Genomic DNA, 57,671 nt, shown 5'->3' with positions numbered 1-57,671 from the left:
CCAACCGCTACGGGAGGATATCGCGCCAACGGTTCTGACGAGTGTGTCAAAACTGTTATTTGGAGCAGGACGAATATTCTACTAATGGCCGACCCGCCGGACCGGACTTCGTCAGATTCTGACGAGGAGATTATGCGTGCGACCTATCGCGCGCTTCGCGACCACGGATACGCAGATCTCACGATCAAACGTATTGCCGATGAGTACGGGAAATCGACCGCTGCCGTTCATTACCACTACGACACGAAAGATGACCTCCTGGTCGCGTTTCTGGACTATGTGCTTAACCAATTCGGTGAGACGATACATGAGGTTCAGACAACCGCTCCCGAACAGCGATTGGAACTTCTACTCGACAAGTTGCTCGTTGCTCCCGAAGACCACCACGACTTGTTGATCGCAATGCTGGAGATGCGGAGTCAAGCGCCGTACAAGGAAGCGTTCGCCGACCGATTCCAGCAGAACGACGAGTACGTCCAGTATCTGCTTAGGACCGTGATTGATCACGGCATTAGTGAAGACATATTCACTGACGTTGACTCCGAACACGTAGCACGGGCACTCATGACCATCGTCGACGGGGGGCGCACTCGAGCAGTCGTTCTGGACGAGACTGAAACGCTCGCAACGGCCAGACGAACCGCGGACGAATACGTGAACGCAGTCCTCAGAGCTGACACAGGCGGAAGCGAAGATACATAGAACAGAGAGGCAGCTAAATACAGGACCCGAAGGGGATATTCTGGTCTTTGAATTCAAGCAGAGGTCAGGATAGCACGAGCATATGGTTCACCACCACTATACATTACCTAGCATACAGTCTCGTATTGAGTCTGCGGTAAACGGGGATTGGGACGGGAACGTCATCGTCTACCAAACGTACCTCTGACCTCTCTGTCGATGATACGTTGATTTGTGTTTCCGAAATCCGGCTTTGTTGAAATCCTCATTAGGAGATACATTTTGACTGGCTATCGTCAATACAGAAAATACACATCTCGCGGTCAGTCTTGATCTTCCTGTAACTTGTTACAAGAGGTGTATCAAATACAGAGAATGGACCACGAATCGGATCTGTTGAAATTCTCTACTAGTGACCCCCCAACTCATCTGCGGTCAATACAACCTGCTCGATGGCACGGAATCCTTGTGATCTCTTGTGCCCTATCTCCTGTTTCACGCTCTGTGAACTACCCTACCCTACTCGCTCACGGTTGACGCCGTTCGCTCCTTGAGGGTAGGGCTTCCTGCTTCCACGACGCGCTTTGCAGATACAGGCGTGTCCACAGGGAGCGCAGTCTCCACAGGCGTTGATTCGGAGTATCCCACTCCTACGTCTTCGAGGCCGCGAGAAAGGATGTTCCACGCCGCGTTCGCATCTCTGTCCGCCTCAAACCCGCAGGCGGGACAGGAGTGTTCACGGACCCACAACGGCTTGTCGGTCGAAACGCCGCACGACGCGCACGCCTTGGTCGTCCCTCTCGGGTTGACCGCGACGAAGTGCGTCCCTTCTCGCTCACACTTGTATTCGAGCAACGAGAGGAACGTTCGCCACGCGGCAGACGCAGTATTACGGCTGTTCGACGGAGTTTCCATCATGTCCTTCACATTCAGGTCTTCGACCGCCACGAGGTCGTATTCCCGAGCGTAGTACGCCGAGAGCTTGTGCAAGAAGTCACGGCGCTTCCGTCGGAGGTCGGCGTGACACTCCGCGACTCGACGCCGTTGCTTCTCGTAGTTGTTCGACCCGTGCTGTTTGCGCGAGAGCTTCCGTTGCTCGCGCTCCAAGCGGTCGCGTTCGTCTGAGAGGTCGAGCGACCCGACAGCCGTGCCGTCGGTGTCGTGGGCGTACTTGAGAATCCCCACGTCAATACCGACGCACTTCTCGGGGTTCTCAGACGGTTCGGGCGGTTCGCGGTCCATTTCGACGCCGAACGTGGCGAACCACTCGCCTGTCGGTTCTTTCTTGATTGTGACCTGTTTGAGGTTCGCGTCGTCGGGGATGGCGCGGTGAAGCCGAATCGGTATGTCCGCGAGTTTCGAGAGTGACAGCACAGTCTGACCGCCCTTCTTGTCGAGCTTGAAGCCAGACTGACTGTACGTGAAACTGCGGAACTCCCGTGGCGGCTTCCACTTGAGTTGACCGACGGCGTAGCCGTTCTCCTTGAGTTTGGAGAGGCCTTTGAGGTTGTCGAACAGGCGTTCCACGACGGTCTGGAGAACCTTCGAGTACACGTCCGAGAGGCCGTCCCACCACTTCTTGAGGTCGGGAAGTTCCGACCGTAGGGTGGTCATGGACGGCAGATCGCCGTGTTCGTCTTGGTACTCGTTGAGACGGTAGAGCGTGTGGTTGTACAGTTGCCTACAAATGTCTCGGTGGCGGTCCAACTCCTCACGGTGGGCGTCGGACGGCTTGAGACGGTACTTGTAGGCGTAGTACATGACAATCTACTCCCGCTGGTCTTCGACGTACTGTTTCAGCACATCCAGCGATACCTGCCCCGTCGAGATGAGGCAGTACGAGTCGTTCCAGAACGAGTCGCCCCACAGTTCGGTTTTCAGTTCATCCTCGTACTCGTTACGGATACGGCGGGCGGTCGCGCCCTTGACCGTGTTGATGAACTTCACGAGGTCTGTGGTGGGTTTCGCTCGGAAGAGGATGTGAACGTGGTCGTCCTCGCCGTCGAGGTTCGTCAGTTCGACACCGTAGTTGTCCGTGAACCCGCGGATGACCTCGTGAATGAATTGGGTTCGCTCCTCGGTTAGCACTCCGCGCCGATACTTCGTGGTGAGTATCAGGTGGTAGTGCAGGGAATACGTCGAGTGTGCTCCCGAGTCGAGGTCGTACTCCATTGGGTTCGATCAATACTATACTACCCTACTGCAAAAACGTTGTGACTGCGTGGGTCTGTAGGCCTGCTACCGAATCGTGTATGAGAACTGTGCGGCGCTGTATCCCCTCCCTGCTCGCACCTCCCATTCGGTCGGCACTCGCTGAGGAAGGGGGCTTAGCGCCTACTTTCAGCTAAGGATAGCAGCGTTTCCCTCGAGTCAATAGCGCCTATCAGATTTAATCACAGACTCGCCGGCATATTTATAACGATCAAAGATTTAGTTTAGCTTGAGTGGTATGTATGACCACACCAATCAACGCGGAAGCGGAATCGTACTCCCCCCCGGACCACAACAATAAGACAGGTGAGAATCCGTTCTGGCCACTCCTTGAGTGTCTGGGTGGAGGCATCTCAGCTGGGGTTGTCTTACTGCTCTTGCTTCCGATGTTGGCAGATGTGATGAGCCCGCTTGGAGCGTTGGCTTCGACAGGGCTGGTCATCACAGTATTGTTCCTATGGATGTTCTTGTGGACACTCACCGCAGTAACCCGCAAACGGGTTATCGGCTGAACAGTCCCACTAATTGTGGTCGCTCAGCTGTGGGTACGCCATGGAATATTTTTTGACCGGTTGATTCGCACTCTTCAGTGACCGGGTGTTTCAGGTGAGAAATTGTCTGAAGAATAGGATCTCAACAGAGCCCTATCAACATATTCTTACAATGGTGTACGGACGGTGCTGTCCACTCAGATCCACGAACGCTTCCACTGATACAAGAATATGAACGTCGTTAGTTGAGGGCTTGGTGGTACGGTTTGTGCGCGATAGTTTTGCGGAGTTCAGCAATCGCGTTACGATCAGCGGTACTAGCCGCCTCCATCACGGCAATCACTTCTCGCCGCGATATCTTCACACCAGACTCGGTGAGTGCGTCTTCAGGGCGGGTGTGGAGTTCCCTGATTGTTCCCACGCCTAGCAAATACGGAATGGACCACGCGGCCATCGTATTACCGTGCGTGAGTGGCATCGCCTTAATGTACGCTTGGGCGTCATCGAGGAACGTCCCCGCGTAGGAGGCCGTCCGTTCGACAACGTTCGCAGGTGGTTCTCGATTGTCGGTGCGGAGGATAGACTCTTGATCGATCCCTTCGTCAGCGAGCCACTCGGCCGGGAGATAGACGTTGTTTTCCTCTGTGTAATCGTCGTACACGTCCTTCGAAACGTTCACCATCTGTAAGAGGAGTCCAAACTCGTCCGCTGTGTCGTACAGCCTTTGAGCGCGTTTCTGAGAGACGTTCCCCCGGGTGAGGAGATTCGTGATAAGCCTGCCGACGGTACCAGCAGCGTAGTAACAATATTGTTCGAGTTCGGAGCGATCGTTGATACGGAGTCCACCAGTGTCTGCGTAGCGCTCAACGAACATCGTCATTCCGTCAACCATCTCCCGGACCAGCGGAATGACGGCCGTCTGTACGGATTCCGGCTGGTTAGTGAATGTCGCCCAAATTGTCGGAGACTGGGCGACGACGGACCAGTCGGCGCTGCGGTCGGCTGACGGTGGCAACCAACCGTCGACCGCTGCCCGGAACTCGTTCATCGTCCCGTTACTGGCGGGATCGAGCGCAGCATCGAACGTTCGTAAGAGCTTTACTTGCGATTCAGGTGAGACATGACCGGCGTCTTCGATGGTATCGACGACGCGACATAGCAGATACCCCAGGCAGATGTGCGACGACATCGGCTCTTCCAGTACGTCAACGGTCAACGCGAAGGTACGCGAGACGTCCTGTACCGCTTCGTGACACCAGGCGATATCTGGCTCAGGAGATGGATCGGTCATCATTTTGGGAGCTTATACTGTAGTGAGGAAATAGACCCAGAACAGAAACCCAAATCCGCCGAGCCCGGCCATCACGATAGGCAGTACTGTTTTCTCTTGGGTATCGTATAACTTGTACCCGCAATACACGGCGAGGAGGCCAAACAAGGGGATAAACACGAGCGAGAGTATCGCCGTGATCATGCCAACGACGACATAGAGACGCCCCTCTTCGTTCCACACCTGTATCGTATTTTTCAACGAATTCTGTGACTCACTCATGGTTGCTGAATACCTGGCCTGTACACACTTACTAACTAATTAGTCAGGTATACTTAACTCCCTCGGATACTCTTCGCGAATGCCGTGCGAATCCACGATACTACCCAGACTATAACCCGTGGATTATCATAGGAGACGTGCGAACACTCGTGTCTATGCTCTCGTTCTTCCTTGTCCCGCTTCAATCTAGCACGGAACTCACCGAAACGGTGTCAGTCGTCGCTGCAGCAGTCTTCATCGGCGCTGTGATCTGGTACCTCGGGAAGCGCCTGAAGACCCGACTTCGAACGGAGAACGCCGAGGTCGTCCGGGCGGGACTCCTCCTGATGGTGGCAAGCGTCGCTGCCGTCGTCTTGGTGCTCCGATGGAACGCGGCTGGGACCGCACTCTCGGTTGTTGGTGTGCTCGAATTCGGTATCGAGGCTGGTGTCCGCCTCCTGCTCACGATACTCCTGTTCATCGTCGCGTACACCGTCACCCGCATCCTGAAGCGGTTTCTCCTCGGCAGTGGCAGTTCGAAACACCGCGTCACGTCTGACCACCAGCGCCGGGTCGGCTACTACGTCAGTCAAGTCGTGATCTACGTCGTCGCCGTGTTTGGAACGTTCTCGCTGTGGGGTGTCCAGCTAAGCGATCTTCTATTGGGAGCCGGCGTCCTGGGTATCGTGCTGGGGTTTGCGGCCCAGGAGACGCTCGGATCGATCCTCGCTGGGTTTATTCTCATGCTTTCGCGGCCCTTCGCCATCGGAGACTGGGTCCGAATCGGCGATCACGAAGGATTCATCACCGAGATCACCATCAACAACGTCCGCCTCCGTAATCTCGACGGTGAACACGTCGTGCTCCCGAACGAAGCCGTGAACAATCGAACCATCATCAATCGCAGCATCGAAGGGAAACTTCGGCTCCGGGTCGAAGTCGGGATCGATTACGACGTTAATCCCGACCATGCCGAAGCTGTCGCTCTGGAGGCGCTCACGGAACTCGAGGAGATCATGAGTCAGCCCGCCCCGCAGGTACTCCCGGTTCGGTTCGACGATTCGGCCGTGATACTCGAACTGCGATTCTGGATCGACAAACCGACCCCACAACGGAAATGGCGAGCTACCCAAGTAGTCATCCACAATGTCAAGGCCGCGTTCCGACGCGAGGGAATCAAGATTCCGTTCCCGCAACGTGAACTTATGGGGAGGAAAGAGACTGGTGGCTTTCGAGTCGTTGACGACGAGTTGAGCGGCCAACCTGAGGCGGATTCACACTCGCCGACCTCATCGACAGATCGATCCGAGTGAGCGGGAGCAGTGTCCCTTCTTCGATCACCGATTTCCTTCGAGTGGAGTTCGTGCCTCGGCGATCGCGTCCGCACGACTGAGATTTGTCACCCTATCTCCCCGCTTGATTCACGACCGGCACCTCAGTTCGGAGTCGATGTACGAGGCCAGCGAGACGCGTGCTGCCGCCGCGGCGCTTTTGCGGTCTGTCGTCACGCGACCGTACATCGCGCCGTTGACCGTCGCTAGGATATGCTCCGCGACCCGCGACGAGTCGACATCACGGAAAGTGCCGTCGTCGATGCCGCGTTCGACGATGCTCCGGACGGTAGCTGCCAGTCGGTCATCGATCTGCGTGAATTGCTCGCGAAATACCTCGTTCGTCACGGCTTGGGAACGGAGACCGACTAGCACCGCTTGGAGCTGTCGTTGCTCCTCGTCGGGCTGAAGCGGGAGGAGCTTCTCAATGACGTGCTCGAGATCCTCTGGCGGTTCGTCGCCTGTCTCTGTCTCGATCGTCTCTTCGAATCTATCGACGGCGAACTCGAGAAACGCGACCAGAAGGTCGTCTTTCGTGTCGTAGTGGTAGTAGATAGCAGCCTTCGATTTATCGAGTTCGTCGGCGATTCGGGAGATCGACAGGTCGGCGTAACCGTGCTTGAGTAGTGCTCGATAGGTGGCTTCCATAATCTCTTCTTCGGCGGTGCTCCAGTGCTGTTTGGGTGAATCAGAAGCCATAGTCAGTCCGATTGGTTCTCGTCGATTCGTTCCAGTTTAGAGACGTCGACAACGTTGAATTCGGTTGTACACCAGTGGCAGAATCCGAGATCGGGATCGACCGGCTTTCCGCAGGCAGGACAGGCGGGAGATTCATCAGCCCCTGTTGACCCGACAGTATTGTTTGCTTGGAATCTATCGGGTTGTCTTCTAACTTTCGCGATGAGATACGCGTCAAGGACACTAGCGGCACTGATCAGGACTATCGGGAGAATCGAGAATGGATCGGTTAGCGTACCCGAACTAAGCGCGGATATCGTTGACTCGGGGACAAACAGAACTGAAGCAGCAACGGTGAGTCCTAGCCATCCAAGCGCTCTCAGCCAGCGCCGCAGGTAGAAGTGGCCAAGTCCGGTGACCACTGTTCCCAGAAGCGCAGCGAGTAGTGGATTGTTGCTGAGCGAGACTCGTCCCATACTATTGACTAAACGTTCGGTAGGTGTTAAAACCTTCGTCTAACTGGAAAAGGCCATTGACAGAGGCACGATGAGATGCACTCTATATATCCGAGTAAACTAGTTTTAAGCCGTATATCCGGCAGATAGAGAATTGTGGCTGAGAATATTGTCTGGTTTGAGGCGACCTACTCTCACGTGAGATGAGGGGAAAGATTGATACTTACCGAACGTTCAGTATGTGTTGTGGCGCAACCCGAAGCGCCCGAATACACAATGACCGATGAATCTCGGCCCGCTGACGAATTGACAGCATCGTGGCACGGCCGCTACCTGGCTCGCTGGGGCAACGAAACACCTCTCTACGAAGCCGTCACCGACGCCGTGTCAACCGTTACCGGCGATGCCCGTTCGGCAGTCGCCTCCCGCTACGATCGGACGCATGCGTTCGCGCTCAGTCAACTGTTCGGCGGAGCTGACGGATCGTCGACGCCATCGACTGGAGTGGTCAAGTTCGTTCTCTCCGAGTGTGTCGTCTCGGTCCACAGCGACGGGCAGCTCTCGGTCAGCCTCGCTGACCGTGAACGTAACGCAATTGACTAATCACACACATATGCAACGACTCACCGCGAACAGCGGACCTCATCCAGAATTGACGGCCGGACTCGATCGAACAATCGTCACCCGGAGACTGAATCGGGTTGATAAACCAGCCAGCGTCGAAACTGAGTGTACTCTCGAGACCACCTCTACAACATAACACACATGCGACATTTTGGACTTAAAATTCGGATGGCCGTCGTCGGTGCACTTCTCGCGGGATTCTACCTCGTGGCCGTCGCCGCAGCGATGGTCACGTTCGGCGAGGGCATCCTCCCGATTGCTATCGTCGGCAGCATCCTCTTGATCGGAATCCAGTATAAAGTCGGCAAGTGGGCCGCGCTACGGAGCGTCGGGGCCGAAGACCTGCCTGAGACCCAATACGCAGAGATTCATCAGTTCGTTGAGCGCGTCTGTCGAGAGAAGGGCATGAAGAAACCGTCGTTGAAAATCGCCAGTATGGGCGTTCCGAATGCGTTCGCGGTCGGTCGCCGTGGAAACGGAACCGTGGTCATCTCTCAGGAACTCATTCAACTGCTTGACCGAAGCGAGCTCGAAGGCGTCATTGCCCACGAACTCGCCCATATCGACAATCGTGACGTCATCACGATGCAACTCGGTCAAGGCATCGCATCCATCGTCGCTATCGTTGCGCAGTACATCGTGTTGTTCACTGGCGAGAACGACCTCGCAGATTTCTTCCTCGCTGTCGTCGTCGGGAACATCGTCCAGTTCGTCGTGATGATCTTCGTGCTCGCGATTTCCCGGTACCGCGAATACGTTGCCGACGCCGACGCCAGGGATGTCATCGGGCAGGGCGAACCACTCGCTCGGGCGCTTGAGAAGATTCATCAGGGTAACCAGCAGGCCCAACAATCAGCTGGACGTGCCCAGCACGGCCGTGGGTCGGCTAATCGGCGCGGCCGCGGGCGGGGGAGGCAGCGCTCCCGCGACGCGAACGTTGATCAGCAGGTGGGCGCACTCTGTATCTCCAGCTCTGACCGTGGCTTCCTCCAACAAATCGTCTCCACGCACCCGCCCATGGAGAAGCGTATCCAGCGGCTCCGCTCGTAGATGCCCGGGGTCCGCGAACTTCTCGCAGTCGTTCTCGGCATCCTGCTCGGCATTGTGTTGATTGCCGCCCCACAAACAGCACTCCGACTGTCCGTATTTGTTGGCCCGACCCGTCGACGTCGTGGTGACTACGGCACAGACAAGCACGACTCGCTTTCCGACCAGTGGACGTGGGTCATTCGTGGACTCGGTGTCGTATGTCTCGCTATTGCGCTCTTTATCGCGTATCAAACGTATGCCTGACTGGTCCGCCAACACATCTCTATCTCTATAGCTCCAGAGAAACTCATCGATAAGAGATACTGAGGTAGTGAATATGACGGCAACCCCGGAGTCTCGTCGGGTGGTCTCCCGACAGATCGCAAGACGTTCGCATACTGATTGGCCGGCGTACGATTCGGCACCGTTGTACGATCGAACGTCGCTTGCCGGTCTGGGATCGGACGTTCGTATCGTCTCTACAACGTGGTTCAGACACGATGATCATACCTCCGTCGAGCAGTTCGTCTGCTCGCTCCCGTTGGCCTATGCCATCTTTGACGCCGAGGATCGCTACACCGGGCCCACACGATACGAGATGTCTACGCTCTTTCGGGTGTTCGTACTGAAAGAACTCCACGGATGGGAGTACGAAACAGCTCTCGTCGACTACTTAGAGAACCGTCCTGTACTCTGTGAGCAACTGGGGTTCGAGACGATCCCGGATCAGTCAACACTGTGGCGAAGCTGGCACGAGCGGTTCTCCGCTGACCTCAGGGAGACTGTCGAGACTGGTTCTCTCAATGCATAGACCGCAGGCACGGTTTGCTCACTGACAACGGGTACTATTTCGACCGCTTGAACTCGAACCGTGCCCCGCCATCGCTTCCGTCTGTCACCGAAACTGTCCAACCGTGCGCCTTCGCGATGTCGGCCACAATCGAGAGCCCGAACCCGGTTCCCCCCTCGCTGGACGTGACGCCGTGTTTGAACACGTCGTCTTGCTTCTCCTGGGGAATCCCGCTGCCGGTATCCTCAACGTAGAATCCATCGTCTCCGTCTAGTCCACCCACGGTCACCGTGACGTCGGCACCACCGTGCTCGATTGCATTTCGGAAGAGATTCTCGAAGAGTTGGGTCAGCCGCCCTGCATCCCCGGTGACTGTCGGAATTCCATCTGCGACTGTAAGCGTTGCCTCCTCAGTATCGACGTATCCCCACGCCTCCGTCGTAATACTCTCGAGGTCGATCTCTTCTGCATCCTCGATCGTCGTCTCCCCACGTGCCAGCGTCAGGAGGTCCTCGATGAGTCGTTCAATTCGGTCGTGTGCGGATTCTACTTTTTCAAAGTGCTCCGCCTTCCCGGTCTCCCCCGCGATTTCGAGGAACCCCTTTGCGACAGAGAGCGGGTTTCGCAGGTCGTGGGCAACGACGCTCGCAAACTGGTCAAGTCGCTCGTTCTGTCGGTGGAGTTCTTCCTCCCTGCTCGCTCGTGCGAGTGCTGCCTCGACAGTCGCACCGAGAATCCGGAACAGGTCGACGTCCGTCTCAGAAAAGACTTGCGTGGAAACTGACCCCGTCGACATGAGCCCATACTCACCTAGTGGGACGAGAATCTCACTCCGTATCTCTGTGTTCGGGTTGTGGGGTTGCCCCTCAGCTTGGATATCATCATATACCTGGGTTTCTCCGGACTCAAACACGTCCCAAGCGAGACTGTCTCCAGGAGTGAACCGGGGAGACTCGCCAAACAGGTCTCGTGCTTCGGACGTTTCCGTAATTGGGGCGAGCACGTTCTCTCGGTCGTCGTACTCCCAAATTCCGGTGATATCGAGGTCCAGTATCTCGGCCGCGGCATCGACGGCGATCGCTCCGATCTCGTCGCTTGATTCAGCGCCGCTGAGCGATTGTGCGGTGTCCTGAAGCGAGCGGAGGCGAGCTTCCAACCGTTTCTGTTCGGTTATGTCCTCCAAGACGGCGAGGATGCTCGTAGTCTCTCCGTCGGGGCCTGTAACCGGCGCGACCGACAAGAGCAGGTCCAGTTCGTCTCCGTCTTTCGTCTCTCGCCGTATCTCCTTTGCTCGGATTCGCTCGCCGTTCAGGACGCGCTGCCGGTGTGAGGCAAACTCTTCCTGCTGCTCGTCCGGGACCATCGGATTGAACTCGCCAAGCACTTCGTCCTGCGACCAGCCGAACATGGCTTCAGCCTCGTCGTTCCAGCGGATGACGGTCCCATCCGTGTCGATTTCCATAACTGTGAGTGGCGTGGCCTCGATGAGCGATTCCAGTCGCTGGTTCGTCGCTTCGAGTTCACGCTCTCGTTCGACTTGCTCGGTAACGTTTCGAGCGATACCCACGACTCGAACAATCTCGTCGTCGACGATTACTGGTGCGAGGCTGGTCTCCCAGAACTGCGCACCGTCACCGATGTCGAGTTCTTCGCGATACGAGATTGGGGCCCCCTGATCGACGCAGCGAGTGTAATTGGCCTCGAGTTCAGCACCCTCCTGGTCGCCAAACACGTCTCGTGGGGTCTTGCCGCGAACTTCCTCGGTCGTAATTCCGGTCTGTAACTCGTATCCGGGACTGAGTCTGGCGAACTCGAATGATGGGTCCTCACCAGCGGTATCGACGTCAAGCAAGAATATCGCGTCCCCGGACGTTTCGAGCAACGCCTCGTATTCCTCCGCGAGCTCTCGATGCTCACGGCGTTCCGCTTCTCGCTCCGTGATGTCCTGAAAAACACCCCGAAGTACTGCGTCGCCGCGCTGTGTGTCGTCGACGTATTCTCCCCACGCCCGGACGTCACGCACCGCTCCGTCGGGTCGAACGATTCGGAGGTCGAGGTCGTACGGTTCCCCGTCTTCGATTGCTCGGTCGACTGCTGCGGTAATCGTCTCTCTGTCGTCGGGGTGGTAGAACTCGATCGCGTCGTCGAGGGAGGGCTCGTAGTCCTCGTCGACACCGTGGATCTGGCGGACCCCGTCAGACCAGGCGAGTTCGCCGCTCGATGGGATGAATTCCCATATACCGATATCTGCGATGTCCTGAACGCGGTCGAAGAGGAACTCCTGACGTTCGAGTTCGGCACGGTCACGACGACGCGAGATTTCGGTACTCACGAGTTGTGCGACCAGCTCGACGAACGTTCGTTCGAGCGCTCCGAACGGCGCGAGTCGCGTTGTCGGACTCGAGAAATTGACGGTTCCGTAACGCGTGTCGTCGACGACGAGTGGCACGCCGATGTACGATTCTAACTCGAACTCACGGTAGGCAGGATGCGTCTCTTTCCCGTCGCTAACGGCGTCGACGAACGAACAGACCGAATCCGTGCCGACGACTTCCGCACAGTACGTCGATTCGAGATCGAACTGATCGCCAACTTCGATATCGGCTTCCGGTGCGTGAACTGCTTCGACCGTGTAGTCGCTGTCCTGAATCCGCGAGACGATGCCGATTTCGAGCCCGAGCGTCTGGCAACCGACTTCCAAGAGATTCTGGAGGCGTGACTCGGCCGAGACATCGCTTTCTCCCATGACCGCCTGGAGGTCTTGGAGTGCGTCCCGCTCTCGTTCCAATTGACGCTTTACCTCGCTTTGTTCGGTCACGTCTCGAGCGACAACGAGCACCTGCTTGCTTTTGCGACTCTGGAACGGGGTTACCCGGACGTCGAATGTCCGCTCGCTGGTCCCGACCACGACGTCGAGTTGGAGGTCTGCATCGTACAACCCGGTGGACCCACCATCGCTCTCGATCTCGTCGAGCGTCGATTCGACTGCCTGGGAGAATCGCGTTATATCGGAATTGCTAACGCGGTCACCGACGACCGTTTCGAGCTGTTGTCCTGTGAGCTGGGCCGACTGATCCCCTGCGAGCAACCGCTTTGCAGCCGTATTCGCGAACTCGATATCACCTTGCTCGTCGAGGACGAACACGACGTCGTGGATGTTCTCCAGAATCGCATCACTGCGCTCTAGCTTCAGTTCCCGCTCTCGCTCGGTAGTAATTTCACGTGAAAAGACGGTCAGCCCGTCGTCATCTGGAAACGCTCGCACTTCGACCCAGTAGTTGAATGGCTCTTCCAGATGCTGTTCGAACGATACTGGTTCACCAGTCTCCATCGCCGTTCGATACTTGTCTTCGAGTTCCGTCCCGACGATCGACGGGAACTCTTCCCAGATGGCTTCTCCGACGAGCGCGTCCGAGTCACGGCCGATTCGTTCGGCCATTTTCTCGTTCATATACTCGATGCGCCAGTCGCTATCGACGGCGTAAATCGCGTCAGTTGCGCGCTCGAGCGTTCGTCGGAAGCGCCGTTTGGTCTGCTCGGCCTCCGTTTGTTTACGAGCAGCCTTCGTGAGCGTTCGAATACGGGCCGCGAGTAGTGTGAAGTTATCACGCTCCGATCGGACTGGGATGTAGTCCGAGACGCCGGCACGAGTCGCTTTGCTCGCGATTTCTTCACTCCCTTGTCCAGTAAAGAGGAGTATCGGGATATCGTCGTTCTGCTGGCGAATCGACTCCGTAAGCCCGATACCGTCGGAATTTTCGAGCGAGTACGCCGTTACGATACAGTCGATTCGTTCCGTAGCAAGATGGTGCAGTGCTTCGTCGATACCGTCGGCAGGTATACAGTCGATCTCGGTACTCGTCTGTTGGAGTTTGGTTTGAACCAACTCCGCGAATGCGGGATCGGAGTTCACGTAGAGGACGCGGATTGGATCGTCCAGTTCGTCAGTAGTACCGAGCACAGTTACAGAGATTTGACTGTCTAACTGGTTAAATATTTCTTGCGAGACACTCTCGTGGGCTATCGAGGTCGCTGACGACTGAAAAGCGCAATAATCGAGGGAGTTGTAGTATGTCGGTCAATATAAGGAAACGGGACGGATACGCTGCTAGTATGCCTGCGGAAATTCTGGCTGCCGACGACGACGAAGATATCAGAGAGATGATAGATGTTAGTCTCAGTGAGGAGTTCGATGTGGAGACTGTAAAAGATGGTCGGGAGGCATGGGAGTACTTAGAAGAGTCCCCGGATTCATTACCGAAAGCGGTCATTCTCGACGTTATGATGCCAGAGATGGACGGGTTTTCGGTTCTGGACCATATCCGAGAGAACGACGGGATGCAGGATATTCAGGTTGTCATGTTGACATCTCGGAGTCGGGAGGAGGACATCGTTCGAGCGCTCGAGGCAGGCGCGGACGATTTCCTGGCGAAGCCATTCAATAAATCCGAACTGTACGGACGTGTACAGCAAACTCTCCAGTAAGCGACCGTACAGAATTGAAACAGTAAAGGTGCATTAGCTGGTAGATAGTCACAATGTGGGTGGCCACACTAGTCGCCGTTATCGGTCTCTTGAGCGTCGGGGCCATCACTCAGTTCACCGGGTATCGTATGGGAGGGTCAATCACCATTCCCGTTCTTGCCGTGTACTCTTTGAAGAACTTCGTCATGCTCCCCGTTTTTGTGTTGAGCGCGGCAGCCGCGTACGTCGGGCTGTGGATCCTCCGTCGTCGAACATTGATATTTGGTCGTGACGAGCTCATCGCAGCGATGGTCATCGGCACAGCCGTTCCAGTAGTCACGCTCTTTTTCATCCTGCAATTAGGACTTGAGGTGGGAGTGGTTGCGTTTCTGGGAAGTATTCTCCCTGGACTCGCAGCGTACAATTACCATCGAATCAAGCCGGAGTATCGCCGAAACGACCTCTTGGCGAGTATCGGGTTGTTCGTTACCCTCACTGCGCTCGGTTGGGTACTGGTTTCCAATGGATATGCGCGTGAATTTGGTGCGCTGACGCCCCCAGTCCTCTTCTCTTCGACGGCAGATGTCGCTATCTACAAAGGTGTTGCAGTGCCCATCGACCCCGAATCTGTCATCCTCTCTCGAGAGATTGTGGCCGGACTGTTCGCTGGTGGGCTAGTTCTATCTGAACGGCTCCGGGGCCGGTTCGGTGTTCGGGTCGGAATCATTGGTGCGGTCCTCCTCGCGATTTACGCGCTAGCGAGCTATTGGCTCGTAATCCTGTACGTCCTTTTGCTTGCGCTATCGTTCGGTTTCATCCAGTTGTCGAACTACCTCACACTCCGGTACGGACGAGTGCTTCTCGGAGTGACTGTCGCAGTCGCGATCTTCGCCGCAGTATCGCTGACGTTTGTCGTACCAATTGAGCGAGGGCTGTCGGCGTTCTTTACTGCGATTTTGGCAGGTGTTGGGGCGTACAACGCGCATGCGTCGGCACCATTCGAGCGCCGCCTCGTCGTCCCGCTTCAGATCGTGGTCTTTGTCCCCGCTTTGATCGTCGCTCGACTGTTCAGTGCTCCCCAACCTCGTGGGTTTCCACAAGAGCTGACGTTGCCTGTCCTGGGGATTGCAGCGGTTCTCTGGGTGGCTGCCCTGGGTGTCGCGTACTGGTATACTGTGTCACCCCCGGGTGAAGATGAGGTTCTCTCTGCGTCGGTTCTCTCTGAAGGGGGTGAAACATGAGTCGGACTGCCTTCGAGATCTACGGCCGTGGGTTCGGCTGGTCGTGGCGTCTTAGGGGCCCAGCGGAGGTACTAGCAACCGGCAGCCGCCACTACGACACATCCCGAGCAGCACGCGATGCAATTGACATTGTTCGCGCCGCTGTTGCAGAACTATCGGGGAACGAAGAGTCCTTCCCAGACACCGACGTCGACGCGCCCGACATAATCGTCGAACAAGAGGCCACACCGTCAGGAGAGCTTCCGGAGGAACGAAACAACTGGGTCTGGCGGCTCCAAACTGCAAACGGGGTACTGGGACATAGTGCCGATCGCTTCCCGACGGAAATGACAGCACAGTCCGCGGCGGACCAGTTCCTCGACTATGCGGCGGGGGCGCTGCCGATGTTCTTGGTTGGGGCAGAGTACGAGTGGAAGACTGGCCCGAAGCCAATCGAAGTCGGCTCGTCGAGTTTAACAGGGCTGGTTAGTGAAGCAACGAGGGGTATTCGACATCGTAAGGTCCTCGATCAGATCGATACCCAGATTGTCGTCTCGGGGGACTCGCGGTAAATCCTCAACCACCCAACGGCTCGACGACGTCTTCAACCGCCGAGGGTACGACACGCTCACGAAGATCACCGGCAACCATCCACTACTGATCCACAACGGCGAGGTCCATCCTATCGAACGACGGGGGCCTCGAACGACGCTCTACGAGAATATCAGTCTCATCGCTGAGTTCGTCCCCGAACTCGATGCGTACGAGCCGGACGACGTCGCTATCTTCGAGAATCAAGGTATCACAGAATACACGACCCGGCTGTTCAACCAGCGTCTGACCGATCCGGACATCATCGTGTTAACAAACGTCCGTCAGGACCACACAGATACCCTTGGAAAGACCAGGACAGACCTTGCACGTTCGTTTGCGCGGTCGGTCCCAGCGGGAACACACGTTGTGAGCGGCGAGCAACACCCGGTGTTGCACGAATATATGCAAAAAGAGATCGAACGCCGCGGAGGGACTATCGAGCAGGTTGATATTCCCGACGAACACGAAGGGCTAATCGGTTCTGAAACGATCCACGCAGTTAATGCGGTGTTAGATGTTGTTGGCGAACCGCCACTTCCAGCCGAGGAGATCGAATCGTTCCTCAGTGCGATCCAACCAACGTGGATAGAACTTGAAGACGGACTCATCTTCAACGCTGCCGAGGTGAACGATGTCGAAAGTACTGAGATGGTTCGACGGGTGCTCGTCGATGACGAATGTATCACCCCGTTCGTGTACCTCCGAAGAGACCGGCGGGGGCGTACAGCGTCATTTGCTCAATATATCGAGTTGCTATTCGAGCGAGAGTTAATCGATGAAGCTCACATCGGTGGGGCTAACACACGCGCATTCACCGAAAACGTCGATGTTCCAACCAAGTGCCACAGTCAAAATGCGGACCCGGAGCAGGTTCTAACTGAACTGTTCACCGATGGCCGACCGGTCATCCTCATGGGTAACACGGTGGACGAGTTTATGCGTGAGATGCAGGCGTCGATTGAACAACGAGTGAAAGAGAAAAGACAGGCTGCCTCGGCAAGCGAAGCTGTTGACATTTCTGAACAGGGGAGCGCGGAAGCGACTAAACCAAAAGATTACGAATAAAACGTCAGCTTCTGTAAGAAGCGGGCCTTTTCGTTAGATGTAGACGTGTTCTTGAGGGGGCCAGAACGATTGTCCGGTAGTGGCCATTACTACTGAATCTCGGAGAACCGTCTTTCGACAAATTGCACGACTGTCGTACGTTGAGTGGCCAGCGTACGATTCGACACCGTTGTACGACCGCACCTCACTTACCGGATTAGAGTCGGATGTCCGGATCGTCTCAGGAGCTTGGTTCACGCACCATGAGCACATCTCTGTTGAGCAGTTCGTCTCCGAACTTCCGCTGGCCTACTTCCAATTCGAGGCCCACGACTGCTACGAGGATCCGACACACTACGAGATGGACACCCTGTTTCGCGTGTTCGTTCTGAAAGAACTTCACGGATGGGAGCACGAAACAGCACTCTACGAGTACCTCGAAAGTCATCCGGAACTTTGCGAGCGGCTTGGGCTGGAGACAGTACCTGACCAATCGACACTCTGGCGCAGTTGGCACACGCGCTTCAGCGATGAGCTTCGCGAGACGGTCCAGAAAGCGGCTCGAACGATTCTCATCAAAGCGCAGAACGCCGATGTCACCGTCCCCCGCGAACCGGAGCAGATCCTCCCGGCTCGTTGCGATGACGTGGACGAATCGGTTCCAGACGACCGAGCCATTCTGGACAACACCGATAGAGTCACCGAGCACGTCAGCCGTGTCGTGTTCCCTGCGTTCTCGCTCAATCGTGGCGAAGGCTGTGAGGTCCACGAGCACGCTTTCTGGGACCTACAGACGTATCTCGGACTGCGCGAGCGGCTGGCTGCAAACGAGGGTGCTCGCAGTTTCGTCCACGAGTCAACGCGGGAGCGGACACCACTCGGACACGCCCACCGCGACCACATTCGTGATCTCTCTATCGAGCAGATTCGAGCGATGTACCGGCAGGCGATTCGACGACTCATTGATGAGGTCGCAGATACGGAGAAGTTCTTCCGGGCAGGGATCGTCGCTATCGACATCACCGAGGCTGCTCCCTTCACCGGCGACCGGACCGGCCACGAGGACGAGATCATTGGGACGAAAGAACAGACCGACGAGTACGCCTATCAGTGGGCGACCGTCCAGCTGGTCGGGAACGCTGTCCCACTCGTCCTCGATGCCCGCCCAGTACGGAAAGGCGAGTCACGACTAGAAATCGTCGAGGACTTGCTGGATTCGGCTGAAGAGCTCGTTCACGTCGATAACGTACTGATGGACCGGGAGTTCGATAGCCAGCACGTCCTGGAGATGATTAGTCAGCGCGGGCACTCCTACGTCGTTCCGAAGCGGATGCAGACCAGCGAGAAAGCCCAGGCCAAGCGATTGCTCCAGCGCGATCAAGGCCGATATGAAACTGACCGGAAGCTCCACCTCGGCAAGAACGAGTGGCACGAGACGACGCTGATCTACCGACGGAAAGAGGACTCCGAGCACGACGATCACCGGCAGTATTCGGTGTTCATGACGAATCGGGGGAGCGGACACCTTACGGAGTACGGCTACAGGTGGGAGATCGAGAGTGGATACAGGTCGATCAAACGGTTCATGGCGGCGACAACGTCGAAGAATTTTGAGCTGCGATTCTTCTACTTCGCGTTTGCGTGTCTGCTGTACTCGATCTGGCGAGCTGTCGATCTCCTCGTCCAAGCCGAATTGACTGGCGAGTATGAGCACTCACCGGTGATTACAGCGGACAACACGCTGACGCTGCTGAAGAAGGAAACTGGAATCGGGTAGAGAGACACTCTGTCTGGGTTAGCGCGCCGTCTGAGTGGCTACACTATTGGACGTCTGAAAAATTTGCCCATACGGTTGAAGGTTTGACAAGAATGGCCGCTTGGAGAGTAATCTGGAGCAGTTTCCGCTGACCGAATCGGTCAAATTCGCGCATCACAGGCCCGCTAAATCCACTGTAGTCTCAACTTCCATCTAAGTAGCGTTCAGTCGTGACGTAGAAGACGGGATACTCGGTCGGCGCTTGTAGATGCCAGAAGTAACTGAGAAAGAACATCGCAGGCTTGTAACGAGGCTCTGCGTCGATGCTGTTGTCCCGGTAGGTTCGCGCCAGGTCGGCGTGCGCATTGATTCGCTCCGCAGCCTCGGCCCTTGACTCGGGCTTGGGGAGAATCTCACGCAGGTGGGCAGCGAGATCCTCCTGATCGGGAGTCGCGTTCCACATCTGGTTGAAGTGCATTTGCCCGTTGAACCCGTCAAACCCCCAGTACGGGTGTTGCTTGTTGAGGCCGTCATTACGCGGTTTGAATTCATCAAGTGTGATTTCGCCGTTGAGAAACTGGTTCAGCAGCGGAAGGAGATGTTCGTTCCGCACCTGATCGCGCTTCTCGTTCCGTTCACGGTAACGTGATTGCGCTCGATCACTCAGCAAGAAGGATTCGAACAGGTCTGTTGGTGAAGTCATTGCTTCTCTAATCTGTCGGCGGCGTCAAAAGTACACACGGCAGTTTCCCGGGAACGTATCACGCCCCGGTGGGTCTCTCAGCGAACAGGGTATTCGTTCAGTGGAACAAGAAGAGGTTACATGGCGGTGAAGCGGGTGAGAGAGATTCCGGTGGCAGACGTGTTCGTCAGGTCATGAGTGCTGGACTATGAAATGTGTAAAACTCGGTGACTGGCCGTCGGTCCTCACGACGAGATGTGCGGGTTACAGCGGGATTTACTGGGAGTAAAGCTGCGGAGTTCAATTTTTTGCGGTGTACTTCGGTCGGACCGAGCAATCCAGAAATCAGGTTACACACGTGTTTTCACGGCCGATCCGCCGCAGTACCGGGGTTCCCCTTAGTATCCCGGTGAGAGCTCTAAGGCAAGTGTTCAAAAGAGGGACGTTCAACATTAGTAGTTAGGCAAATGCCAGACCGCATTCCGGGATTGACGATCATGAGAACCGATTCATCGACGTGCTACGCGTCTCCAGAACCCGCAGAGATCGATTCGACGGTTGGAGATACCGACCCGCGCGCGCCGATCAGTATGACTCCGCCGGACGTCGACGGAGACATTTCGGACGACCTGATACCGCCGCTTGAGGTACATGCCGACGTTGAAACGTTCGAAGAGACGCTCACGAACGCGACGGAATCGATCGCGGAGGCGTTCACCGCAAACGCGTCTGCCGACTTACGCGACCGAACCCGCGAGTGGGTCGATGCGCACGGTGTCGGCGAGGTTGACGGGGATCCCGTAGAGACCGTGATTGCGCCGCAAGCCGCGCTTGCGGTCTTACTTCGAGCAACGTTATTCGACGCTTGTCACGACGAGGAGTTGACTCCTGAAAAAGCGGAGCGAGCGTTTCGTGCGGACGCGTCGTCAAAGACGAGTCCGGCGGTAGGGTGGTGTGTGCTCGACGACGTTGCGTGGCTCGCGGGAGCGGCTGATCTCGCTCCCGTAATAGCTGCGCGGCACGACCTTCGAGAGTCAACGGTTCCGTCGGCGGATCTCGGCAAGTTGTACGCCGCGGTCATCGACAGTGACGCCCGGCAGACCCTCAGTCAGTTCCGCACGCCGCAGTGGGCCGGACGCGCCATCCGTGCGTGGGCAGCGAACAACGATGAGACGATGCTCGACGTCGGTGTCGGAGCCGGAGCGTTGTCCGCGCCGTTCCACCCGTCCTGGAGTCTACACGGGGAACCGCGTCACGTCGTCGGGATCGACCGGAGTCGGCTCTCAGTTCTCCTCGCAGAGACCACGCTAACGCTCAGTAACCAGTCACACGCAACGCTCGAAACGGATTTCTTGGGCACCACGCGAGCGGACCTTCCCGCGACCCCTGATGCCATCGTGAGTAACCCGCCGTACACGAGCCACGATCGGCTTGACGGTGACGACAAGCAACGGTGGTGTGAGCAGGTCAGACGGGAAGCAGGTGCCGACGTGAGCAAGCACTCGCCGTTGTACGTGTACTTCATGATTCACGCGGAGACGCTGGTTGACGACGGGACACGAGTCGCGTTCCTCACCCCGCAATCCTGGTTACAGAAACAGTACGGGCACGAACTCAAAGAGTTCCTGTTGGACCAGTTCGATATCAAGGCGCTGATCAGGGTAGACCCGGAGGAAGAGTCGCTGTTCCCCGCTGCGAACACGACGGCCGTGTTCACGCTCCTCGAAGCTCGTAGCGACCCAGACCCTGCGAATGAAACGCAGTTCATCACCGTCGATGACAAGGGGTACTCTACGCTCCAGAAGTCGATGTACAGCACAGCCACGGACGATACCGACTGGGGCACGATCAACACTGTCGAGCAGTCGGCGCTCACCGCAACGGAGAACTGGCAGGCGCGATTCGATCCGATCGAACGAGACGTGAGTCACCTCCTGAAACTGTCGAGTCTCGCCTCCGTTCGATCAGTTCCACAAACCGGCAGTGTCGATGTGTTCTGTCTCTCGCACGACACCGTCGAAGCGTATGGGATCAGCACCTCGCACCTGTCACGACTCGCCCGCCGCCCAGCGGACATAACGGGGTACGTACTCCAAGAGAGCGATTGGATCGCCGCGCGCGATGCCGGCAAGGAAGTCTGGTTGCTCGACCCGGGCAAACTCCCCGAACTCCCGGAGACCATGGACGAATTCGTTCGCCAGTACGAAGCCGGAGCACTCACCACGAACAGCGCGAGCGGACAAGCAACTCCCGACTCAGCCGGTGGTCAAACGCACGTCACCACTGGCACCGGAAGCGATCACGAGAACCCCTTCAAGTACTTGTACGACAGCATCCGCGAGTACGACTTGCGAGACAACTACACGTGCCGGAACCGGGAACACTGGTGGCGGCCGACCCGGCGTGACCCGGCACCGGTCATCTACAACAACGCAGCACAGGGCCAGTCACGATTTGTTGTGAATGAAGCTGGACTGCGAACGACGAACAGCTTCTTCGAGATCAACATCAACCTTGAGGGCGTTGAACGGAAAGCCCTGCTAGCGTACTTGAACAGCGACATCTTCGGAGAGGTCGCAGCGCAGTTCAGTGAGAGTCACACCGGAGGGATGGAGAAACACAGCGTCACGACCGTTCGACAATTCCCGGTCATCGACCCGTCCAACGTGTCCGAAGACATCGTCCAGGGCCTCGCCGACGCATTCGACTCCCTGCGTGAAACCGCTCGGCACAGCGATTCACACGACCAGATCATCGACACCATCGGCGCGCTCGTTCAGCGGGCCATCGAACAGACACGGCCGAACTGACAGGACGTCCAGGAGCGATTTAGAAGCGACTCTCGATGGGCGTGAGGCAGACGAAGGGAACGGCACTCATCGACACTGACGGGGAACACAGGCGGGACCGGCCGCTCGTGAATCGGGAGCGGGGACTGCCAGCACGACCATCTCGCGTGTCGTTGAAACCGCGTGTCCGATCACCGAGCGACTACCGAACGCCCGGACCAGTAACTGAGGTCGTCAATAACGCCGAACGTGGTCACTCGGTATCTGAGAGAGTGGCCGAAGATACGGGTCGTGTTGGGCTTTCGTCCTGTGGGTTCCCGTTTCAGTCTCGCACCAGCAATTCCGGAAACACTCCGTTCCGTGTCCGGGCGCGGAACCGCACATCGGGAATGTTGGGTACGCACCGATCGTCGAAGCAGAAAATCGAACACCGGTGGAGCGCAGCCTCAAATCGATCGCGCCGTCGACTACGTCCAATATTAGCGTTGTTCTTCGTCTACTAGCGAATCGATGTAGTCTTCGAGCGTGTCATAGGCTGAGTCGAACGCAGGAAGGTCTGCAACCAAATCGGGAAGCGTGTTCTGCCAGCCGTCCCGGATCTCACCGCGTTTCTCTTCAGGGAGCCCGTTGCGAAGGTCGATGTCCAGCCCGTCGTGGGTACACTTCTGCGTGAATGCCGGAAGAATAACCGAGTCATCAACGTCAGCCTCCGTAAGCATCCGATACAAGTCATAGTAATCACGCGCCTGTGACCGCTGATACAGCGCTCGCAACTTCTCCGCGAAGATTTCTTCCAGACTGTACGCCGTCACTTCGAATTCAGGGACATCCTCGTAGCTGTGACGATGGTCCACCGAAGCGAACGCCACGTATTCATCGATCATCACGTCCAGACTCGTCGTGTTCTTGTGACCGAGCACAGCGTCGTACTGGATATCGATATCAACGTAGTGCGTCGGATACGCTTCTTTCTGTAGTTCGCGGTGTTTGGTCACCTCGAATTCGACCCCGGAGGCTCTCGTTGCGTCTTCCAATGCGTCTTGTAAGTCCGATTCGGTCCCGTGGTACGCTCCCTCGACACCAAAATCAAGGTCTTCCGAGTAGCGCCACGTCTCCGGGAAATACAGTTTGCTGAGTGCCGTGCCGCCCTTGAACAGCAGGTTGTCACCGTAGGGACTCGTGTAGATCGCCCACAGAACCCATGAATTGACGTAGTTCTTCTCCGCGTAGCCGAGTCGAACATCTAGCTCTCTGGCCAGTCGTCTGAGTTGCGCTTCGGAAATCATGAGAAGTCACCGGGGAGGAACGATTCGGGGTCAACATTTAGGCGGAGTTGGTACGTGCTGTCCCGGGTTCCCGTCGCTTCTCTCGTCGGGTCGAGCAGCGGGTACCCGGTCGTGAAGTTCTCGACGAGGTCCCGGTACTCCGGAAGATCGATGTTCAACTGATCGGCGAGATACACGAGTCGTTTCGTTGCGGCACCGTTCCCAATCTGCCGCAGGTACTCGACGACACGGTCCCACGAACAGCGCGTATCGACAGCGTTCTGCATCGCCTTCGCAACCTCGCTGATACCCCCGCAGAACTCCGGGTGGTCGGCGCAATCGACCAGCGTCTTTTCGATACTCGACATATTCACCTGGTTCGACCCGACCGCAGTCGGTTGATACCCGAAGAACTTCTGCTCCGTGATCGTCACCGGACGGTACGTGACCCCGTGGATTTCACGCTCCTGAGCGCGCTCTGTCGTCACGATGTACACCGTGCGGGACATCTGCTCCGTCAGCCCGTGTTGATTCAACGCGCTCCAGTACCCAATGTACATCGGCTCCACAAGTGCTGACGCAATCACGAACTCGTGTGCGGTATACACGGCGTTCTCACCGGCAGCGAGCGGCAGAATCAGGTATTTCCCCTGCGCGATCCGCTCAAGCCACCCTTTCTCCTTGAGCGCATACGCCATGTCCTTGGCCGACTTCCGCGGAATGTCGAGCGCGTCCGCGATGTCACTAATACTGATGACCTGCCGGTTCTCGCTTGCGAGCCGTGACAGTGCCCGCGACTCACGCGCCGACAGGCTCTTCCGTTGAGTCTCTTCGTCGTTTGTTGACTTCATAGCCGCTCAGTGTACATAGAGTCTAAATCTGCCTCGGCATAAAACTGGTCGTTACGAGTTATTTTGAAAAAAGTTGTCTCCACAGCCGCTCAGAATACATAGACACTAAATCTGTCTTCGACACCGACACAAAACGGGAGTGCCCTTTCCGTCACCTATCTCATACCGAGGTAAGTCGCTCTGTTAGGGATTCGAGTTCGTCAGTCGCATCGAGAGCAGCAAGCCACCGGTCCGGAAGCTGTGACGCCCCGAACCGCGCACCAGCGACCGCACCCGCAATCGCTCCAATCGTATCTGTATCTCCGCCGCGATTGACCGCCGTCACGATCGCCTCCTCGGCACTGTCCGCGAATAGTCCATCGTGGAGCGCCGTCTGTAGGGAATGTACGACGTATCCAGATGTTTCCAACGTGTCGGGTGAGTCGCCACGAGCGAGCGGTTGAAGCGCTCCCGCAAGCTCGTCAGGCGCGTCTGAACCAACATAATCAAGCGCATCATGTAACGGCGCGTCCGCGTCTGTAAGCAGCCCGGCGAGTGTGAGATTCAGGACCGCGCAGCCGTCGGTACACCGCGGATCGGTGTGCGTGATCCGCGAGGACTGCCGGCTCACCTCTGCGAGCCGATCCCAGTCCGTCGCGTACGGGACGGCGAGTGGCGCACACCGCATCACGCTCCCGTTCCCTGCGTTCTGCCCCTCTCGGCTTTGCTCCCACACGCGCTGGCCTGCCTCGTCCCACGCGTCACCGCGTTTGAGCCGGTTGAGCGATCGTCTCGTCATCCCGCCGATGTCGAACGGACCGGTCTCGTACCACGCGACGAACCGCTCAGCGACGTCCGCCGGGTCGAACTCGCCTCGTTCGACGAGACTCCGCGCGATACACAGCGCCTGTTCGGTGTCGTCCGTGATCGTCCCCGGCGGCTGGTTCCACGTGCCGTGCCCGACCATCCCGTCGAGCCGTCCGTGTTCTCGTTGAATCGCGGACGCCGACTGGAATTCGACCGGCCGGCCAAGCGCATCCCCGCACGCCAACCCGAGCAGCACACCCCGCGCTCGATCTGAGTCCATACGTCACCAACGACTACCGCTGCGAAAAATGTGGGGCGGCAGTTACTCGCCGGGCTTTGTTCCCGTGCGGAGATTCTCTCGGTATTCCGCCCACGCCTGATACATCTCTACCCGTTCCGCTTCCGTCATCGCATCGTGTTCGTCCGCATCGTAGAACGGGAGTTCCTCCTTTTCCGGCATCGCCATCACTTGCCCGAGCGGGTAGAGTTGCTCGTAGTAGTGCTCCAACACCCAGTCTTCGCCGTGCTCGTCGACGGCCTTCTGAATGTACGGGGCCGCTTCCGGGTACTCGTCAGCGAGTGACTCGGTCATTAGATTACAGGTCAGGCGTCGGCGAATTCAGCGAGCGAGTAGTTCCGGCTGTCACTGTTCCATTTCCCGATCTGAATGAGTTCGAACGCCCCGATCGGAGCCTCGATCGCGGCGTCGATCTCTCTGCGGACTGCGCCGGGGAGGCTCTCGACGCGAATCGCGGTCAGCGCGTGCTGGGTGAGGTAGTAACTCGTTGCGAGGCTCGTCGGCGCGACGACGATAACGCTCGCTCCGTCGGCATCGTCAAGCGCGAGTTGGGCATCTCGATACTGGAGCACCGCCGCATCCAACTCACCAACAGGGAAGAGACACTTCGCATCCCCGTACTCGACACTCGCCCCCGCCGATGAGAAATGCCCTTTGAGCATAATCAGGTAGTAATATATGTTCTTTGAACATCAAGCTTGCGGTGAATGAGTATCTCGACTGGTCGTTATCACGCAACTGCTCCATTAATTTCACAACCGCGGCTGGCACACTCACTCGCATGCCCCGTGACCTGTACGACTGTACCGCGGCCGAGCTCGCCACGCATTCCGTCGAACACCTCGATCACGACACGCCACCGAGCACCGCCGCTGCGTGGCTCGCCGACAACGGGTACGACGCAGCCCCCGTGTACGCCGACGACGGTCCTGTCGGATTCATCCACAAAAACGACGTCACGACCGACGACGACGGCACCACGCTCGCCGACCACCTCACCTCACTCACCATCGGCTACATGGTCAGCGGCGACACCCCGTTCACGGCCGTGTTGTCCGCACTCATCGAAACCCCCGTCTACTTCCTCGGCGGCCCCGACCACGTCACCGGAATCCTCACCCGCGCCGACCTGAACACCGCCCCGGCCCGCATATACCTGTTCGACCGCATCACCTACCTCGAAGAACACCTCCGCGAACTCGTTCTCGACACGAAGCCGGACTGGAAAACCACGCCCGTCACCCCAGAGGAAATCGACGACATCGAAGCCCGGCACGAAGACGCGCAAGCCGCCAACGTCGCACTCGAAGAACTCCACTACGCGCAGTTCTCCACGCTCGAAACCATCGTCACCAACGTCGAAGCTTGCTGGGAGGCCTGCGGATTCACCACGAAAGGCAGCGCAGACTCACGCCTCCACGAAATCACCGACCTCCGCAACGACGTCGCGCACGCCAACCTCCTCGTCGAAAACACGGACAGCACCGACTTCCTCACCAGCGGCCGCACCACGGAAAACCTGTACACCACCCTCGAAACCATCAACGACGTCCTCTCGAACCTCCAAGACGCCGGGTACGATCCAGGCGCGCGGGCCGCGCCAGACCAACCGACTCATCCCGATAACAAGGACCCGTAACGGCATCAGAGATAATCCAGAGAATGACCGCACCGGAAAGTGCGTTCAGTACGCTGCGTTCCCAGCTTCACCCGTCAATCAGTATGGCAGTCCGCATATCCCTCGCTAGTCACTGCCCTGTTGCGTTCACAACTGTGAGTCCGACGTCGATCACGCGTGGCCGCGGAGTGTCGCCGAGATCTCCGTGGCATCTCGCGTCGGCTCGCTCCAGTGATCGGTATCAGCAGCTTCGACGTAGACCTGTAACGCGTGCGAGTCCGCTAACAGAAAGACGGACGCTCGCTTCTCCCGATCCGACCGGTGCTCGAACGCCACGAGAGACCAGTCTTCCGTTCCGTCCTGCGCGATTTCGACGTCCGTTTCAGCTACCGTCCAGTCCGCTGGAAGATCGAGTTCAGAAAGCAGCGCGTCACGCGTCTGTTCAGCCGCTTCGGCGTCAGGCTCGGTGAGCTGCGACAACCGGCTCCGAAGTGTCGTCATGTGATACCGCTGCGTAGCAAACCCGGGTATAGCTTGTGCAATACGTAGCATATCTGAGAGATTGCTCGCACCCGCTACACAACAGCCCCCTACCTCTCACCACAGGTCAAGTCATTCATTACATCGCAGCCGACATAGAGAACGCCATCGAAGCGGCGACGGCGTAAGCGTGATCCGCCCCCTCCGACGGTCTGTTTCCGTTGACACCCTCTGGGACTGACACAACCTCCGTGCGAGATACAGAGATTGGATACAGCGATTCAACTCCATTAATTCCGAGTAGGATACCGTGAATCAGCCGTGAGAACGAGCCTGCGAATTGACCGGCTAGAATCCCACCAATCCGAGGCACTACGACCTAAATGAGAATACTGAGCAATAGACTCACAGAAAGCCTATACATATCTGTTGACACCGGTTCGGCATGAAACGTCGAGATCTCATCGCTACAGGATGTATCTCTCTTACTACGGCCAGTTCTGGCTGTCTGAACTTCCCACTAAGAGAAAATGAGGATAAGCCGTGGGTTGATGTGAGCGTTGTCGCGGAGAATATCAGAGTTGGCTTCGATACCGAACAGCTCTTCGAGGTATTCATACATCCCAGCAACCTGATGGGAAGGCAACTACCTGATGAGAATCAGGAGCATCACATCAGGATAGACGTTTCCACGTTAGAGCAGTATGGAGTAAACATCGAAGACCTCTCTGTAGAAACCACGCAAGGGAAATACGGATTAGGACCTTCGGATGCCTACAATAATAATGTCGATAGCGTAGACATCACCGACGGAGTAATTGAGCTTTTGATACTAACGTCGGAAGACGTGTCGGAAACAGACCCGATCGCGTTGAAGCTGACGGGCTATCAGTTCACAAATATCGAACCAGTGACTGAAATCCAGTATGATGTTCAATCCCCTGAGGACCATGTTGAAATCACCAATGGTACTTTCGGCGGTCCTCAAAGCGGGAGCAAGTGCGGGTTCACCCGTTCTACGGACGGAGAGTTCACACTTGTAGACCCTCAGTTGCTCTTACCAACATTGTGCCCAAGCCCAATCAATGCCTACCGTGGGGGCCACCAGAATCTTGATATCGAGTGGCTGACCCCAGAAGCTGACGAGGTCGTAATCGAGATAGACATCTCAGTACTTAATAAATACGGAACAATTGGAGAGTCAGTAATCGAGCCATTGAACAAAAGGGGTCCATCGAATGAATCGAGGGTGGTAGGTGCAACTCTTGACAGCCTATCAATTGATGAAGGGACAATTTCGATCAAATTGGATCCAGATCCCGGCACTAATTACGCTTCAGTGAGTGTCCGGCTCAGTGGAATGGATCTTCCCATTGAAGATCCGGTCAGAGATATCTCATACGAGATGACTATTGAAGGGGACGTTGATGAGACAGTAGAGACGGGATCATTCGACATCACTAGTGATCCGCCTGATCCCAATAGCGATGCGTAAGTCTCGCCGCTAACTGGCTGCTTCGTGCGAACTGACGTGAAACCCTGTTTCGAATGCTGTATGGGCCCTCTGTACTGAGCGAATTAAGTTGTCCCTGATACAGCTACCGCGGTGCGACATTCGCGCTCTGTATTCAACACGGTTCCAAGAACAGATCATCGGTTGAGGATTTCAACAGAGCCATTGAGTTCTATGACGCCGACTGGTCCGAAGACACCGCGTTCCGCGGCGTCGATAATATCATCTTGTGTGCCAGCTGGGGCCACAGATTTACTTGACCGCTCCCACCTACCAGACATGCCAAGCAACGACGACGCCCCGAACACGGGGGAGCGACCGGACCCGGATGATATCGGAGAGACGACGCAAGGCCACCCTGAGGACGAGGATATGGACATTATTGACAAGCCTGACCCGGACGCGGGGAAGGAACCGTACCCGGATAATATCGAGGAGACGACACAGGGACACCCTGACGAGGATGACATGGATATCATCGACGAACCCGATCCGAACGCAGGGAAGCAACCATACCCGGGTGATGTCGAACCAACTGACGACGGTGAGTGATCGTTAGCGGGCCGCGCCTCGATCAGTCTGCGAATCTCTCCGTCCTCTTCAGGCACGCCGCGCGAGAACAACGGATGAGCCGCGCAAGCCTGGAGAGCGTGGGATAACCTCAACTCGTAAGGCTCTGTAACGAGTCCAGCCGGTCAATGAGGCCTGAGATTCGGCGACCGGACACATGGTCGTTCAACGGGGGGCGAGACATCGTCGAGGACAAAGGCTTGAAAGAAGAGCTTCCGGCGATTGCGGAGGCGTACATCGACCACGGAGGAGGGAACCAGAATCTGAGCGAGCGACGTGAGCTACTTGCCCCGCTCGACTGGGAACAAGAAGCCTCGGTCAAATTCGAGACGACCACCGACGACGACGTGATCTCTCGCCGAGCGAGCTTCGATGCGTACAAAGACGGAGTCGTCGTCGAACACGAGAGCGGCGAGCAAATGCGCGCGAACTGGCACCTCATGAAAATGGAGATCGCTCACCGCGACCCCACCGTATTACCGGCCGGTCGCACCGCCGACGCAGGCGTACTGCTAATCCCGTCGTACGTCAACTTCCCCACCCTCGGACGAACCGAAAATGACGTCCAAGTCGTTTTGGAACAATACTTCGATTTCTCACTTCCGCTGTTCGTCTGGGAATACCCGACCGAGTGAGGAACGAACGCTGTACTCCGCAAAACATCCGACTGTCGTCCAAATCCTTAGGAACTGATAGGGTCGGCGTGCGAGATACAGAGGATGGATTGAGCACAGAGATACCGTTCGAGAACTCAGGTCGTCACCGGGAGTACCGTGGTGCCACACGGATAATCAGTTCACGCTCTTCGACAGTTCAGCCCCCGCCTTGAATTTCACTTCCTCTAACACACTCGCAGCGTTCACCAAGTGCAACACTGGCGCATCCACCGCCACGTGCGTCACGAACCCGTATTCGTCGCCCGTCACCTCTAACGTGACCTCATCCCCGGCCTCTCGTCCCGGTCGCTTCCGAAGAGTGTAGTCGACACCCCCCGACTCCGAAAGCACACCCGTCTCGACCAACTCCGCTACCGTCTCGGAATCCAACCGCGCCCCCCGCCGAGCACGCTCACCAGACACCGACCGTTTCACCAAGTCACCAAACCCGTCACCATCAGCGTCAGCCGAGTAATCGAAACAGCACTCGATACCAACCACCTCCGTCGGACCGGCCATCGACAACACTGTCACCGAATCCTCGTACAGCGCGGCGTCGTCGATGACCCATCCACCCGTGTACACGAGTTGGTCGTTGCTCTCACACCGCTGGACGTACAACAACGCCGGGAACGGACGCGGACACTGCGGCGGCTGCACCAGCACCTGATACACCAACACACCCAACCCAGACCCAGACTCCGTTGTACGAGCCCAGACACCCGGACCACACGGGTCATCATCCGTCGCAGCACACACCTTCGCAGACTTGTCTTCCGCCGTCGGTGGCGAATTGACGACCGTCACCGTCCCGTCACCACCTCGAACGACCTCAAGACGCCCACCCGTCGCCACAGGCCCCGTCATCTCCGAAACGAAGTGAGGCGTCGTCCCGCACACCGCCCCCGGATGAGCGGACGAGTCAGTATCATCACAATCACCACCACCATCCGAACCAGCAGCATACTCCGACTTCCCCCACGAGTACACCTTACCCTCACCATCTGACTCGCCCGTCAGATACGCGATGAGCCGCTCCGGCGTCACCTCCTCACGGAGACTCCCATTCCCACCCGGAACCTCCGCGTCAGGCAAACACACCGAGAACCGCTCAGCAACAATCGGTTCACCACCCAGATACGCGACGAGGTCAGCGTCCTCCTCAGAACCGTCACCGACACCATCCCCATCCGAATCTGAATCCGTATCACCCGCCCGCGTCTTCCGCTTGTTGCTCCGCGACGAATTGTAGTCCTGAGCCATCACCGCAGAAGACGTAACCCACCCCTCCAACTCGACATCCCCAAGCTGCCCGCCAGACACCGTCGGAGCCAACCGACTCACGTGCGGACTCTCCGGAGCCATCATGAACGTGACTTCCGTGTCATCATCATTCCAGTCTGTCCCTGCGAACACTGCCGCAGGCGACGAGCCCGTGTCCGTCACTGACGACACAACTTGATTCAGACAGCCAGCGAGTCCCCCAACTACAATAACCCCGCTCGCTGCGAGTAGTGACCGACGGCTGACGGTCGTACGTGGCACAGTATTTCGGAGGTTGTTGCGTCTCTCTGAATACATAATCAAACAGTAGAAGGTACACACTATCATAAGTTTTCTTATATTTGTTACTTGTTAACAGGATATTTAGAGACTGACTCGCGCCCTGTATTCAGCAGGACATCGAGAACATATCGACGAGTGAGTATTTCACCAGAGCCAGACTATCGTAGTAGTCGCTGACTGGGGCTCCGAGCTTTCGCTGTGATTTCCTGGAATCTAGATAGGCTCTCGAATCCCTTTGTCGAACCAGCTCCCTAGTCGTCTGCTCAGTCTCGCCGCACCGGCCCGAGTCGTGTGAGGTTGTTCGTTTCGATGAGTCGTTCGAGTCCGTCTCGTGTCGGGAATCCCCAGGTCGCGTCGGCGCTTGATTGACCTGGTGCTACTGCGCAGAACTCCGTCCCGTACGCTAATATACGACGCTGGACGCCGGCAACGGCGAACATGCCGAGATCGTACCCGTAGTCAACCCGGTCGATCCGGGCCATGCCGCGTCGATACCCGAGAAGCTCCCGCGGTTCGAACTCTTCCATTGATTCAACCGGGAACCTGTAATTCTTGAACGTCACCGGGTCACCGACGTTCAACGAGCCCGTGTCCGGGTTGTACTCACCGAACGAGAACGGGCCGTGGAGCTCCGGGGTTAACGCGTCACGCGCCGTCCCTTTCTGCTCGGCGTGGTCAGTGTGAAACACCCAGTGGATGACGAACCCCAAGCGCAGCGCTTCCCGTGTCTTCTCCCGGTACGGTTGGTCGGACCCGGCGACAAACTCAATCCACCGGTTCACGTCACCTCCGATGACCGCACAGTCCGGGACGCGGTCAGCGACTTTCCTCTCGAACCGATACTCACCGTGGAAGAACGGCTCGGTTTGTGTGCGGCGACGACGCTCCAACTCTAATTTCGGCCACAAGTGCTCCCACGACTCTTTCCCCGCCGTTCGGAACCCATCAACGTCATCGGGGAAGTCGTCCGTACTCACTGTCCATCACCTGCCGAGCGTCGCGTCGATTGTCGTGTCATTGGGTGCTCCGTGTCGGTGTTAGCGATTTCACGTTGAACTCTGATTTCGAGCAGTACTGTTCCGCGAGCCGCCCCAGATCACGCGTCCGCAGCACGTCCGCCACGTTATGCGACGCGAGCGCCGCGAACTCCCCGTTCTCGAACGCCGTCACCGCCTCGCTGCTCTCCGCGAACGGGTCAAGCTCGCCGTACGTCCCGTCGCACAGCACGTCGTACGCGCCGTCGAGGTCGCCGTGCTCGTCACCGTCAACGGTCGTGTTGAACCGCTTCGTGACGAGCGGCAGCACGTCCGCGTACGGCACGTCGGTGAACGGCCACGGGATGTCGAGGCGCGCGAACCGCGTACGGAGAAACGGGAGGTCGAACCCGCCGCGCCACCGCTCCCCGTTGTACGCGACAAGCAGCACATCCGCGTCCCGGAACCGCTCCTCAACGAACCCAGAGACGGCCGTCAACAACCCGTGCTCCGACGCGTGCGTCGACGTCTTCACGACCACGTCCCCGCCGACCTCACCGATATCAGGAGCGGTGCGGTCACTCGTGTTCACGAACACGCGGACTCCGAGCGGCACTGCGAACCCGACTACTGTGTCTGAGCAGGGAAATCAAAAGCAAGAATCCGATCAAGATGAGATAATATCTATAATCGAACAAGAGATTCAAAACGTTATCAGCTCGGAGTGATACAATATTCTCGTTAAACGTTGAAGATCGGCGGTGGAGTTACCTGTCTCTGTTGATTCAAGCTCATTGATTGCGTCTAGGAGCAATCCCGCGTAGTTGAGTTAATCAACGTACTCGTGTTACTTACTGAGAATTTCAATGAAGTCGAGCATCTCTATATTTGGAATACTCTCGTGAGTCAGTACAGTTCAGATGCGCCACCAATCACTTGCTCTAACCGCCATGTGTTGCTCAGCACGTCGCTTTTGTCGTCGGTACCACCAGTAGTCAGAATTCCAAGATGGTAGAGTTGGTATTTGAATTGGAAGTGGATCCCGGATTTGTAGATCGTCGGATCAGTGAGTACGGACTGGTAAATGTCGCCGTCTGCGGTGAGAACGTCATCGCGGCGGTGCTGGGTGAAGAATACTTCGACGGCAAGTGGCTGGTTGATGTGTGTGGCTTCGAGTGCGACGTCGGCGAGCGTTGCGTCACGGGTCCCGTTCTGGTGGATCCGTTCGAGCGCGGTGATGATGAGCTGCGTGGGCTCGTATTGGATGGCGACGGAGCGGGCGAGTTGTGCCCATTGTGGAGCGAGCTCTGTGAACCTCGTTGATCTGCCTGTCCACGTGTCGAACTCGGCGAGCGCAGCCGTGACAGTGCCGTGCTGGTCGCGGGCGAAGCGGACGACTTCTGCGCCGAGGTGCGTAAGTGAGTCGCCGTTCGGCTGGTCGTCGACGAGGTTCAACAGAATAGCACCACGCCGCCCACCAGAGATGGCGTTGATGACGTTGTCGGTGTACACGGTGTCGGTGTCACCGTCGGCAGCGAGTGCGAGCGCGTCAGGGGCGGTCCAAAGACATCGGTGAGAGGTGAACGTTATGTACCCGGACTGAGGCGTCAGTGCATGAGCGAGGCCACCTGGCGCGACATCGGAGCAGATCGGGCGGACGGGTCATGGATTGCAGTTGGTTACACGGCCAATGGAGCCGTTGAGGCCGCGCTCTTCGATACCATCGGCGACCTCTGGGATGCACACCGAGTGACCGCTCGGCGGATCGTCGTCGATGTCCCGATCGGCCTGTGTGGCTCGCGCGACGACGACTCGGCCTGCTGTGTCGAGACCGATGGCGAGCGCTCGCGCCGGTGTGACGACCTCGCGCGCCCCGTGATCGGCCCGCGTTCATCGTCCGTCTTCACGGCGCCGTCTCGACCCGCAGTACGGCTGGCCGCCGAAGGCGCAGAATACAGCGAGGTGAACGAAATGAACAGATCCCACACTGGGAAGGGTCTCACACAGCAGGCCGCAAACATTGCCCCGGGAATCGTCGAGGTTGAGGAGTTCCTCTTAGACACGGAAGCGACGGACACCGTTTTTGAGGGACACCCCGAGGTGTGTTTCCGAGCGTTTGGGTCGACGCCGCTGTCACACAGCAAAAAGACCGCTCCGGGCGTCGTCGAGCGTCTCTCGTTACTGGAGTCGGTTCCGGAGTACACCGAGGGTTCTTGGCGAACAGTCGTGCAGTCGGTTGCCGACGGTGACGTTGAGCCTGCCGCCGACGACGTGATCGACGCGCTGGCGCTCGCGCTGACGGCGCGTGCACCCGATGATGCGTTCCACCACCTACCGAGCGACCCTCCGACCGACGCGAAGGGGCTTCCAATGGAGATGGTGTACCGCCGTGCCAAGCCGTTCTCGGAGGCCTAACCGGCGTAAACACGCTCCGACGAGGAGGCTAATGAAGCTGGCTTACCGACTGATTTCAGAACTCTGGCGGACATCGTGGAGTTGACTCTCTGGCAGAAGCTTAGTACGGAGGTGTAAAGGAGTCGAGGGCGTCTTCGAGTTGTGCGAGGATGTTGATCCCTTCTTGGAGTCCGCGAATCGTCTCGTCGGGGCACGTAAAATCGAACAGGATCTGCTTGGAGTAGACGTGATACGGATTCCGATCGGCGTCGCAGGAGTCGGGTAGTTCGTCGCGGACTAGGTTGAATCCGCCCTCCGCAAGACGCTGCTTGTCTCGCCTGGAAAGCTGGTCCAGCAAATGGTCCCGGGCGTGTTCGGGATTATCTGTGTAGGAGAGTGTGATCTCGATATGTGAATTTCTCGTTCGGTATGCGTCATGTGTACTCGGATGCTGTTCGCGGGAGGTCAATCGCTTGGGGGTAGCCTGTATCTCGAAACGGAGCGTATCCGGCCACGCTTCTTTCCGGAGGCGAAGATATTTCGTTCGAGCCTCAACTCGGGAGCGGGTGGCTTCCCAACCGTCGGAACCCTCCACCATCGGCGGATGCGCGTCCGCAAGCCAGTTCCAGAACGCACTCAGTAGTCGCTGTCGGTCGGATTCAACGGAGGCAAAATCGACGTCGATCTCGAAGTCAGCAACCAACGATGGAAACCGCAGTTGCAGTTCAGTTGAGGGCGAAATTCCGGTTGAGCCGGTGAGGTGGTCCGTGATCGTCCCCGTCCATTCTCGAATCCGAATGACATCCTTATTTTGTTCGATCTGTCCGATGTGCGGTGTGATCAACTCTCCAATCGTTTTCCATGTGATTCGATTGGCGATGAATCTCGGATCGTGGGACGAATCACTAGTGACGTATACGTACTCCCAGTGATCGAATGCACCTCCGTCACGATTTTTGGAGCCGTCGACAACCGCTTCTAAGTAATCTGTTTGCCGGCTCCACTGATCGGTGCCGAGCTGGCCTCGGGTTTTGATTTCCAGGCAAACGATTGTTTCGGACACCTCTATAACGATATCTAGTTCGGTGTTTTCGGGCAGTTGGTCGAACGTGGTCACCGTTGCGTTTTCGAGATCGGCCGAGAGATCGATATTTACCTTTGACGAAAGATCCTTGAGAAACACGTCACCCAACCCATGAGTTCCGTTTGGATCGAGGAGCCAAGCCAACATTCGAGTATGAGCCCGTTCATCTTGTCCGATCCCTAGGATATCGAACATCGCCGTCGGTTCGTCATTCAACTCGTCAAGTAGTTCGATGAAACGGTCACTGCTAACACCTGACTCTTGCATTGAACCTACTGCGAAGGAGCGAGATAATAAAATGATGCCGCCGACCAGAGGTATATCCGTGCTCAGGACGTCGCCTTCCGGAACCCGAACCTGTTGTCGATGGCGTCGTCGTACGCGGAAGCGACTGAGTCGAAGGCGCTGTTCATCGGTGCTCACTCAGAAGATTTCTCCGGGTACCCTGATTGTCGCCCGGCCTTTTTCGACGCCTTTCAGAACGTGATCGATGTCGGGACGAAACCGGAAACAGAGATTGAGTTGAAGTCTCTGTTCGTCGAGTGGTCGAAAACGGAAATCGCGGAGCGCGAGTTGGAGCTCGGTGTGCCGTACGAGTCGACGTGGTCGTGTTACCGTGGCGAGGAGCCGGCGTGTGGGGCGTGTGACGCGTGTGCGTTCCGGCTTGAGGCGTTCCGGAACGCCGAGTCACGCGATCCGATTGCGTATGTTGAGCGGCCGGAGTTCTCGTAACCTATCGGCCCAGATTCTATTCATTTCTCGGCAGTCTGAGTGTACTACTGGACTCTGGCTGGGATTGGTGTGGTGTGCGACACTGTGAAGATATTCCTCTGCGAATACGAGTAGATGCCGAAGGTGAGTGTGGAAATTTCTCAAGGATTGCTTGATGACCTCGATGATCACGTTGGTGACGAGGGTAAGCTCGTCAACGGTAGTGATGCTATTCGGACATCAATTCGGAAGGCGCTGGATATGCTCGATGAGATCGATGCCCGACACGGGGCGGTTTGAGTCAGGCAAAACAGAATCTCACTTGTCTTAACCAACAGAAGCGAAGAATCCGATGCGTCGAATGCTGGAAAAGGTTATAATACGATAGAACAATCTAAACCCGTCTGATCTTTCTAACTAAAACGCCATTTCCATCGTAGATTAGCAGTTATAACTGATCCGTGACTCTATCCAAGAATTCGTGAAGTTCTTCGATTTCTTCGCCTTCTCTATACATCGCTTCGACAATCTCTACACCTTGCTTTTTGTCGTAATGTTTGCCAGAGTCTGGTTCTTCGATGTGACCACACTCTATACATCTCCGCTCTTCTAACGACGCTCCCTCTTCGCCAACATGCTCTGTCGCAATTGCGGAACGGAGCTTTTGAGGGATGTTCTCATAGTCTCCGACAAACCCGGGGTCTACGTCAAGTCCACGTGTTTCATTGATTCCAGTTGCTGAGAAGTAGTTCTCTATCTCTCGTTTTTCCAGAATGTGTGCGAATGCTCGTAGTCCTCTACAGTCTGCTTGGATCTGCTGTACGGCTTCTGAAGGAGTATCATCCTCTTGCCGGCGATCGCTGTCCAACAAGAAGCAGAAGTTGCGGTTGATTTCCTCCAAATCCTCTGGGTTACAGTTCTGGATATTGCCTGTTCCACCGAGGTGTTGGATTGTTATATTTTTCCGCTCCCAGTCCTCAATATACTCCTGCGCTACAGTTCGGAGGATACTCGCGTCAGTAGGGCCTTCAGTGTAAATGACGAAGTCGCTTTGAAGTATGTCGCTGTTCCGCGCACCCAGTTCTTCTACTGCGGAGAGATAGTCTTCGTCGATCGTCCGAATCGATGTTACCCCCTCTTCTCGCTGTACGAGATGGAGGTCGCCACGACCCCGACGATCGATGAAGATTGGCGAGTGTGTGGACAGCATTATTTGCCCTCCGGATCGGGCAATCTGTTTGAGCGATCCCAGCATTTCTCGTTTCGCTTCGGGGTGGAGCCAAACGCCTGGCTCTTCAAAAAGGAGGAAGTACCCCTCATCGACGTGCCGATCCCGATAGGCCTCGACCAGCGAAAGAACAAACATGCTTCCAACCCCCGAGCCACGTTCCCCGACTGGAACGGGCGTGTCGGTGGAGTGATCCTTGACCGTAATCGAGGGAGTGAACGCTTTTCCCAGGTCAATCTCTCCGGGATTGACATTCACTTGGCTGATTGAGTCCATTCGGCTCACCAGCCGGCCTTCGATGAGGTCTGAGAGATCTCCAACCTCATCTTGGAGCTCCTCTTCAAGTGATTCCCGCTTTTGGCTGAGTGACTCGCTATCGTGGAGGAGCGGGCTCAGGAGACGATCGATCCACGTGTTGGACTTGAACTTGGTCTGCTCGGAGATATCCCGCTCAGCGGGAATGTAGATAGGCTCGGGGATGTGCGACCAAATTCGCTCGCGCGACGGTTTCTTATTGAGTTCTTCGCCATCGTCTACAATCGTCCCTTTACCTAGTGTTTCCTGCTCGTCTTCTCCCAATAGTGTTGTCCGGGATGGTGCGCGTTCCCCGTTATTAGTGTACTTTCGGACGATCTTAAGAGTCCCGTCCGAGGTGTCTACAGAGTCCGTGAGTTGGTCCGACAATTCATCTGGAATCCCTTCAAATCGTCCAGTGAAGACTAATTCCTCTGATTCACCCATGTGGAAGTGGTTGGGTTCGGGCTTTCCCTTCTCTTCGAGGAAGATCCTAACCGCTTCCAGAAACGATGATTTGCCTGCGTCGTTCTTTCCAATCAGTACTGAGAGTTCTTCGATTGATTCGAAACCATCCTCTTCTATCGGTTTGAACCTCTTAACATGAAATTCACTTAATCTCATTTTAGTGTCAGAACCCGATTAACAATAATATAGAGGTAATTTAAGAACATTACGATAGGTATATTTACAGATTGTATCTACAAAGATCTCCACAGCTTCCCCCGGGGGTTGGCTCCTTTCATCTACCCGCATCTTGGATGTATCAGCTATAATGACATCCCCTTGTAGAAGCCGACAGCGCATTCAAGATACGCGGTAGCTGATTTGAGTGTCGCCCGTGGTGCGTAGCAATTGAATTACGCGTCTTGATTCTCTTTTTACTTTCACCCCGCCGAGGGTGGGTTTATATCCCCGCCGGGAAGTGATACACGTGTGACGAGATTCCTCCATTTGGCGGATATTCATCTCGGTCGGCAGCAGTACGGCGTACCGCAGCGGGCGACTGATGCGAAACTCTCGTTCCAGCACGCGCTGTCGCAAGTTTCGGCTGAGGATGCCGACGCAATACTACTCCCGGGCGACTTGTTCGATAGCCGGGACGTGCGGCCGGAGACGCTCGCATCGGTGGAAGACGTTCTTGCGGATGTCGAGGTGCCGGTGATCGTGAGTCCGGGGAATCATGATCAGAACATGAGTCGCCGACGGGATTTGACGTGGTTACAGTATCTGAATAACAAGGGACTGATCACGTTGTTGTCGGCTGATTTCGCTGATGACCGCGTGTCGTTCGCTCCGACTGACGCGGAGTCTCCGCGGGAGGGTGGCGGCGGGTACGTTGATTTGGAGACGGACGAGGGGACGGTTCGCGTGTTCGGTGTTCAGTACCGCGGGGCGTACATGGAACGCCAGATTCCGGTTGTCGTGGACGGGATCGAAGCTGTGAACGCGGCTGAAGGGGAGCCGGCGGCGACGGTGGTGTTGGCGCACTTCGGGGTGGATGACGCGGTGCCGGATCTGGGTGCGACGGTGTCGGTCGCGTCGTTGACGCCGCTGATGGACGCGGTGGATTACGTGGCGCTCGGCCACATTCACAAGCGGTACGAGGTGGAGAACGTGTATAACCCGGGGAGTTTGGAAGCGTTCTCGGTTCAGGAGGGACGGTGGGACGACGCGCACGGGTACTACGTGGTGGATGCGGCTGACTGGTCGGCGGATCACCGCGTGTCGAAGCGACGGCCGTACGTGACAGTCGAGTTTGATGTGTCGGGGTACCGGACGTTCGACGATCTGCGCGCGGCGTTCGAGGACGCGGTGCGTGACGAGCAAGGCAGGGTTGAGAGTGTGTGTAGCAACGCCGAGTTCCAGACAGGTGACGGGTCGCGTCGTGATCCGATTGTGAACCTGCGGTTAACGGGGACGCTGTTGCTTGATCACGTCGCGTTCGACGTCGATGCGTTACGAGACATCACAGAGGAGACGCTGGGGGCGTTGTACGTACAGCCGACGGATAACACGGAGCGGAAAGCGATTCAGGAGCTGCTCGGCGATATTGACCGTGACGAGGCGTTCGCGGCTGACGGAACGGTGAACACGGACGCGTTACAGGAACGCGTGTTCACGACGCTCGCTGAGGAGTCGCGGTACAGTACCGCCGCGGACGACGTCGCGGCGACGCTCGACGAACTAGAGGGACTCGTCACCGAGGACGACGCCGGTGTCGGTGAGGCGGCGTCGTACTTGCGAGAGCGCCGCCGGGAGTTGTTCCCGGACGGCGTCGGCGAGCCGGGGGAGACGGACGAGGCGGCCGCCGCTGAAGGAGGTGAGGCGGAGTGACGGTCGTTATCGAATCGGTGACGTTAGAGGATTTCAAGAGTTACGCGGACCGGACGACGATCGAACTCGGCGACGGCGTCACGGCGATCGTCGGGGAGAACGGATCGGGGAAAAGCACGGTACAGGAAGCGATCGGGTTCGCGTTGTTCGACACGCACCCGTTCGACAATCAAGACCGGCTCGTGCGAGATGGCGAGAATTCCGGCCACGTCGAAGTGACGTTCCGGGTCGTCGAGACGGGCGAGGTGTACACGGTGCGGCGTTGGGCGGGGCGGTACAAGTTCGACGTGCTCGATGCGAACGGGGACGCGCTCGGACTGGACACCGGGTCGGCGATCAAAGAGTGGGTCGCGGAGAAACTCGGCGTGGACGACGCGGACGATTTATCGGAAGTGTGGGAGCGGAGCGTCGGGGTGCCGCAGACGAGTTTCCTCGCGGACTTCACGCAAAGCGAGAAGGAGCGCGTGGATACGTTCGACCCGTTGTTCGATATCGAGCGGTACCGGGAGGCGTACAAATCGCTGAGCGGTCTGGAAAGCGAATTCGACGAGGAAATCACCGCGAAAAACGAGGAAGTCAGCGAACTCCGCGGCGAGTTGAGTAACCTACCAGACGTCGAATCGGAAGTCGAAGAGTTAGAAGACAAGTTACGGGAGCATGAGGCGGAGATTGCGACGATAGAACACCGTGTGACGGTACTACAGGCAGAGCACACGGCGCTTGAGGAAGTCGAGGCTGCGCTTGATGAGAAGCGGGGTGAGTTGGAATCGCTTGAGGACACGAAGATCCCCTCGGCAGAGCGGGAGCTTGAACAAGCCGAGGAAGCGTTGGCGGACGCCGAGGCTGCCGTCGAAACGCTGTCCGACGTCGAAGACGAGTACGAGGCACACCGCGAGGCAGAGAGCGAGCGTGAACGGTTGGAGGAGGAAATCGCTAAGCGCGATGAGTTGGTCGATGAACGCGACGAAATCGAAGGAGAAATCGAGCGAAAGCAGGCCAAAGCTGAGCAGAAAGAGGAGGCGGTTGAGACGGCAGAGCAGGCCAAGGAGCGGCTCGAAGAACTCGAACCGGACGTCGAGGAGTACCGAGAGTTAGAGACGGAGGTCGAGGAACTGGAGGAGGCCGAAGAGCGGATCGCTGAGATCGATTCGGAGATCAGCGAGTACGAATCCGAGATTTCGGACCTCGAAGACGAAATCGCGGAACTGGAAGATCAGATCGAGGCTGCTGAGGCGCGGCGTGACGAGGCCGAGAAACTCGAAACTCTGCGCGACGAGCGTCATGAGTTGTCTGTCGAACGAGAGTCGCTCGAAAAAGAAGTAGAGGAGTTAGAAGCGCAAAACGAGGAGTTGCGGGAAATCGATGTGGATGAGGCATCGGACGTGCCGTGTCCGACGTGTGATCGGCCGATCACGGCCGAGCACCACGATTCGGTGATCGAGGAGAATACGGAGCGAATCGAGGAGATCGAGTCGTCGGAACTCCCGCGGATCGACTCGCGGCTCAACGAACTCGCCGATGACATTGATGATGCTGAGGCCGCGGCCGACGCGGTGTCGGAAATCCCTACACACGAGTCCGAGATCGATGATCTGCGTGAGAAAATCGGAAACCTCGAATCGACTATCGAGGAGTTACAGAGCGAGCAGTCCGAGCTCGAAGCCCGCACCGACGATCTCCCTGAGAAGCAGCGTCGCCTCAAAGCACTCGATGGCGTTGAAACTGAGTACACGACAGCGAAGACACGGTACGAGGATAACGAGTCCGCTGAAGCAGAGTTGGAGTCGCTCCGGGAGCGTATCGAAGAGTTAGAGGCTGAAGTTGCGGAGCTCGACGAAGAAATCGCGTCGTACGGTGATCTTGATTCGGAGCTTGAAGCGGTCAAAGAGACGTTAGCGGAGACGAAGGAAGGGTATGAAACGTACATCGCTCACGAGGAAGAGGCGGGTAAACGTGACAAGCGAGAAGATGCGGTCGAGGAAGCGGAGTCAGAGTTAGCAGATCTCCGATCTGAAGCGGAGAGGGTCCGAGAGGAGATCAGCGAGTTGGAGTCGGAGTTCGACGAGGACCGGTTCGAGGCCCTAAATACCGATATTGATGCGTTCGAAGCAGAGAAAAACCAGCTCACAGGGAAGCGAGAGACCGTTGAAGAGAATTTGAATGACAAACAGAGCAAGCTGGACGATCTGTACGAAAAGCAGTCGGAAAAGGAAGCGCTCGAAGTGGAGATTACTGAGCTGGAACGTGACAAGCGGTTTGCCGGGTGGTCGCGGAATACGTTACAGCAGGGGGCGGCGGATTTGCGTGAGTTGATCACGACGGAGATCGGGCACCGCGCGAATGAGGTGTTTCAGCAGCTCCGCGGGAATCCGACGGAGACGCTGGTGTGGGATAAGACGTACAACCTCCGTGTCCGCGTGAAGGGGCAGGACAAGCCGTTCGATTCGCTGTCCGGCGGGGAGAAGATGGCGGCGGCGCTCGCGGTCCGGTTAGCGATTCTCGAACGGTTGGCGAGCGTCGGGATGGCGTTCCTCGACGAGCCGACGGCGAACCTGGACACGGAGAAGAAGCAGAACCTCGTGAATCAGTTGGAGTCGCTGGAGGGGCTCGGGCAGTTGACTGTGGTGAGTCACGACCGGACGTTCGAGGCGATGACTGAGCGCGCGGTCGTGCTCGAAAAGGACGAGACTGACGAGGTGACGCGGGTGGTGTCTCAGTAATGCCGTTGTACCCTGAACGCGTCGCCGAGCAACTGGAAGCGAACAAAGCGGAGATTCACCGGTTCACGCACGATGACACGCGTGTCGTCGAAGTGTACCGTGACCGGCTCCGTGACGCGGTGACTGAGTCGCAAGCGGCGGTTCGTGACGCGGTCGGTGATGACCGCGACTCGTACCCGGGCGCGGTCCCGACGCGCGAATGGGACGCGGTGTCGGGCCCGGTCGTGCCGTTCGACGCGTCGGTGCCGTGGGATAATCACGAGGCGGTGAACGAGTTCGCGGCCGACGTGTTAGCGGGCGTGTCGACGGTGGCGGCGGACGGGTCGGAGATCGGGCCGACGCGCGAGTTCACCGTCCCGCTCGGCCTGGTACAGACAGCGTGGTGCCGGAACGGGCACTCACCGTCCCGCGATTACGAGGAGGACGTCTCAATGCGGCTGCTCGTTCCTGCGGACTTGACGGAGGACCGTGATGACGGGCGGCGGTACGTGGACGGGCAGGCACCGGCGCACGAACGGTACCGCGAGGAGGCGCGGACGATCATCGATTGTATCGAGCGGTTCGCTGATGTGACGCCGCCGCCGGTCGTGTTGTACGACGGGCCGCTCGTCCCGTCGTTCGCCAACACGTTCGCGCCGGACGTCCGGGACGAGTATTACCGTGAGCCGATGTCGATGGTGTTGGCGGCGTCGGAACACCACGGCGTCCCGGTCGTCGGGTACACGGCCGGGAGCGGCAGCACGAACCTGGCGAAACTGCTGCGCCGGCGGTACCCGGACGCGTTGGGTGACCGGCCGTTCGTCGCGGACTCCCGGATCCTGGACCCATTCATCGACCACTGGGGCGACCGGTCGCAGTTATTCAGCAACCGGCAAGACGGCGCGGTTGACGCGTTAACGACGCAGTACCGCGGCGAGGACTACGAGTTCTGGGACGACGTGTTGTTCGCGTACCTCAACGTTCCGGGCGGGGACGCCCTCGATCGCGTCGAGCTTCCCGGGTGGGTGCTTCGGGACGACCGGGCGGAGTACGTGTTCGACGTCGTGCGAGCGGAAGCCGGCGTCGGGCGCGGGTACCCAGAGATACTCCAGCAGGCCGACGCCAACGCGGTGCTCGACACCGGGGCGAAAAACCGGTTCCTGGCGCTCGTACAGGAGTTCGCCGACGAACACGACTTACCGATCGAGTGGGACGCGAAAGCCCTCTCGAAGGAACGTCGCCGCCGATAACACAATCACACAACTCATGACACAACAATCAAACGCGGACGATTCGACGCCGGCGATCGCGCCGACCGACACGGCGTTAGGCAGCATTGTACACTCCAACACGCAGATGGACTACGTCGCGCAGGCGTTCCGAGATGGCGAGCGTGAGGACCCGCCGTCACGCGACGAGTACGAGTTCGGCCAGCCCGTGTACGCCACGGAAACTGTTCGCGGCACTCCGTACGCCGTGGTCGGCGTCGTGTACGACACACGACTCGTTGACCCCGATCAGGGACGGGACGGCCCGCGGCTTTCCGCCCCGGACCAGGAGATGTTCGTCCCGGGGTACGTGAATGAGAAGCAGACGATGCTCGGGATCGCGCTCCTCGGCACGGCCGAACTCGACGCCGACCCGCACCAGCACTCGAACGGCGAGGCAGGCGGCGATCCGCAGTCGTTCACCGCGGTGTCGCAGTCGATGCCGCGGTGGACGCTGGACATCGACGACTTCGTGTACGCGCTCTCGGACGACGGGTTCCGGCAGTTCCATACGCACGACGGGACGCTGAACTTGGAGTACTACGAGCGACTGATCGCAACGGCCGACCAGTTCGGCCCGGAAGTCGCGTTAGCCATCGTGGACCGGTTACGGCGACTCACGGACGCCGACGCCGTGTTAGATGTCGTCGAGAAGAAAGTCCGCTGGCAGTCCAGCGAGAGCCGCGGGGTGCTTCGATGACGAGCGACGAACACGGCCTCCCGAGTCCGCCGGTGACACGCGACGTTCCAGCGCTCACTGGGACGCCTGTCGGGACGGTCGCGTGCCCCGGAGACGACCCGTCGGAGTTCGAGTTCATCGCCCCCGGTGACAAAGACCTTCGAACCGGGGAATTCGTCGCGTACAACGCGACGGTCGCCGGTGAGCAGGAAGCGATCCTCGCTCGGGTGACGAACACGACACAGGAACGCGGGTTACCGGGCGAGTTCCTGGCGAACCCGGACGTGGATCCGGATGAGGTCGCCGGTGCCCTCGGTGTCCCGACGGAGGACACGGAACTCAGCCGGTTCACGGCGCGAACGATCGGGTACTTCGACGAGCAGATCTCGACGTTCACGAACCCGCGCATCCAACCGCAGCCCGGGACGCGACTCCAGCTCGCCGCCGACGCGTACCTGGAAGCCGTGCTGCCGAGCGCAGACTGGGACTCCGAAAGCGGCACGGCGCACCTCGGCTGGCTGTTGAACCGGCCGCACGGGGCCGCGAATATGCACATCCCGATCGACAAGTTCGCGGCGACGCACCTGGCGATCCTCGCATCGACCGGGAGCGGGAAATCCTACACGGCGAGCGTTCTGATCGAGGAGATGATGCGACCGGCGTCGCGCGCCGCGATGCTGGTGTTCGACCCGCACGCGGAGTACGACACGCTCCCCGAGATGCGGCGCGACGAACACAGCCACGTGTTCGAGGGGGACGACGGGTACCGGCCCGAGGTGGAGATCATCACGCCAGACGAGATCACGATCCCGATCCCGGATCTCACGTACAGCGACTTGCTCGCGTTGCTTGACGGGCCGAGCGACCGGATGCGGTACGTACTCAACGAAGCCTGGCGAGACCTGACCGACGAGAGCAACCACATCACGCCGCAAGACATCATCAACAAATGCGAGGCCATTGAGGGAGAGCGCAGCGGGACGGTCGATGCGCTCGCGTGGCGGTTGAACAAGTCGCTGAACCGGGACTTGTTCGTACCGGCAGCGCGCGACGAACTCACAGACCTCGTCGCGCCCGGGCAAGTCACGGTCCTCAAACTCAATCGACTATCTCAGTCCGACCAGCAAATGCTCGCCGCGGCGTTGCTCCGGAAACTGTACGAGGCCCGGGAAGCGGCGACGCGCGGTGAGGACGACGCGATCAACCACCCCGTTTTCTCGCTGTTCGAGGAGGGCCACCGGTTCGCCCCGGACGGGGACGCTCGGAGTCTCGGGATTCTCCGTCGGATCCTTTCGGAAGGGCGGAAGTTCGGGTTCGGGGTCGGTATCATCAGTCAACGCCCGTCGAAAATCGATCCCGACGTGTTGTCACAGTGCGGCACGCAGATCATCATGCAGATACAGAACCCGAACGACCAGCAGGCGATCCGCACGTCGGTCGAGAGCGCCGGCGAGGACGTACTCGATGAGTTGCCCGGACTCACGCCCGGGCAAGCCGTCGTGGCAGGGGACGCGATGAACACGCCGGTCCTAATGAACGTCCGGGAACGCCACACCGAACACGGTGCCGATAGCCCCGAAGCGACGAAGGAGTGGAAAACGGCGCACGACCGACTCGAAAACGAACCAGCGGGTGTGACGGACGCATATGACGACGATGGCGATGTCGACGAAACTCCGCTGTAACCACCTGTACAGAATTTGATGGTGACTGTTTTACGCAGTTCTTCCGTAGCAGGAGCCTCCTTGCGGTAGGGCCCCCTTCAGCTCCCTGTAGTAAGGCCCCTTCCAACCCCCTTGTAGAGGCCATCGCAACTGAGTAGGAACTTTGAGGGAGATGTGAGAAGTGTGGAGAGTCATGAGTTCGACCGTCCAGGAACTTCGAAATGAGATTCGAGCGGCGACGGGGAGGTTCGAACGGGAGGTCAAGGCGTCATTCACCAAGGAGGAGCTGCGGGCGATTTGCGAGGCACTCGGAATCGATGTCGGCGCGGCGGGGCGACCGTCAACGTCGCAGATGCGCCGACTGATCCGGGCGCACGTTGGTGTCGCAGAGTCGTCGGAAGCGGCCGACGATTCTAGCTTCCGGAAGGCGGACCTTGAGGCGATCGCTGACGGAGTCGGTGTATCGTTTGAGCGTAACCGGTAATCACCGGGCATCCGGTTGCTCTGGTTCCAGACCCGACTCCCTGAGCGAGGTCACCCCTTCCTGACCGACTCGCACTCTGTATCCCGCACACTCTTACTGACAGCGATTGATTAGCTAACGGAGTGGCTGCTGCGTAGAGCGTACATATCCAGCAAACGTCGTCACTCTTGCTTTAGCTGGCGGAAAAACGAAGCCGACGAGAAGATCAGTGAGCTCAAAGCCGAATTACAGCGTTGGGAAGAGACAAAGAACTATCTTGAACTCTAACTCCTCAACTTCGTCCTGGAATACGGAGTCACGCAACTAGATCGCGGACGCTGAGGGGTCAGGATTGCTGTGACTGTTATTGTTGTGTGTTTGAATCTGATAGTGGCGTCGGGGGAGGAATACTACAACCGCTTGACGACGCCGCGTTCTTGGGTACCCTCGTCGAGGCCGAGGTTCGGAATTTCTCTGGTCCTCCTCCGCTGAAGTCGAGATGGTAGCGGAGAAAATACTTCGATATAGGACTAATGGTCTCAACTTATATTAAGGCACAGTCCGAACGGTGTGGTATGACCGGGAAAGAATCGAACTCGAAGGATCTGATGGAACGCCAAACCACGGGCGAAGATCGGGTGCGGATGGCCGCCCGGCAGCTGTCGGAGCCGCGGACGGCTAACTGGATCGCGTCCGAAGCGGACTGGTCACACGAGCCAACCAAACGCGTGCTTGAACGCCTCGTCGGCGATGGTGTTCTCCATCGTGACGAGAGCGGTACGCACACGACGTACTACCCTGATTATCGCCGACAAGCGATGCAGGAGGCGATGCGGCTTCGAGACAGCGGGCGTACTGTCGAGGAGCTCACGGAGCGTCTCGCCGAAATGAAAGCGCGGATCCGCGACTGGGAGGACGAGTTCGGTGTTGAGTCGCCGAACCAGCTTCGAGGGACACTCGCTGATGAGTCGCTTGACGCTGCGGAGGAAGACCGTCGCCGTGAGATTGCCCGTGAGTGGGAGCAGCTTCAGCGGCGCGTCCAGGTCGTCGGCTTCGCTATCCGTGAGTGGGACTTCCTCGCTCCGACGACAGAGCCTGTCGAGGCCAACAGCTAACGGATGTCCGTTCCGCATCCGGGTGGTGATCCGAACGCGAACCTCTACGCGCAACTGAAGCGAGACGTCCTTGATCGCGTACCACAGATTTCGACGGTTGAGTTCGTTCCGGATGATATCGAGGCCACACAGCTGCGAGCGATGTTCGATCCGGCTCGTCTTGATCCGCCGGCAGGCCCTGAGTCACCGGAACTAACCGTCAAGTGGTATCGGCAGGACCCTGACGATTGGTTCCGTGTCAACTACACCGACTCGAACACTGGTTTTCACGCCGGGTGGCACCAAGACGAAGATCATCCAAATCTCGGACAAGCGCATTTTCAGTACTCGACCGCCGCTACTGAGGACCGCTGGGGGATCACGTTTGAGCACGAGACTCCCTCTCTGATTCTATGGGAAATCGTCGAAGAACTTCTCGAAGATATCCGTCCGACCTACCAGGACACGGACAGCGAGTCATGATATCCGCTACGTATCGTTTCCCAACTCACATGGAGATAATCGGAATTGAGGTTTTCAGCGTCTCTACATACTCATTTTTCGGGATGCGCCCAGTCATTTCGTGTGTTTGAATTGAGTGAATAGTAGTCACAGGCCTGTAAGCGGTGTTTGTTGGGAGGCAGTGTGTTCGTGTACAATTGAAGTACTGATTATCGGATTGGGTGAGTTCTCACGACGAGGGTTTATCAGTGAGTGGTTTCGAGATTTAGTATTGTAGGGAAATGGGCACACACCAAGATGAGTTTGCCGAGGAAACACGGCACTCACGACAAGAGGTGGTCAGTGAGTTTGCGTCGTTTAATTCAGAAGCGACAAAAGACGTCTCGATTTCGACCGTAAACGGCCGCAAAGAGGTTGAGCTACAGGAACCGTTGCTCGTTGCACTCGCAAAAGAAAACAGGGGTGACACCAACAGCGATTGGTCAGATCGGGAAGGATCCGTGGATGCGATTTTCGATGAAGCATTGTGTGACGTGACCGAGCTTGCGTTACAAACGGTCGGAACTCCGACGGAGAGAGTTGAACTCTACAAGTTGCGCGCGTTACTGATTCAACTGGCGCGTGGTCTCGACACGTACGAGGATCTCGCTGACTACATCGGGCAGTATTCGACCACACAGCTCGAACAGTTCGGGTTACGCGGGTCACGTGAACAGTCAACGTATCGTAAAGCCGCGAAAACCCTGAAGACAACTGCTGAACTCCAGACGGTGCGCGATGCGTGCTTCGTTGCGGTACACGCGCTGTTCTGGAATGGAGTCCCAATCCCACAGACTGTGCTGGAACGGTATCAGCTCGATTACGATGCCGGACCGGCAGCGACTGACTTCTCGGACGGAGCGCGGCAATTGGCGTTGTACAACCTCGTCGAAGACCTGATCCAGATCGTCGTCGAGAACCTCTCGCTTCACCGCGAAGAGAACAAGTCTCGTGAGTTACGGAGCTTGCTCGGGGTGTTCGCGTACGCCGCACGTCACGGGGAGAGCATCACCGATTACGAACGAACCGCGCACCACGCATTTGATCTTCGTTCGGCGCTTAGCGGGTCAACGATCTGGACGCACCTAGAGGGGCTTCACCGGTGGAAGGTAAACGAGATGTTCGACGATATTAACCGAGCGCTGCTGAAGTACGTGCTCGGTTCAGGCGTGGTGTCCGAACCAGTCATGGCGTCGTACGATCTAACTGATGTTCAGAGTCTCGGGAGCGGGGCGGACGGACAGGCATTCAAATCGGAGGACGGTCGGTGGCGATTCGCCTCGCTCGCGTTCACCGACCCGGACCTCGATTTCTCGTTCGGATTACGACTGCTCAAATCGGAATCACAGCGCGCACGAGTTCTGAAGAATTTCCTACGGTCTCTCACGGAGATGGTTGATGTAAAGCGATTCATACTTGACCGCGGTTTTGACGGGCGTGAAGACATCGAGGCCTGCCAAGCGTTCGTTCCGAACGACTGGGTGATCTGTGCACAAGACGATAGTAATTCTGTAGGGAAGAACTCTGACTACGCACGCCTTCGTGCTGACCTCGAACCCGGTGGTACAACTGTTCAGAAGAACGCCGGGTACGCTGACTTGACACCGGCTGTCAAGCTCATCGGCTACTCGGGCGCTGACGAACAGGCGGACACGCCTGAACCCGTCCGCGCCTTCTACACCGACATGGAGATCCCGGAGGAAACATCGAAACGAGACAAACTGATCACGAAGGTCAATTTCCAGTACAATCAGCGTGCGAAAATAGAGCCAGTTTTTCGAATGGCGAAAAACAAGTTCGATATCGCAACGGACAGCGACAAACCGCAGGTGAAGGCGTTTTACGTCCAAATGTCGGTGCTGTTGTACAACCTGTATACTGTCGTGAATACGGTCCCGTCGCCACAAGCAGGCGTCGAGATAGACACGACACAAAACGAGCTCTTAGAAGTGACTCACAATCTCGCGTTGAACGGTCCGACCATTCCCGACGCGTTAACATACCATCAGGACCATCGGTAATGCCGCTCGAATGTTCCGCAGACGCGCTTCGAGAGATCGTTCAGCTCGTGTTGGCTATCAGGAAGGACGGCGAGTGCCGTATCGATGTTGATGAAGAGCGGCTTCGCTTACGAGCCTGCTCGGAGGACAAGATAGCGTATCTCGATTACTCGCTTCCAACGGATGCCGTTGTCTGTTCTCCCGACGAGGTAACAGGGTCGTATTGGGCGGAACTCGAAGGTCTTGACGACCTCATACGTGCGGGGGTTACCGGCGTCGTGAGTGTTGCCTTTCCTCCAGAGACGCCGAAGTCGAGGATCGCTCTTCAATCTGCTGGACTTACGTACCGGTTCCCTACACTAGAGGCACAGTCGGCTCACCGCGTGTACGACCGTCTTTCGACGGAGACACGTTGTGAGTGCTCACTCCCAAATCGTGTGTTCGACCGCGCTGTCAAAGTAGCCGATTTGATCGGACCGGAATTACAGGTCCAGTTCGACCCGGTAACTCAGTTCGTTCAGTTCGCTGCAGAAGGGGACGAGAGTCAAGATGCGTTCTCTTATTCTCACGCTGTTCGTCAACCGGAGAGTGTCGATAACTCAGGCGAGTCGCTCACAGTCCCTGTCGCCCGTCTTCAGGATATTACTTCGCGCGTTCCCGCGGCTATGCCCGTCTCTTTGGGAATCGATACTCACTATCTCACGTACCAGACGGAGGGTCCTGTCGAAGGAGATAACCTGACCGTATATTCTGCCAAGCGGTATGATGAAATCGGATGAGATACGGTAGCGACGGTTCGAAGACGTATCTGGTCTCCCGGTTACGAACGAATATCAGTCAGAAAGCGACCAGGAGACCCCGTGTTCGACCCTCAGCGCGCGTTCGTCGAGCCGGTGCTCGTGTGGTGGACGGCGAACGGTCGTGACGGACTGCCGTGGCGAGACTCGGATCGGACAGCGTTCCATTTGCTCGTCGCCGAGATCCTGTTACAGCGGACCACCGCGACGGCGGTGGCCGACGCGTACCGGCCGTTCGTCGCTCGGTACCCCACGCCCGAAGCCGTGACCGCAGCCCCGACCGAAGATATCGAACAGCGAATCGATCGGCTCGGGTTAGTGAAACGCGCCGAGTTCATCGAGCGCGCCGCGTCACAGATCATCGATAGCCACGGCGGCGACGTTCCCTGCGAGTACGCGGACCTCGTGACGCTGTACGGTGTTGGCGACTACTCGGCGCGGTCCGTCTTGATACACGTAGACGGAGCCGGGATCGCCGCCGTGGACGTGAACGTACGACGGCTGTTGTCTCGTTTCTTCGGTATCGACGCCGACGCGGACGCGCTCGAACCGCTCGCGGACGCGCTCGCGCCGACGGACCGAAGCAGCGACTTCCAGCACGCCATGCTCGATTTCGCGGCCGACGTCTGCACCGCTCGGTCCCCGCAGTGCGAGTCGTGCCCGATCGAGGAACATTGTCAGAAAGAAATCTGAATTTCCGAAATTTTTATTTCGGACATCGCTGTTCCCGAATATGGGTGTTCTGCTTGCGAGGACGTGTTTATTTGGGAATTCCAATAGAGTCTTTACCGCGTGGCTGACATAATTGGAGTATCTCGATGCCTGTCCTTGACGACCTCTCTGGATTCGAGTTCGAGGACGTGATGGAGGACGTGTTCCGGAACCTCGGGTACGAGAACGTCCGGCAGGCCGAACGCACGGCCGACGAGGGCCGCGACGTCATGATGGAAGAGGTCGTTGACGGGACGCGGCGCGCCGTCGTCGTCGAGTGTAAGCACACGGAGACGGTCGGGCGGCCGGTCGTCCAGAAGTTACACTCTGCGATTGCGACGTTCGAGTTCGACGGGCCGAAACGCGGGATGGTGGCGACGACCGGCCGGTTCACCGGCCCAGCCGTCGAGTACGCCGAACGACTCCAACGGAACGACGACCCGTACCCGATCGAGCTGATCGACGGTGAAGACCTGCGCGAGATCGCCGACGACATCGGGCTGGACCTGTACAACGGGCGAATCGAAATCCTGTGCGACGAGACGCTTCGACCGCACGAGCCGGCGACGTCGGTGACGGCACCCGTCGAAGAAGCGTTCCAAGACATCGACAACATCGAGTCGACGGACCTCCCCGCGCCGCAGTATCACGTCACGTTCAGACCGGTCGTCGCCGTGACCGCGGACACGAACGCGGTGTTCGAGACGTCGGTCGGCGTGATCCACCGGGTCAACGACCGGTCCCGGTTCGTCGTCCACGCCGAACGCGGCCACCCGGAAACCGCGTCCGGTGACGTCTCGAACCTCGTGACGGAGAACCTTCACGCGACCGTCGAGCTCGATACGGACCGGTTCGAAGAGCAGTTCGACGCGGTCGAAGAGCGACGGTTCGGGCAGACACAGACCGAGTACAAGGACTGGGTCGTCGACCGACTCCAGAACCACCACACGACCACGGTCTCCTACACGGGGGACAACAACGTCACGTACACGAAAACGTGCGAGCCGAAGCGCTCCGACGTCTCAGTCCAATCGATCGAACCGGTGTACGTGCCGCAACTCCGGCACACGACTAACTTGGGGGAGTACACGTATCCGTACGAGTACTTCGCGGCGGGGCCGTCGCGCGTGACGAGCGAGGACGGGATCCACCGGTGCATCCACTGCGACACGGCAGGGACCGACGCGGCCTACACGTACTGCGCGAACTGCGGGAGCATCAACTGCGACTCGCACATCAAAACAGAGCGTCTAGAAGGAACACCGGTCTGTACTGGGTGCGCGGTGACCGAGCGCTTCGCGTTCAAAACGAAGTACTTCCACGACGCGGAGAACCGGGACGCGTTCCGTGAGGAGTACGCGTCGATGCCGTTCTATGAGAAAGCGATGGAGAACACGGTACTCGCCGTCGGTGCGGTCGTTTTGATGGGACTCGTCGTACTTGGCGTGCTCGTTCTCGGCGGCGGTATCTAACGGCATCTTAGGCGCTTCGCTGCCGACTCTCGATCAGCTCTGCTTCGACCAGTACGTCGATTCTGGAGATTCCATTTCATTTGGAAGTGGATTTCCGGGGGTATTCCGACTTGGTTGACACGCGTTCGTGGTGCGTGCGTTGGCTCGGCATTGAAGTCGAGTGTGACCGGAATTCAATGAAATCTTGAAAATCGCCGTACTGGATGTATGTCGCTTCTACCTATCAAAATAGGCGGTTGAGATCAGTAGAAATTCGACCCAAATCGGCATAGTGTTTATAAGCGGCCAGTTAGTCGACAGGCGTGCTGATGCGTGATTCAACCCAAGCGACTGACAGCATTCGAATCGAGGTCGAACAGCTATGACACGGCATGTAGACGCCTACGTCGAGCCGAAGACGCGGGAAGTTGACGAAGTCGTGACGGCCAACGTCACGAAGTCGGGCGACGGAGAGACCATCGGTGTCCCGGTGTTCTTCTCAGCAGACGACATCGAGAAGCAAGGCCTTGATCCGACCGACATCGATGAGATCGGGATCCGTGTTGAAGACGGCTACATCCTGCTTGTTCCTGTCTCAGCAGGCGTTGAGGGAACTGAGTAACTTTCCAACTGTTTAATATGATGACTGACAGCGAGCTTGTAGAAATTACACGCATGCGAGGACATACCTCCGAAACGCAGCCCACGATGACGCCCTCCCCACAGCGATACGCGCGCTGGAAGCAGAAAGCGAGGGGCATAGACGTAGCGTTATCCGAGTCCATCGAGGCGATGATTGAACCCGGCCTCAAGAACTTCGACGCCGGCATCACAGCGGATGAATCGTCGCCGGCTCTTCGGCAGCGACGGAACGAGCTAGGACGAGAGCTCGATCAAACGCGAGACTGGGTGCGAGAGTTGGAAGCGCAGGTCCACGCCTTACACGATGACTGCTCGGGTGGTGACGGATGACGAATCAGGTCGCAACGTACCCGACTGATGAGCAGCTCGCCCGTTGGAAGAATCGGGCCGATGAGCGTGGAATGTCGCTTTCACAATGGGTGTCGCACATGGTCGAAGGTGGGCAGAAGAAATTCGAAATCGAAGTCACGCCTGACGAAACGAGTTCCGAACTGCGAGAGCAACGGAACCAGCTTCGACGAGAACGCGACCGGGCGCGGAAACGAGCCACCGAGCTCGAACGGCAACTGTTCAACGACGAGCGACAGGAAATCATCGACTTCGTACAGCAGAGCCCGGGTGTCGATCAGGCGGCCGTACATCAGCAGATTATCGAGACAGCGAGCGACCGAGTTCCAGATCAGTTAGACTCGCTCGAAGGCCGGAAGCTCGTGAAACGAGACGGCGTGTACTACCCGATGGAGGACGCGTAATGGTGTCTGATGAAGTCACCGACCGGCTCGGCGTGTTCAAAACGCTCGATGAAGTCCCCGAAGAGTACCGGTTGTGTCGTCACGACCGATTGTTTGCGGGGCGTGATGCGTACGCCGCGTGGGAAACGGAGAACATCGATGCTGAGTGGGCGCTCAAAGAGGCCGGCCGTGTCGAACGACGATGGAAGACCCACATGGATGCTCGCGGCCGTCACCACGCCCTCGCAACCCCTGGCGACGTGGAAGCATTCCTCGCTGACCTCGCAGACGACGTCCAAATCGAACGCGTGTACAGACCGTACTGGCTGTACCTGAAACGGTTCTACCACTGGATGGCGTGGCACACCGACTACCCTCATCGGTACAACCCGGTGTTGATGGCGTGTGCTGAGCATCCAACGAGCGAACAGGTGTGGAATCACGTCATGAACGACGTTAAAACGGCTTTCAAATGACAGACAAACACGATTCACGCGAACAGTTCGCTGAGACGTTCGATCAGGAAATCGACCCGTTACAAAAGTACGAAGGGGGGTTCAGATCTATCGGTGCAGACCCGTTCGACTTGTTTACGACGGAGATCCTCGATCAGAAGGGTAAGAGCAACACGAGAAACAACTACACGATCCCGATTGATCAGTGGACGGAGTACATGGAGGACGCGGGGCGACATCCCGCGTGTCCTGGGAAACGACATGTGGAGGGATTCGTGGACTACCAGCGTAACGAACTGGGGAACTCGAAGCAGACGACAAAGCAAAAACTCATTCACCTGAATCGGGTGTACAAATTCTGGGTGAGCGAAGACTCGCTCCCCCAAGACGGTAGCTACAACCCGTTTAAAAAGGTGCTCGACGACACAGAGTGGGAGGAAGACAACACGAAAACACCGCCCAACTTGTCCGTCGATGACGTCGCAGACGTACTCGTCACCGTGAAACATTGGAAACACCGCGTCATCATCCTGCTGATGCTGTTCCTTGGCATCCGAGCCCAGGAAGCATGTAACATCGAGCTCAGTGAGCTGAACATCCAGCACGACGAGCTCAAACAGCAGTACCCGGAACTCGGTACCCATGATCGCCTGCCGGACGGCGTGGATGCGATTTACTTCCCGACGCGGTACGACAGGGAAGGAAACAAGTCAAAAAACGAGCGGATCATGCCGATCCCTGACGAGTTGAAAGTCGCGCTCGTCCGATACCTCATGGTTCGCCCGGATAACGGGAAGCCGTGGCTGCTCCTCTCGCACACCCGGCACAACCAGATGGGAAACTCGAAAATCAACGAGATCTGGAAGGACTACTTCCACCCGCAGTACAAGTACGGCGACGATGAGAAGTACGACTCGATCACCTCACACTTCGGTCGGCACTACTTCACGACGTGGTTCAAGAAAGAGAAAGACTGGAACCGCGAACTCGTGAAATACATGCGCGGCGACTCAATCAAAGGGAAAGACGGCGACTCACTTGACGACTACGTCCACCCGTACTTCGAAGACATCCGCGAACGATACCTCGAAGAAATCTACAAATTCGGGCTGCGGTGACAGACCACTTCAGCAGAATTCACACTGCGAACGCCGAAGTTCCGGCGAATCGGATACGGCTTGGACTTTTTGACCGTGCGGTCATACGTCTCTGTATGGACTCTGATGAGGGGTATCGCATCCAGGAAAACACGGCAGTTCCAGCACACCCTTCGATTGATGCGGTCCACAGCCGCGCGGTAGAACGAGCCGCTGATCCGCGGTCAGTCGATCATCCGAATGGTCATTTCGACCGGTACATGAGGGATGCGCTCGATCGATTCGGTGAGGACGACGTGATGAAGTGTATTCGCCTCACGCTCGCTGACGGGTATACGCACCGAATGGCGGGCACGGCTGCCTTCGGTGAGGAGAACTACGTCTGGGGAATCAACGTCGGTGTCGCAGCAACTGCCTACCTTCG

Annotated in this window: 55 protein-coding genes (1 of these 55 cut by a window edge); 35 read left to right on the top strand and 20 right to left on the bottom strand. The window is 57.5% G+C overall.

The window, feature by feature from the left end; translation table 11 throughout:
• Window positions 1-84 precede the first annotated feature (84 nt).
• On the top strand, window positions 85-702 hold the full coding sequence (locus tag C470_RS14465; protein ID WP_008368216.1) for a TetR/AcrR family transcriptional regulator: 618 nt from the start codon (window positions 85-87) through the stop codon (window positions 700-702).
• A 498-nt stretch (window positions 703-1,200) separates the two neighbouring features.
• Here the strand turns inward: C470_RS14465 and C470_RS14460 are convergent, their stop codons facing one another.
• The 4 genes from C470_RS14460 to C470_RS14445 form a co-directional block, all read right to left on the bottom strand.
• Window positions 1,201-2,442: an RNA-guided endonuclease InsQ/TnpB family protein gene (locus C470_RS14460; RefSeq protein WP_008368214.1), complete on the bottom strand. Its 1,242-nt coding sequence runs from the start codon at window positions 2,440-2,442 to the stop codon at window positions 1,201-1,203.
• Between the two features lie 6 nt (window positions 2,443-2,448).
• On the bottom strand, window positions 2,449-2,853 hold the full coding sequence (gene tnpA, locus C470_RS14455) for an IS200/IS605 family transposase (RefSeq protein ID WP_008368212.1): 405 nt from the start codon (window positions 2,851-2,853) through the stop codon (window positions 2,449-2,451).
• 771 nt (window positions 2,854-3,624) lie between these two features.
• Window positions 3,625-4,677, bottom strand: coding sequence for a phytoene/squalene synthase family protein (locus tag C470_RS14450; RefSeq protein ID WP_152418689.1), 1,053 nt, complete (start codon window positions 4,675-4,677; stop codon window positions 3,625-3,627).
• A 9-nt stretch (window positions 4,678-4,686) separates the two neighbouring features.
• Window positions 4,687-4,935, bottom strand: coding sequence for a hypothetical protein (locus C470_RS14445; RefSeq protein ID WP_159369607.1), 249 nt, complete (start codon window positions 4,933-4,935; stop codon window positions 4,687-4,689).
• A 155-nt stretch (window positions 4,936-5,090) separates the two neighbouring features.
• Between C470_RS14445 and C470_RS14440 the strand changes: the two genes are divergently transcribed.
• Window positions 5,091-6,227, top strand: a complete 1,137-nt coding sequence (locus tag C470_RS14440; RefSeq protein WP_008368206.1) for a mechanosensitive ion channel family protein — start codon at window positions 5,091-5,093, stop codon at window positions 6,225-6,227.
• Between the two features lie 108 nt (window positions 6,228-6,335).
• On the opposite strand, the gene C470_RS14435 is transcribed toward C470_RS14440, so the two are convergent.
• Both C470_RS14435 and C470_RS15470 read right to left on the bottom strand, forming a co-directional pair.
• The gene (locus C470_RS14435) at window positions 6,336-6,944 is read right to left on the bottom strand and encodes a TetR/AcrR family transcriptional regulator (RefSeq protein WP_008368204.1); all 609 of its coding nucleotides are present in this window, start codon (window positions 6,942-6,944) and stop codon (window positions 6,336-6,338) included.
• A gap of 2 nt (window positions 6,945-6,946) precedes the next feature.
• The gene (locus C470_RS15470) at window positions 6,947-7,399 is read right to left on the bottom strand and encodes a zinc ribbon domain-containing protein (RefSeq protein WP_008368202.1); all 453 of its coding nucleotides are present in this window, start codon (window positions 7,397-7,399) and stop codon (window positions 6,947-6,949) included.
• A gap of 225 nt (window positions 7,400-7,624) precedes the next feature.
• Here C470_RS15470 and C470_RS15465 point away from each other — a divergent pair, with 225 nt between their 5' ends.
• The 3 genes from C470_RS15465 (at window position 7,625) to C470_RS15455 (ending at window position 9,842) form a co-directional block, all read left to right on the top strand.
• Window positions 7,625-7,981 (top strand): HalOD1 output domain-containing protein, encoded by a 357-nt coding sequence (locus C470_RS15465; RefSeq protein WP_239638592.1) that lies wholly within the window; start codon window positions 7,625-7,627, stop codon window positions 7,979-7,981.
• Between the two features lie 189 nt (window positions 7,982-8,170).
• Entirely contained in the window at window positions 8,171-9,052 is an 882-nt protein-coding gene (locus tag C470_RS14430) for a M48 family metallopeptidase (protein ID WP_008368200.1), read from the top strand.
• Between the two features lie 406 nt (window positions 9,053-9,458).
• The gene (locus C470_RS15455; protein WP_008368198.1) at window positions 9,459-9,842 is read left to right on the top strand and encodes a transposase; all 384 of its coding nucleotides are present in this window, start codon (window positions 9,459-9,461) and stop codon (window positions 9,840-9,842) included.
• Window positions 9,843-9,876: 34 nt separating this feature from the next.
• Here C470_RS15455 and C470_RS14425 read toward each other — a convergent pair whose 3' ends face one another.
• Entirely contained in the window at window positions 9,877-13,782 is a 3,906-nt protein-coding gene (locus C470_RS14425) for a PAS domain S-box protein (RefSeq protein WP_008368196.1), read from the bottom strand.
• A 110-nt stretch (window positions 13,783-13,892) separates the two neighbouring features.
• Between C470_RS14425 and C470_RS14420 the strand changes: the two genes are divergently transcribed.
• The 5 genes from C470_RS14420 to C470_RS14405 all read left to right on the top strand — a co-directional run bounded on the left by C470_RS14420 (window position 13,893) and on the right by C470_RS14405 (window position 18,920).
• The gene (locus C470_RS14420; protein ID WP_049908774.1) at window positions 13,893-14,306 is read left to right on the top strand and encodes a response regulator transcription factor; all 414 of its coding nucleotides are present in this window, start codon (window positions 13,893-13,895) and stop codon (window positions 14,304-14,306) included.
• Between the two features lie 53 nt (window positions 14,307-14,359).
• Window positions 14,360-15,526 carry a poly-gamma-glutamate biosynthesis protein PgsC/CapC gene (locus tag C470_RS14415; RefSeq protein WP_008368193.1) on the top strand — a complete coding sequence of 389 codons (1,167 nt, stop codon included), beginning with the start codon at window positions 14,360-14,362 and terminating at the stop codon, window positions 15,524-15,526.
• Window positions 15,523-16,077 (top strand): hypothetical protein, encoded by a 555-nt coding sequence (locus C470_RS16335; RefSeq protein ID WP_239638591.1) that lies wholly within the window; start codon window positions 15,523-15,525, stop codon window positions 16,075-16,077. The genes C470_RS14415 and C470_RS16335 overlap by 4 nt, the downstream gene beginning before the upstream one ends.
• Window positions 15,995-17,164 carry a Mur ligase family protein gene (locus C470_RS14410; protein WP_008368189.1) on the top strand — a complete coding sequence of 390 codons (1,170 nt, stop codon included), beginning with the start codon at window positions 15,995-15,997 and terminating at the stop codon, window positions 17,162-17,164. Before C470_RS16335 ends, C470_RS14410 begins: the two co-directional genes overlap by 83 nt.
• A 79-nt stretch (window positions 17,165-17,243) precedes the next feature.
• A complete protein-coding gene (locus C470_RS14405; RefSeq protein ID WP_049908772.1) occupies window positions 17,244-18,920 on the top strand; it encodes a transposase in 1,677 nt (558 codons plus the stop codon).
• Between the two features lie 181 nt (window positions 18,921-19,101).
• Here the strand turns inward: C470_RS14405 and C470_RS15860 are convergent, their stop codons facing one another.
• Window positions 19,102-19,602 carry a hypothetical protein gene (locus tag C470_RS15860; protein WP_152418688.1) on the bottom strand — a complete coding sequence of 167 codons (501 nt, stop codon included), beginning with the start codon at window positions 19,600-19,602 and terminating at the stop codon, window positions 19,102-19,104.
• Between the two features lie 446 nt (window positions 19,603-20,048).
• Here C470_RS15860 and C470_RS14395 point away from each other — a divergent pair, with 446 nt between their 5' ends.
• Window positions 20,049-22,391, top strand: a complete 2,343-nt coding sequence (locus C470_RS14395) for an Eco57I restriction-modification methylase domain-containing protein (RefSeq protein WP_082226700.1) — start codon at window positions 20,049-20,051, stop codon at window positions 22,389-22,391.
• A 458-nt stretch (window positions 22,392-22,849) separates the two neighbouring features.
• On the opposite strand, the gene C470_RS14390 is transcribed toward C470_RS14395, so the two are convergent.
• From C470_RS14390 to C470_RS14370, 5 genes are all read right to left on the bottom strand, one after another.
• The gene (locus tag C470_RS14390) at window positions 22,850-23,656 is read right to left on the bottom strand and encodes a nucleotidyl transferase AbiEii/AbiGii toxin family protein (RefSeq protein WP_008368181.1); all 807 of its coding nucleotides are present in this window, start codon (window positions 23,654-23,656) and stop codon (window positions 22,850-22,852) included.
• On the bottom strand, window positions 23,653-24,486 hold the full coding sequence (locus C470_RS14385; RefSeq protein ID WP_008368178.1) for a type IV toxin-antitoxin system AbiEi family antitoxin domain-containing protein: 834 nt from the start codon (window positions 24,484-24,486) through the stop codon (window positions 23,653-23,655). The genes C470_RS14390 and C470_RS14385 overlap by 4 nt, the downstream gene beginning before the upstream one ends.
• Window positions 24,487-24,646: 160 nt before the next feature.
• The gene (locus C470_RS14380) at window positions 24,647-25,552 is read right to left on the bottom strand and encodes an ADP-ribosylglycohydrolase family protein (RefSeq protein WP_049908768.1); all 906 of its coding nucleotides are present in this window, start codon (window positions 25,550-25,552) and stop codon (window positions 24,647-24,649) included.
• Between the two features lie 42 nt (window positions 25,553-25,594).
• A complete protein-coding gene (locus C470_RS14375) occupies window positions 25,595-25,864 on the bottom strand; it encodes a hypothetical protein (protein ID WP_008368175.1) in 270 nt (89 codons plus the stop codon).
• Window positions 25,865-25,875: 11 nt separating this feature from the next.
• Window positions 25,876-26,232 (bottom strand): hypothetical protein, encoded by a 357-nt coding sequence (locus tag C470_RS14370; protein WP_008368173.1) that lies wholly within the window; start codon window positions 26,230-26,232, stop codon window positions 25,876-25,878.
• A gap of 119 nt (window positions 26,233-26,351) precedes the next feature.
• Between C470_RS14370 and C470_RS14365 the strand changes: the two genes are divergently transcribed.
• Window positions 26,352-27,209: a CBS domain-containing protein gene (locus C470_RS14365; RefSeq protein ID WP_008368171.1), complete on the top strand. Its 858-nt coding sequence runs from the start codon at window positions 26,352-26,354 to the stop codon at window positions 27,207-27,209.
• Window positions 27,210-27,359: 150 nt separating this feature from the next.
• Here C470_RS14365 and C470_RS14360 read toward each other — a convergent pair whose 3' ends face one another.
• Window positions 27,360-27,689, bottom strand: coding sequence for a hypothetical protein (locus tag C470_RS14360; protein WP_008368169.1), 330 nt, complete (start codon window positions 27,687-27,689; stop codon window positions 27,360-27,362).
• 424 nt (window positions 27,690-28,113) lie between these two features.
• Here C470_RS14360 and C470_RS15855 point away from each other — a divergent pair, with 424 nt between their 5' ends.
• The 3 genes from C470_RS15855 (at window position 28,114) to C470_RS14350 (ending at window position 30,386) form a co-directional block, all read left to right on the top strand.
• Window positions 28,114-29,163 (top strand): hypothetical protein, encoded by a 1,050-nt coding sequence (locus C470_RS15855; RefSeq protein WP_152418687.1) that lies wholly within the window; start codon window positions 28,114-28,116, stop codon window positions 29,161-29,163.
• 297 nt (window positions 29,164-29,460) lie between these two features.
• Entirely contained in the window at window positions 29,461-29,733 is a 273-nt protein-coding gene (locus C470_RS14355; protein ID WP_008368167.1) for a hypothetical protein, read from the top strand.
• A gap of 146 nt (window positions 29,734-29,879) precedes the next feature.
• Window positions 29,880-30,386 (top strand): hypothetical protein, encoded by a 507-nt coding sequence (locus C470_RS14350; RefSeq protein WP_008368165.1) that lies wholly within the window; start codon window positions 29,880-29,882, stop codon window positions 30,384-30,386.
• Between the two features lie 156 nt (window positions 30,387-30,542).
• On the opposite strand, the gene C470_RS16330 is transcribed toward C470_RS14350, so the two are convergent.
• The 4 genes from C470_RS16330 to C470_RS14330 form a co-directional block, all read right to left on the bottom strand.
• Window positions 30,543-31,670: a hypothetical protein gene (locus tag C470_RS16330; RefSeq protein WP_239638590.1), complete on the bottom strand. Its 1,128-nt coding sequence runs from the start codon at window positions 31,668-31,670 to the stop codon at window positions 30,543-30,545.
• Window positions 31,671-32,236: 566 nt separating this feature from the next.
• Entirely contained in the window at window positions 32,237-32,950 is a 714-nt protein-coding gene (locus C470_RS14340) for a hypothetical protein (protein WP_008368161.1), read from the bottom strand.
• Between the two features lie 37 nt (window positions 32,951-32,987).
• Complete coding sequence (locus C470_RS14335) at window positions 32,988-33,563, bottom strand: hypothetical protein (RefSeq protein ID WP_008368159.1); 576 nt, start codon at window positions 33,561-33,563, stop codon at window positions 32,988-32,990.
• A 290-nt stretch (window positions 33,564-33,853) separates the two neighbouring features.
• The gene (locus C470_RS14330; protein ID WP_008368157.1) at window positions 33,854-34,459 is read right to left on the bottom strand and encodes a hypothetical protein; all 606 of its coding nucleotides are present in this window, start codon (window positions 34,457-34,459) and stop codon (window positions 33,854-33,856) included.
• 102 nt (window positions 34,460-34,561) lie between these two features.
• On the opposite strand from C470_RS14330, the gene C470_RS14325 reads away from it, so the two are divergent.
• Entirely contained in the window at window positions 34,562-35,362 is an 801-nt protein-coding gene (locus tag C470_RS14325; RefSeq protein WP_008368155.1) for a DUF429 domain-containing protein, read from the top strand.
• Window positions 35,363-35,462: 100 nt separating this feature from the next.
• Here the strand turns inward: C470_RS14325 and C470_RS15450 are convergent, their stop codons facing one another.
• Window positions 35,463-36,692, bottom strand: a complete 1,230-nt coding sequence (locus C470_RS15450; RefSeq protein WP_082226698.1) for a PDDEXK-like family protein — start codon at window positions 36,690-36,692, stop codon at window positions 35,463-35,465.
• 54 nt (window positions 36,693-36,746) lie between these two features.
• Here C470_RS15450 and C470_RS14315 point away from each other — a divergent pair, with 54 nt between their 5' ends.
• Window positions 36,747-37,157, top strand: coding sequence for a 7-cyano-7-deazaguanine synthase (locus C470_RS14315; RefSeq protein WP_082226696.1), 411 nt, complete (start codon window positions 36,747-36,749; stop codon window positions 37,155-37,157).
• A 114-nt stretch (window positions 37,158-37,271) separates the two neighbouring features.
• Window positions 37,272-37,436: a ribbon-helix-helix domain-containing protein gene (locus C470_RS15445; RefSeq protein WP_008368149.1), complete on the top strand. Its 165-nt coding sequence runs from the start codon at window positions 37,272-37,274 to the stop codon at window positions 37,434-37,436.
• Between the two features lie 148 nt (window positions 37,437-37,584).
• Here C470_RS15445 and C470_RS15440 read toward each other — a convergent pair whose 3' ends face one another.
• Window positions 37,585-39,282, bottom strand: coding sequence for an ATP-dependent nuclease (locus C470_RS15440; RefSeq protein WP_008368147.1), 1,698 nt, complete (start codon window positions 39,280-39,282; stop codon window positions 37,585-37,587).
• Between the two features lie 312 nt (window positions 39,283-39,594).
• Here C470_RS15440 and C470_RS14310 point away from each other — a divergent pair, with 312 nt between their 5' ends.
• The 17 genes from C470_RS14310 to C470_RS15845 all read left to right on the top strand — a co-directional run.
• Window positions 39,595-40,995, top strand: a complete 1,401-nt coding sequence (locus C470_RS14310; protein WP_008368145.1) for a metallophosphoesterase family protein — start codon at window positions 39,595-39,597, stop codon at window positions 40,993-40,995.
• Window positions 40,992-43,715, top strand: coding sequence for an AAA family ATPase (locus C470_RS14305; RefSeq protein WP_008368143.1), 2,724 nt, complete (start codon window positions 40,992-40,994; stop codon window positions 43,713-43,715). The genes C470_RS14310 and C470_RS14305 overlap by 4 nt, the downstream gene beginning before the upstream one ends.
• A complete protein-coding gene (locus C470_RS14300; protein WP_008368140.1) occupies window positions 43,715-44,944 on the top strand; it encodes a DNA double-strand break repair nuclease NurA in 1,230 nt (409 codons plus the stop codon). The genes C470_RS14305 and C470_RS14300 overlap by 1 nt, the downstream gene beginning before the upstream one ends.
• A 16-nt stretch (window positions 44,945-44,960) precedes the next feature.
• A complete protein-coding gene (locus C470_RS14295; RefSeq protein WP_049908767.1) occupies window positions 44,961-45,662 on the top strand; it encodes a hypothetical protein in 702 nt (233 codons plus the stop codon).
• Complete coding sequence (locus C470_RS14290; RefSeq protein WP_008368135.1) at window positions 45,659-47,326, top strand: ATP-binding protein; 1,668 nt, start codon at window positions 45,659-45,661, stop codon at window positions 47,324-47,326. The genes C470_RS14295 and C470_RS14290 overlap by 4 nt, the downstream gene beginning before the upstream one ends.
• Before the next feature lie 172 nt (window positions 47,327-47,498).
• Window positions 47,499-47,789, top strand: a complete 291-nt coding sequence (locus C470_RS14285; protein ID WP_049908766.1) for a hypothetical protein — start codon at window positions 47,499-47,501, stop codon at window positions 47,787-47,789.
• A 512-nt stretch (window positions 47,790-48,301) separates the two neighbouring features.
• Window positions 48,302-48,883 (top strand): DUF7342 family protein, encoded by a 582-nt coding sequence (locus C470_RS14280; protein WP_008368133.1) that lies wholly within the window; start codon window positions 48,302-48,304, stop codon window positions 48,881-48,883.
• A gap of 3 nt (window positions 48,884-48,886) precedes the next feature.
• Entirely contained in the window at window positions 48,887-49,345 is a 459-nt protein-coding gene (locus tag C470_RS15435; RefSeq protein WP_082226694.1) for a hypothetical protein, read from the top strand.
• A 260-nt stretch (window positions 49,346-49,605) separates the two neighbouring features.
• Window positions 49,606-51,384, top strand: a complete 1,779-nt coding sequence (locus C470_RS14275; protein WP_049908765.1) for a hypothetical protein — start codon at window positions 49,606-49,608, stop codon at window positions 51,382-51,384.
• On the top strand, window positions 51,384-52,142 hold the full coding sequence (locus C470_RS15850; RefSeq protein WP_008368130.1) for a hypothetical protein: 759 nt from the start codon (window positions 51,384-51,386) through the stop codon (window positions 52,140-52,142). The genes C470_RS14275 and C470_RS15850 overlap by 1 nt, the downstream gene beginning before the upstream one ends.
• 81 nt (window positions 52,143-52,223) lie before the next feature.
• On the top strand, window positions 52,224-52,853 hold the full coding sequence (locus C470_RS14270) for an A/G-specific adenine glycosylase (protein ID WP_008368128.1): 630 nt from the start codon (window positions 52,224-52,226) through the stop codon (window positions 52,851-52,853).
• 125 nt (window positions 52,854-52,978) lie between these two features.
• Window positions 52,979-54,343, top strand: coding sequence for a restriction endonuclease (locus C470_RS14265; RefSeq protein WP_049908763.1), 1,365 nt, complete (start codon window positions 52,979-52,981; stop codon window positions 54,341-54,343).
• Between the two features lie 361 nt (window positions 54,344-54,704).
• Window positions 54,705-54,944 (top strand): hypothetical protein, encoded by a 240-nt coding sequence (locus C470_RS14260; RefSeq protein WP_008368124.1) that lies wholly within the window; start codon window positions 54,705-54,707, stop codon window positions 54,942-54,944.
• A gap of 346 nt (window positions 54,945-55,290) precedes the next feature.
• Window positions 55,291-55,716 carry a hypothetical protein gene (locus tag C470_RS14255; protein ID WP_152418686.1) on the top strand — a complete coding sequence of 142 codons (426 nt, stop codon included), beginning with the start codon at window positions 55,291-55,293 and terminating at the stop codon, window positions 55,714-55,716.
• Entirely contained in the window at window positions 55,716-56,171 is a 456-nt protein-coding gene (locus C470_RS14250) for a hypothetical protein (RefSeq protein ID WP_008368121.1), read from the top strand. Before C470_RS14255 ends, C470_RS14250 begins: the two co-directional genes overlap by 1 nt.
• The gene (locus C470_RS14245; RefSeq protein WP_008368119.1) at window positions 56,168-57,268 is read left to right on the top strand and encodes a tyrosine-type recombinase/integrase; all 1,101 of its coding nucleotides are present in this window, start codon (window positions 56,168-56,170) and stop codon (window positions 57,266-57,268) included. Before C470_RS14250 ends, C470_RS14245 begins: the two co-directional genes overlap by 4 nt.
• A gap of 95 nt (window positions 57,269-57,363) precedes the next feature.
• A protein-coding gene (locus C470_RS15845) for a hypothetical protein (RefSeq protein ID WP_152418685.1) crosses the window boundary here: on the top strand, window positions 57,364-57,671 show its 5' portion. It continues 40 nt past the right edge of the window; the window shows 308 of its 348 coding nt (coding positions 1-308); its start codon is at window positions 57,364-57,366; its stop codon lies beyond the right edge, outside the window.

The organism is Halorubrum distributum JCM 13561, from assembly GCF_000337395.1.
GTDB classification, from domain to species: Archaea; Halobacteriota; Halobacteria; order Halobacteriales; family Haloferacaceae; genus Halorubrum; species Halorubrum distributum.
The sequence above is the reverse complement of the archived record's forward strand: the minus strand, read 5'-3'. Positions and strand labels throughout refer to the sequence as shown.

What these genes read in the sequence shown, in the direction of transcription:
- C470_RS14465 (WP_008368216.1), top strand. Translation starts at nt 85, where the DNA reads ATGGCCGACCCGCCGGACCGGACTTCGTCAGATTCTGACGAGGAGATT.
- C470_RS14460 (WP_008368214.1), bottom strand. Translation starts at nt 2,442, where the DNA reads ATGTACTACGCCTACAAGTACCGTCTCAAGCCGTCCGACGCCCACCGT.
- tnpA (WP_008368212.1), bottom strand. Translation starts at nt 2,853, where the DNA reads ATGGAGTACGACCTCGACTCGGGAGCACACTCGACGTATTCCCTGCAC.
- C470_RS14450 (WP_152418689.1), bottom strand. Translation starts at nt 4,677, where the DNA reads ATGATGACCGATCCATCTCCTGAGCCAGATATCGCCTGGTGTCACGAA.
- C470_RS14445 (WP_159369607.1), bottom strand. Translation starts at nt 4,935, where the DNA reads ATGAGTGAGTCACAGAATTCGTTGAAAAATACGATACAGGTGTGGAAC.
- C470_RS14440 (WP_008368206.1), top strand. Translation starts at nt 5,091, where the DNA reads ATGCTCTCGTTCTTCCTTGTCCCGCTTCAATCTAGCACGGAACTCACC.
- C470_RS14435 (WP_008368204.1), bottom strand. Translation starts at nt 6,944, where the DNA reads ATGGCTTCTGATTCACCCAAACAGCACTGGAGCACCGCCGAAGAAGAG.
- C470_RS15470 (WP_008368202.1), bottom strand. Translation starts at nt 7,399, where the DNA reads ATGGGACGAGTCTCGCTCAGCAACAATCCACTACTCGCTGCGCTTCTG.
- C470_RS14430 (WP_008368200.1), top strand. Translation starts at nt 8,171, where the DNA reads ATGGCCGTCGTCGGTGCACTTCTCGCGGGATTCTACCTCGTGGCCGTC.
- C470_RS14420 (WP_049908774.1), top strand. Translation starts at nt 13,893, where the DNA reads ATGTCGGTCAATATAAGGAAACGGGACGGATACGCTGCTAGTATGCCT.
- C470_RS14415 (WP_008368193.1), top strand. Translation starts at nt 14,360, where the DNA reads ATGTGGGTGGCCACACTAGTCGCCGTTATCGGTCTCTTGAGCGTCGGG.
- C470_RS16335 (WP_239638591.1), top strand. Translation starts at nt 15,523, where the DNA reads ATGAGTCGGACTGCCTTCGAGATCTACGGCCGTGGGTTCGGCTGGTCG.
- C470_RS15860 (WP_152418688.1), bottom strand. Translation starts at nt 19,602, where the DNA reads ATGACTTCACCAACAGACCTGTTCGAATCCTTCTTGCTGAGTGATCGA.
- C470_RS14395 (WP_082226700.1), top strand. Translation starts at nt 20,049, where the DNA reads ATGCCAGACCGCATTCCGGGATTGACGATCATGAGAACCGATTCATCG.
- C470_RS14390 (WP_008368181.1), bottom strand. Translation starts at nt 23,656, where the DNA reads ATGATTTCCGAAGCGCAACTCAGACGACTGGCCAGAGAGCTAGATGTT.
- C470_RS14385 (WP_008368178.1), bottom strand. Translation starts at nt 24,486, where the DNA reads ATGAAGTCAACAAACGACGAAGAGACTCAACGGAAGAGCCTGTCGGCG.
- C470_RS14380 (WP_049908768.1), bottom strand. Translation starts at nt 25,552, where the DNA reads ATGGACTCAGATCGAGCGCGGGGTGTGCTGCTCGGGTTGGCGTGCGGG.
- C470_RS14375 (WP_008368175.1), bottom strand. Translation starts at nt 25,864, where the DNA reads ATGACCGAGTCACTCGCTGACGAGTACCCGGAAGCGGCCCCGTACATT.
- C470_RS14370 (WP_008368173.1), bottom strand. Translation starts at nt 26,232, where the DNA reads ATGCTCAAAGGGCATTTCTCATCGGCGGGGGCGAGTGTCGAGTACGGG.
- C470_RS14365 (WP_008368171.1), top strand. Translation starts at nt 26,352, where the DNA reads ATGCCCCGTGACCTGTACGACTGTACCGCGGCCGAGCTCGCCACGCAT.
- C470_RS14360 (WP_008368169.1), bottom strand. Translation starts at nt 27,689, where the DNA reads ATGACGACACTTCGGAGCCGGTTGTCGCAGCTCACCGAGCCTGACGCC.
- C470_RS15855 (WP_152418687.1), top strand. Translation starts at nt 28,114, where the DNA reads ATGAAACGTCGAGATCTCATCGCTACAGGATGTATCTCTCTTACTACG.
- C470_RS14355 (WP_008368167.1), top strand. Translation starts at nt 29,461, where the DNA reads ATGCCAAGCAACGACGACGCCCCGAACACGGGGGAGCGACCGGACCCG.
- C470_RS14350 (WP_008368165.1), top strand. Translation starts at nt 29,880, where the DNA reads ATGAGGCCTGAGATTCGGCGACCGGACACATGGTCGTTCAACGGGGGG.
- C470_RS16330 (WP_239638590.1), bottom strand. Translation starts at nt 31,670, where the DNA reads ATGGCTCAGGACTACAATTCGTCGCGGAGCAACAAGCGGAAGACGCGG.
- C470_RS14325 (WP_008368155.1), top strand. Translation starts at nt 34,562, where the DNA reads ATGAGCGAGGCCACCTGGCGCGACATCGGAGCAGATCGGGCGGACGGG.
- C470_RS15450 (WP_082226698.1), bottom strand. Translation starts at nt 36,692, where the DNA reads ATGCAAGAGTCAGGTGTTAGCAGTGACCGTTTCATCGAACTACTTGAC.
- C470_RS15445 (WP_008368149.1), top strand. Translation starts at nt 37,272, where the DNA reads ATGCCGAAGGTGAGTGTGGAAATTTCTCAAGGATTGCTTGATGACCTC.
- C470_RS15440 (WP_008368147.1), bottom strand. Translation starts at nt 39,282, where the DNA reads ATGAGATTAAGTGAATTTCATGTTAAGAGGTTCAAACCGATAGAAGAG.
- C470_RS14300 (WP_008368140.1), top strand. Translation starts at nt 43,715, where the DNA reads ATGCCGTTGTACCCTGAACGCGTCGCCGAGCAACTGGAAGCGAACAAA.
- C470_RS14295 (WP_049908767.1), top strand. Translation starts at nt 44,961, where the DNA reads ATGACACAACAATCAAACGCGGACGATTCGACGCCGGCGATCGCGCCG.
- C470_RS14290 (WP_008368135.1), top strand. Translation starts at nt 45,659, where the DNA reads ATGACGAGCGACGAACACGGCCTCCCGAGTCCGCCGGTGACACGCGAC.
- C470_RS14285 (WP_049908766.1), top strand. Translation starts at nt 47,499, where the DNA reads ATGAGTTCGACCGTCCAGGAACTTCGAAATGAGATTCGAGCGGCGACG.
- C470_RS14280 (WP_008368133.1), top strand. Translation starts at nt 48,302, where the DNA reads ATGGTCTCAACTTATATTAAGGCACAGTCCGAACGGTGTGGTATGACC.
- C470_RS15435 (WP_082226694.1), top strand. Translation starts at nt 48,887, where the DNA reads ATGTCCGTTCCGCATCCGGGTGGTGATCCGAACGCGAACCTCTACGCG.
- C470_RS14275 (WP_049908765.1), top strand. Translation starts at nt 49,606, where the DNA reads ATGGGCACACACCAAGATGAGTTTGCCGAGGAAACACGGCACTCACGA.
- C470_RS15850 (WP_008368130.1), top strand. Translation starts at nt 51,384, where the DNA reads ATGCCGCTCGAATGTTCCGCAGACGCGCTTCGAGAGATCGTTCAGCTC.
- C470_RS14265 (WP_049908763.1), top strand. Translation starts at nt 52,979, where the DNA reads ATGCCTGTCCTTGACGACCTCTCTGGATTCGAGTTCGAGGACGTGATG.
- C470_RS14260 (WP_008368124.1), top strand. Translation starts at nt 54,705, where the DNA reads ATGACACGGCATGTAGACGCCTACGTCGAGCCGAAGACGCGGGAAGTT.
- C470_RS14255 (WP_152418686.1), top strand. Translation starts at nt 55,291, where the DNA reads ATGACGAATCAGGTCGCAACGTACCCGACTGATGAGCAGCTCGCCCGT.
- C470_RS14250 (WP_008368121.1), top strand. Translation starts at nt 55,716, where the DNA reads ATGGTGTCTGATGAAGTCACCGACCGGCTCGGCGTGTTCAAAACGCTC.
- C470_RS14245 (WP_008368119.1), top strand. Translation starts at nt 56,168, where the DNA reads ATGACAGACAAACACGATTCACGCGAACAGTTCGCTGAGACGTTCGAT.